The following is a 50057-nucleotide window of genomic DNA, read 5'->3' as shown; positions in this document are numbered from 1 at the left end:
GTACCTGTAACATCCCATTGACACGTAGTCGTATTGAATGTAGCTGTTTCATAACAAGCCAATGTTGGTTGAACTGGTTGTGTACCTGTAACATCCCATTGACACGTAGTTGTATTGAATGTAGCTGTTTCATAACAAGCCAATGTTGGTTGAACTGGTTGTGTACCTGTTACATCCCATTGACACGTAGTCGTATTGAATGTAGCTGTTTCATAACAAGCAATTTCAGGTTGAGCAACAGTTGGACAAACTACAGTGATAGTTACTATTGCTGTGTCACAGTTTGAAACACTTCCGATTTCGCATATTTGATATGTAATGGTATAAGTTCCTGAAGGAGTTCCAGGTGGAACACTAATATCACCGTTAGCAGGATTTATTGATGGAATATTTGGATTTCCATTGATTGGATTTGCAGGTGTTACTATTGTAACGTTTACTTGGGAAGTATTAGTTTGACTTCCGTTTAATGTATCTGAACCGTTTCCGTTGTTGTTGAAAATATTACCTAAGTTACTATTACCAATAACTCCATTTACACCACTAAATGTATCATCTTGAGCAATAATTTGCTTACATTTTGATATTGTAAAAGGGAAATTACAACTATTTCCACCTCCTGGAGGAACAGCATAAAAAGTTATCGTTGATCCAGATGTAAGAGGTATTGGGTTTGAATTAGTATATTGTATAGAATTTATTGTTACAGGGAATTCATTATAGAACAATGAACCTGGAGGAAAATTTGATGCAATTTCTGAAGGAGGTACACTTGAAACTCCACAATAAGTAAAATGTCTAATAACATTTGTTCCTGGACAATTTTGCTGTACATAGTTTGCTCCATTTATAGTAACATTCAACGGAGCAGGAATTGGTTCGCCAACACAATTTCCGTTTTGAGAATACCCTTGTGATAGAGCAGAATTCAAAAGAATGCCTGTTGTAGATCCAACACCTGTTGTAGTACCGTTTAAAGCGATATTGCTGCTACATGTAGCATTATTCAAAATACCACAATCAGTTGTAGCTTTTAATTTGAATGTCAATCGTGCTAATACAGTTGACGAATCAACAGGTAAAGGCAATGTGCCAAAATCCCAAACAATAGAACCTGTTGCGCCTAGTGCAGCATCAAAATAAACGTTGTTTGGAGTAGGATGTGGAGTAAAAAATACACTTCCTGAAGCACTTCCCGCAACATAAGTAGCGTTAAAAGGAATAGGAATAACTATTTTATAATTGTTTACTGCTTCTGTTCCTAAGTTTTTAACATCAATGCTATAGCCGATTTCCTGATTTGGTAATACAGTATAAGGTTGTACTGCAGGTGAACCATTTATGGTTGTTGCAGATACATTGTTTATTACTTCAGGGACATAAGCATCAACCGACATGGCAATGTTAAAGATGATGAAAGTATCTTGCGTAGTACCATATCTGAATTTTGTTGCTGTCTGACTATTTTTTATAACCGAATTATTTGCATTAGGTATATCAAACATACTTATGTCTAATCCCGTATTGTTCAATAAATTAGGAGTTCTTGTATTTCCTCCTGTATAAATAGAAGAATTAAAGAAATTGTTTGCTCCGTTTGCTCCATGATTAAGAGTAACCCAATCGCTATCTAGGTGGTTTCTTATTTGGAAGTAATCACCACTAATACTGCGGTCACCTTCTCCTGCCATCATACCTAATTTCATATTGATGTTACCAGATTGTGCGGTGTTAAAACCTGAAACTGGAATTTCGAAATCAGCAGTAATATTACCAGCAACATAAGAGTGGCCATCAAAAATAGTTACATCTCTCCATTTCATTTTTGAGTTCTCATAGATAACTACTAATCCCCAACCACCATAATAACCTGTGTTTCCTCCATTTCCTTCTACTAAAGCAATATCGGCTACGAAATAATCACCAATTCCGTTATTTCTAACATAGTCAGTAACTTCAACATATCCAGAATACATCATTCCATCACCAGTTACTGGATAATGAATATCATTTACGTTAGCTGTAAATTGAGTATAACCTGAAGCAGCTGGTCCTTTTAAAGATATAATTCTTTTATTAAAGGTTTTTGTAATATTTCCATAAGTTGGAACACTACCTGTTACATAAACTCTAGCAAATGAAGTAGATTGATATTCATCAGTCGCTCTGTTCTGTCTACTATCGCGAACTAATCTATCAATTGTTAATGTGATTCCTCCCGATTGAGAATAAATAGTTACAGGATCAAATACAACGGTTCTGTTATTTCCTGAATCTGAAACAACTTGATTGGTTGGGTTTATCCAACTTCCACCATCAACTCTATATCTTATATAAGGTGTTGAATTCAAAAACTCAAAATCAACAGTAGGCTGACCTGTTCCGCCAGTAAAAGTATATCTAGTGTAACGTGAATTATTGTTTCCTTGTCTAGAAACACTCATGCTGTAATCAGTGTCTGTAATATTGCTATTGTGAGTAATACTGTTGTACGTTTGGTTAACCGATTGTGTTCCAGTTTGAACACTCTTTGTAACGTCAAATGATTCTGGACTACTAGAACCGTTTGAAGCTCTACCTGTCCAATATAATCCAGCATAAACAATGTTCGAACAACTTGGATTAGCACCATTTTCCGTAGAAAAATTCAAATTGGCTGATGATGAATTCCATGTGTTGTTATCAGTATCAATATCAACATATCTCATGTTGTTACTGTTACTACCATTATCACTATAGTTTTGCAATGTCAAGTTGGTATTACCAATCATGGTAAAATCTCCTTTTAGATTGTAAATCTTTTTTGAAGGACTATATTGCGAAGTACGTTGGGTAAATGGTTTGATTACCTGTGCATTTGCAATAAATAAGTCTCCAAAAAGGGTTACAGAAAGCAAAACTAGACACTTCAGTAAGAAACTTACTTTGCAGGTGTATAAATTTTTCATAAACACTCTTTTAAAATTTTATTGATTTAGGATTTTTTTTCTAATTTGTAGTAAAAAGAATATTTGTCACTACTGTTTTGAATCATTTGCGTGAAATTGCTTTCAGTAGCATTTATATCACTAACGAAGTAAACATATTTCAGTTTCTTTAAACTTGATAGTAAAGACATATCAATTGTACCATTTAACTCAGCTGAGTTTTTGATAGAAATAATAACTATTTCTACATAATCTTTCAAAAAATTAGCACTAGAAACATGACTTAACGAATTCAAATCAGTATATAAATTTCTTGGTTTTTCACCATAGATATTTATACTTCCTGAAGAGAAATATACCGAAGACTGATTCTTTAAAATTAAGTCTTCTAAATTTCGACTATCTGTTTGTAGATTTCCAGATGTTCTTTGACTTGCTCCTTGCGAATTTAGTAAAGAGTTAATGTCTCTAACAACTAGAGAATTTTCTCTTTCAATGTTCACTTGAGCCGACATACTTGTACAAATTGTAACAAGTAGTAAAAGTAGGAGTACTTTTGTTCTCATAGTTTCATTAGTTTTTTCAAACATTTGTTTTGTTTGACGGTTATTCAATCGGTTTGGGATTAATACTTTCATGATATTAAATTTTTTAAATCATTACAGTTCATCTATAACTAAAAGCTTTTTAACAGACTTTTTTAGATATATTTTCACGAGGCTAATTTAGATACATACTATTGGAATGGTTAATTTTTTCTACAAATGGCTAGAAAACTCGATTAAATGTTGTTTTTTGTCATTTAAGTTCTATTCACCGAGCTTTTTAACGCTTTTTTAGGCTTTGTTTCACACTTTTTTTTGTTTTTCAAAGTCGAAATTATATTTTCTTTTTCGTTTGACCAAATAAAAAGACGATAAAGTGTATGATTTTATAGATAAAGTGCATTTTTTATGTTTTTTATGGTTAAAAAGACTACAAAAACATATTAACATAATTTTGTTTATAAGATTATTTCTTGATTACATTTTTTTAAGTTCGTTTTGATATTGTATTTGTAAATGTAAATACCCTTTCTTTTTAACTAATTTTTTAAAATAAAAGCATTGAAAGCAAAATTTACTTACATCCAATGGATGAAAATGTTAAAATGATAATCGGTTCATTAGAATAGTTGTGCAAATGATACAACATTAAATAAACTCGATTTCTAGAATTCTACAGAAAAGCTTAACTTTATAAACTTTCAATATCTTTTATTCTAAATATGAAAAATCTAATTCTAATTCGACATGCTAAATCAAGTTGGGATGCGCCACTAAATGATTTTGATAGACCATTGACTAAAAAAGGAATTCAAGATGCACATTCAGTTTCTACAGAAGTCAATAAATATTTGCCAAAAAAATATATAATTTGGTCTAGCCAAGCAAAACGTGCTATGGAAACCGCAATGATATTTGCTCAAAATTTCAATTTTCCCATAGAAAATATTCAGTTTAAGACCGATTTATACACCTTTGATGAGCATAAATTGGAACAAATTATCTCTAGTTCTTCTGATGATATAGAAAATCTAATTGTTTTTGGACATAATGAGGCAATTACAAATTTTGTCAATAAATTTGGCGATAGATTTATCTTTAACGTAACAACTGCTGGATTTGTTTGGATTACATTTGAAACAAATTCATGGAAAAACTTGTCTAACGGAAAAACTATTAGAGTGATTTTTCCAAAAGATATATAATTATAATGAGCGAAGAAAAAAAATACAGATATATAGATAGAGAAAAAAGTTGGTTAGCTTTCAATGCAAGAGTGCTTCAAGAAGCAGCCGATGAAGCCGTTCCGTTGTTAGAAAGATTACGATTTTTAGGAATTTTTTCTAATAACTTAGACGAATTTTTTAGAGTGCGTTTTGCTGCAGTTAGACGATTAGCGTTAAGTGGAAAATCGGGAGAAAAAGTACTTGGCGGAATTTCTGCGCAACAACTTGTTAAAGACATTACCGAAATCGTAATCAAGCAGCAATCGGAAAGTTTAAAAGTTCTAAAAGCAATCGAAGAACAACTCGAAAAGGAAAATATCATTATTCTAAACGAAACCCAAGTCGATGCTGATCAAGCCGAATTTATAAAAGACTATTTTATTCAAACAGTTAGTCCTGAATTGGTTACGATTATATTAAACGATTTGGCAGAATTTCCTTTGCTGAAAGATACATCGGGTTATTTGGCTATTAAATTAGTGATGAAAAGTGTCGAAGAAAAGACTTCTGTATTGAATGTTTTAAAAAAGCCAAAAAAAGAAATTCGTTACGCTTTAATCGAAATACCAAGAACATTTAACCGAATTTTAGTTCTTCCTGCCAAAAACGGAAAGCAATACATCATGCTGCTTGACGACGTAATCAGGTTCAATCTCAATAGTATTTTTAATATTTTTGAATACGAAAGCATTTCGGCTCACATGATAAAAATTACTCGCGATGCGCAGCTCGATATCGATAGCGACATGAGTAAAAGTATGCTCGAAAAAATAGCAACTTCGGTAAAAGATAGACGAATTGGCGAACCTGTTCGATTTGTATATGATACCGAAATTGAAAAAGATACATTGAAATTCTTTTTAACTAAAATGAATATTGATGCTACTGATAGTATCATTCCTGGCGGAAGATATCACAACCGCCGCGATTATATGGCATTTCCAAATTTAGGAAGATTTGATTTATTATATCAACCAAAAGTTCCGTTGCCAGTAGAAGGACTTTCGCTCGATGGAAGTATTTTGAGTAAAATTGCCAAAAGAGATTATCTAGTCAATACGCCATATCAATCCTATTCGTATCTGATCAAATTTCTTAGAGAAGCTGCTTTGGATCCAAAAGTTACAGCTATAAAAATTACGTTATATCGATTGGCAAAAAACTCTCAAATTATTAGTTCATTGATTAATGCTGCCAAAAACGGAAAAAAAGTTACAGTTCAAATCGAATTGCAAGCACGTTTTGATGAAGCCAGCAATATTTCCTATGCCGAAGTCATGCAGCAAGAAGGCATCGAGCTTATTTTTGGTATCAAAGGATTGAAAGTTCACAGTAAAATTTGTGTTATCGAGCGAATGGAAAATGCCAAAATAAAGCGATACGGATTTATTTCTACTGGAAATTTCAACGAATCGACTGCTAAAATTTATACTGATATTACACTGTTTACAAGTCATCAGCAAATATTGAAAGATGTAAACAAGATTTTTGCCTTTTTTGATGTCAATTATCGTCTTCATCGATACAAACATTTAATTGTTTCGCCTCATTATACTCGTTCAAAAATGAGCAAACTAATTGATAGAGAAATAATTAATGCTCAAATGGGGCGAAATGCGTATATGCATTTAAAAATGAACAGTTTATCCGATTTTCAAATTATTGACAAATTATATGATGCCAGCAATGCAGGTGTGAAAATAAAACTGCAAGTAAGAGGAATTTGTTCGTTAATTCCAGGTGTAAAAGGAATGAGCGAAAACATTGAAGCCATAAGTATCGTTGATAATTTCCTTGAACATACGCGTTCGTTTATTTTTTGTAACAACGATAAACCCGAAGTTTTTATTTCTTCCGCCGATTTTATGACACGAAATCTTGATGGTCGAGTAGAAGTAACCTGTCCAATATATGACGAAGATTGCAAAAAACAAATCATTGATATCTTTAATGTAGGTTGGAAAGGAAATGTAAAAGCACGTTTTCATTCAGAAAAATTAGACAATGTGTATCGAAAACGAGAAGAAAACGAGCCAATTTTTAGAGCTCAATTTGAAACCTATAATTATTTTTTAAACCAAAATACGGAATTGCTAAATTCCAATTGTCCAATTCCAAACCAAGACTAGTAAATGATTACTATAAAAAAATATGCAGCTATCGATATTGGTTCCAATGCCATGAGAATGCTTATATCTAATATTGTAGAACAAGAAGGAAAAGAAACTCAGTTTAACAAAAGTGCTTTAATTCGTGTGCCAATTCGTCTTGGGCAAGATGCATTTACCGTTGGTGAAATATCCGAAGAAAACATCGACCGAATGATTGACGCCATGAAAGCTTTCAAATTGTTGATGAAGGTTTATAAAGTCGAAAAATACAAAGCCTGTGCAACTTCGGCAATGCGCGAAGCTTATAATGGAAAAGAAGTAGCCAATACAATTTTGGAAAAAGCCGAAATTGAAATTGATATAATCGATGGAAAAAACGAAGCTGCAATTATTGCTTCATCCGATTTGCACCATTTTATAAAAACTGACCAAACCTATTTGTATGTAGATGTTGGTGGCGGAAGTACCGAGTTTTCTCTTTTCGATAACGGAAAAATGGTAGCTTCAAAATCGTTCAAAAACGGAACCGTTCGTTTGTTGAATAATATGGTAAACGATGTGGTTTGGGAAGAAATCGAAAAATGGATAAAACTCCATACGGCAGAATATGAAAATGTAATCTTGATTGGTTCTGGCGGAAACATCAACAAAATTTTTAAACTTTCCGGAAAAATGCAAGATCAAGCGTTGTCATATATGTATCTGAATTCGCAATATCAATATCTGAATTCATTGACTTATGAACAGCGCATTGCCGAAATGGGTTTAAACACTGACCGAGCTGACGTAATTATTCCTGCAATCCGAATTTATCTAAATGCGATGAAATGGAGTAAAGCGACTAAAATTTATGTACCAAAAATTGGTCTTTCCGATGGAATTGTAAAAGCGATGTATCAGGGAATTATTTAAAATGTTAATATTTTACAACCAATGAAGTGGTAAAGTTTTTAAAGAACATATTTAGATTTTCTTTGATTTGTAGTTTACCATTTCTAATACTGCTATCATCATATATCTATTTTGATCCTTTTAAAGTAATTCGTGATTATGATGATTATTCATTTCCATTTGTTATTCCTAATAGAGATTATGTTTCTACTTCCGTTTTTATTAAAAATTACAAAAGGGAACAATATGATTCTTTTATCTTAGGAAGCTCAAGAACTTTAGCGTTTAAACCAAGTTCTTGGAAAAATTATTTAGAGTATGAGAGTAAACCTTTCATGTTTGATGCATCAAAAGAATCTATTTATGGGATTTATACCAAACTTAGATTTCTAGACACTAGAAAAATACCTATCAAGAATGCTTTGATATTATTTTGTAGAGATGTTACTTTTAAAGAAGTAAAAAATCATTCAGGACATTTATTTATAAAACATCCAGATGTTTCAAATGAAAGTAAATTTAAGTTTCATTTAGAATTTTTTAAAGCTTATTTGGATGTGAAATTTTTGTTTAACTTTTATGCTTATAAAATTTCAGGTGATTATAAATCATATATGACTGGTTATATAGAAAAAAGGAAAATAACATTTGATAAAATAACCAATGAAATTAATATTCTAGATCAAGAGAAGGAAATAAATGAATCTCCTGAAAAGTATTATCAAGGTAGAAAAGACATTTTTTATAAACGAACAATTGAAACAACAGATAGTGAAAATCAAATTAAAGCTGAACAGTTATTTTTTTTGAATGGAATAAAGGCAATTTTAGAAAAAAATAAAACAAGCTATAAAATAGTATTGAGTCCATTATATGAACAAAAAAAGTTTAGTAAAAAAGATATTAAACTGTTGAAAAATATGTTTGGAGAAAAAATTTATGATTTCTCTGGAAAAAATTTCCTCACAGAGGATAAACATAATTACTATGAAACTAGTCATTTTAGACCAAAAGTTGGAAATTTGATTTTAGAGAAAATATATCAGTAAACTAAACATCCAAATCAAACATCTTTCTCAATAAATCAAGATTAGGATTTATTTCTCTCAAGCGGTTGTATTTATCCTGAGGTGTAAACGCTTTTTTAACCACAATACTTTCGTTTACTCTAGCTTCAATTGTAATATCATGATTGTGAAGTTTACCACGAAGATAACCCAATAAATCTGGTCGTTCTTTTTCAAAATCAATCTTCGAACTCTCGTTTGGTAATTCGTGGATGATTTTGGTTCCTTCCAGTTTTGGATCGTTAATGGTTAGCAATGAGGCAATAATGCGATAGCCTTTGTCTTCCATTCGCTGTGCATATTTCATCCATTGTTCTAGCATTTCGGTTTCGGTAAAAACTTCGTTTGGCAAATGAACCGTTTCTTTCACTACCGATTTTTGGGCTTCAGCAATTTCTTTTTTCGCACGAATGCTAGCTAACGATAACGCGGAAACTTTAGTTGGTGATAGTTCCGAGTTTTGAGTTTCGGGTTTCGGGTTTTTATTTAGCTGTAGATTATCATCAGTTAAATCTTGAATAGGTTTTAGCTCTTCAACTTCTAGCTTCTGACTTCCAAATTCCAACTTCTCACTTCCAACTTCCAACTTCTCACTTCCAGCTTCTAACTTCTGACTTCTAACTTCTGACTTCTCACTTCCAGCTTCAACAATCGAATAACCCGAATTTCTATAATAGGTTGGCGGAATTATGAAGTTAGCTTTTTTTTTTCTCCGTCGAAGTTGACAGAGCACAATTGCATCAAGCAAAGTTCAACCAGCAATCGCTGATTTTGGCTTACTTTATATTTTAAATCACAATCGTTTGCTAAATCAATTCCTTTTAGTAAAAATTCTGAAGATGCTTTTTTGGCTTGTTCAAAATACAAACGTTGTGCTTGTTCGCCAACTTCCAATAAAGAAAGTGTCGCAGGATTTTTAGCCACTAAAACATCTCTGAAATGCGAAGCCAATCCAGCAATAAAATGATGTCCGTCAAAACCTTTTGCCAAAATCTCGTTGTAAGCCAATAAAACTTCGGGAATATTATTGTCCAAAATCAAATCGGTTACTCGAGTATAGGTTTCATAATCAAGAACGTTCAAATTCTCAGTTACGGCTTGACGCGTTAAATTATTGCCGCAATAAGAAACTACTCGGTCAAAAATGGACAAAGCATCACGCATTGCACCATCGGCTTTTTGGGCAATAATGTGCAAAGCATCATCTTCAAACGCAACATCTTGACTTTTGGCAACTTCGGCTAAATGTTCTTTGGCATCTTTTACTGTAATACGTTTGAAATCAAAAATCTGACAACGTGATAAAATCGTTGGAATGATTTTATGTTTTTCGGTCGTTGCCAAAATAAAAATGGCATGTTTTGGTGGTTCTTCTAATGTTTTTAGGAAAGCATTAAACGCCGCCGAAGACAACATATGAACCTCGTCAATAATATATACTTTGTATTGTCCGGTTTGTGGCGGAATTCGAACTTGGTCAATCAAATTTCTGATATCATCAACCGAATTGTTTGAAGCAGCATCCAATTCAAAAACGTTGAAAGCAAAATCTTCAAACGGATCATCATAACCAGGTTGATTGATTTTTCGAGCCAAAATTCTCGCACAAGTCGTTTTTCCAACACCTCTTGGACCAGTAAAAAGTAAGGCTTGCGCCAAATGGTTGTTTTCAATAGCATTCAGCAAAGTATTGGTAATCGCTTGTTGTCCAACAACGTCTTTAAACGTTTGTGGACGATACTTTCGGGCTGATACTACAAATTGTTCCATTAGAAATTTATTGGATTACAAATATAGGTTTTGAAATATCAAATATCAAATATTAGATATCAAATATCTTATTAAAAATTATTTTCTTTTTATCAAAACGAAAATAAGGATTAAAAACAAGATTGCATTAACTATTAAAGATACAATTAGTATTTTTTGATAGAAATCATTTTTCATATTTTCAGAAACAGCATTCTGATTTTGTTTGTATTGTCTTAGTTTTTCGAGTTGATATATGAATGTTTTTAGGTTTTCATTTTTATATTCTTGCAAATTCAATCCTATTTCTAAAGCTAAAATATTTTTATCATCAATCAATTTAGGTCTTGGTGGTGGCGGAATAGCAAATCCTAATCCATATTCAAAAGACTGAGAAGGGCTACAAATACTTAAGTCAATATAACTATCGTTATTTATTTCTGTGTAAACAATCCACAAATCGCCTTTCTTAGGGAGAATTGAGCAATTTGAATTAGTTTTTCCTTCTATATACTTTCCATTTACTTTACCTTTGAAAAAATCAATAACTTTAAAAGAGTATGTTTCATTTATAGTGTCTGATTTTATTACTTCACCATAAAACACTAAATCATAATTTTTTATACCATTTTCAACAATATTCTTTTTTTTAATTGGTGGACAATCACAAGCAAAAGAGTTAATTATGTGTAGAAGTGAAAAGAAAAACGAAAACTTTATTTTCATGATATATTTTCTTTAAAGATAAAAAATCTAATCTAATATCTAATATCTAATATCTAATATTCTACCTTTGCCACGCAGACCGCCTTATCGTCCGCCTTGGCGGAAGGAAAGTCCGGACACCAAAGAGTAGCATATTGGGTAACGCCCAACCGTCGAAAGGCGAGGACAAGTGCAACAGAAAGTATGTACAGTTCGGCTGTAGTGAAACCATGTAAACTCTATGCGGTGAAATTCCAAGTATATCGACATTTAAGGGTTACTCGTCCGTTGTCGAAGGGTAGGAAGATTGATTCCGTGAGTAATTGCGGAACTAGATAAATGATAAGGGTTCGTTTCGGCGAATACAGAATCCGGCTTACAGGTCTGCTTTTTTTGTTTTAAACTCCAAACCAATATTTCGAATGCTTTCTATCGAAATAGTTTTATCATCAGCAAAATATTTCCGCAATTTACTGATGTAAACGTCCATACTTCGACCGGAAAAATAATCTTCATTATTCCAAACGGAACGTAATATTTCTTCACGTTTTAATAATTGATTTTTGTTTTGGAACAAAAAAGTGAGCAAAGCTGCTTCTTTCTCCGTGAGTTGTTGTTTGCTGTTTTCGGTTCTTAACTCCAAGCGTTTGGTGTCAAAAAGGTACAAGCCAATTTGAATGTCATTTTGAATTACGTCCAATGGTTTTTGTCGTGAAGTTCGTTTTAAAATATTAGTCAAACGCAAAACCAATTCATCGGCTTCAAATGGTTTGACAATATAATCATCGGCACCAAGTTTTAGTCCTTTGATTTTGTCTTCACTTTGATTTCGTGCAGTTAGGAATAAAAAAGGAATTTCAGGTTTTAGTTCTACGCATTTTTCGGCTAACGTAAATCCGTCAATTTTAGGCATCATCACATCAAAAATGCAAATGTCAAAGTAGTTTTTATTGAAAGCCTGCCAAGCATCTTCACCGTCTTTTGCCCAATAAATTTCAAACTGATGAATTTCCAGATATTGCTTCAATACATTAGCAAAATCAACATCGTCTTCGGCTAAAAGTACTTTTTTCATAGGTTAAGCAGTTGGTAAACTGATAGTAAATGAAGCGCCTTTTCCTAATTCGCTCATGACATTAACCGAACCTTTATGTGCTTTTACAATTTGATCTACATAATATAAACCCAATCCAAGTCCTTTGGTATTGTGCAAATTGCCTTGTTCTACACGATAGAATTTTTCAAATAGCAAATGTTGTTTTTGTTTTGAAATTCCAATACCATCATCTTGAATGCTGATTTGAAAATGTCCGTTTTCGTTTTTGGTACTAATAGTGATATTGTTGCAACCATATTTTACAGCATTTTCCAAAACATTGGTAACAGCTGTTGTTAAATGAAATTTATCTAACGTCAATGCAATTTCGGATTGGTCAAAAATAGTTTGAATTCCAATAGTTGGATAGGCTAAATTGAAATCAGAAATTATACTTTTTAGTAGCGAATGAGGTTTTAGTTTTTCTTTTTGTAATTCGATTTCTTCAAATCCTAGAGAATTACTCATCACTTGATCAATAATGTTTTGCAAACGGTTGTTTTGACGTTCAACGGTATTGATTAAATTATTAAAAACGGCTTCATTTTCTTTCACTTCTTGACGGGAAAGCATTTTGGTTGAAACGCTTAATGTGGTTAAAGGTGTTTTTAATTCGTGAGTGATATTGTTGATAAAATCGGTTTTGACATCGCTTACTTTTTTCTGTTTGATTAATGATTTTATAGTAATGACAAAAAGACTTATCAAAACCACCATCGAAAAAATAGCCAAAGCAAGTATCGAAGTCATTCTACCTAAAATAATTTGCTCCATGTTGTGAACCGAAACATACAAGCAATCTTCCGTTAATAGTTTGTAGTCATCATTTCGAATTCCGCTGGTTGTTCCAATATAATTTCGGACTAAAAAAGCATTGTCCAGCGAAGCTAAATCGCCATAAATGGAATTTTCTATTGTCGGTTTTTCAGAAAAAACAGTATCGGTTTCGGTAGTGTTGTTGAAGACAATGAATTTATTAACGACAACGGCAAAATTAATTTCGCTTTCGGGAAATTCTTTATTTAGTTTTTCTCTTAAACGTAGCGTTAAAATATCCCGATATTCATTGGCTAACAAATCATTTTTAACGTTGTAACGGTAACTTTTGTTATGAATTATTTTTTCCAATAAACTTTTATAAAGTGCATCTTTTTTTAGGAAAACACTAGAATCAAGTTCGGTATAATTATTAGTAATGTTGCCAATTTTTTCTTTTACTTCGGTATGAAATTGTTCTACTTTATAGTCATAGGCAGTTTTGACCAAATAAACCTGAATCGCACAAAGCAGCAACAATATCAGTGCTGAAAAACCAATTAACAGATTTATTTTTTTCTTCATATAATGTAAATGAATGTCAAAAATAATGCATTTGTTTCAAATTAAAACTTTTAACCGTCGATTAACCTCTAATTAACTTAGGCTAATGAATTATTGAAACAATTTTGTGGCAAATAAAAAATTATGAAATTAGTTGTTGCCCTTGCTATTTTTTTACTTGTGTTAGTGTCAAGTTATATTACCTATGAAGATAAAAAAGTAGAAATAAAAAATTCAGAATTTAAAGAGAAAAGTATTGACGAAAATCTAGGAAGGATAAAGTAACAACTTTTTGGTTGTGAGTGTTAAATCGTCAGTTCGAGTATTTTTTGTGTAGAGAAACGGAACAAAAAATGTATCGAGAACCCGTTTTTAATGAAATTTTTCTTGTTCTCGATACGATTTTTTTCAAAAATCACTTGAACTGACTAAAAATTGTCATTAAAAACTAAGTAAGGATAAAATGATTTTACTCTTCTTCACCTTCTAAATCCTCATCCTCATTTTCATCTTCTATTTCGAACTCAAAGAAAGAAAAAACAGAACCTCCATAACTTTTTTGAAAAGAAAAATTACTCATTTGATCCAGTTTGGTATATTTAGAATGTTCTACAACAAGCATTCCTTCTTCGTCCAGAAGTTCGTTTTCAAAAATAAGTTCGACGATTTTTTCGAATTCCTTTTGCTCCATTCCATACGGCGGATCGGCAAAAATAATGTCGTAGTTTCCGGTGTGTTTTTCTAAGAATTTAAAAACATCACTTTTTAATGCCGTAATGTCAAAGTCAAATTCTTTGGCAGTTTTCTTGATGAAGTTTACACAACCCATATCGCCGTCAACACATAAAATAGGAGTACAACCACGCGAAGCAAATTCATAACTAATGCTTCCAGTTCCGGCAAAAAGTTCCAAAATTTTCAGTTCCGAGAAATTGAAATGATTGTTCAACACATTGAATAATGCTTCTTTGCTCATATCGGTCGTTGGACGAACAGGAAGATTTTTGGGTGGCATTATTCGTCTACCTTTGTATTTTCCGGAAATGATTCTCATGAATGAAGTAATATAAAATGTTCGCGGTTTTCAGCTTCGGAAAAGGAATTGAAAATAAAATTCACATTGAATAAAGAAACATTTCGAACATATTTGAATGCCATTTGAAACAGCGGACTTTCTTCGTTGATGTTGCCTAATAATTCCAATTTAAAATGCTCTGGATTTAAGTGCAATTGTTCTGCCGCAAAAAGAATGTAGTAAATAAAATCTTCGGGCGTTTTATAATCAAATGAATTGTATAGTTCCAATTTTTGGTTTCGGATGACTATAATTTCAAAATGCGTTTCGCTCACGTGAACAAACATTTTTCTTTCGTCGTTATTTCTCGAAAGATCCAATAATTTTTCCACCAAAATAGTATTGGCATGTTTGTAATCAAACGAACCAAACTGATCGATAAAAAAGTTATTCATGTTCACATACGGAATGTAAACATTATTCATTTCATGTTTTTCCAATTGGTCAAACGCAAAAAAATCGGTTTCAAAAACCTTGGTATTAAACTGAAGATAACTGCCTAAATATTCTTCGTCAAACAATGCTGTGGGAACAAAAGTCGATAAATTATTGCTGTGAATAATTACCACTTCGTCATAGCCAGCTTTGAGTTCGGGATATTTCAGGAATGCATCATTAAATAAATCTTCGATGCGTGTGTTTTTTTCAAACTTTCCTAACGTTATTTTTTGAATAACCAGTGGCTTATTGGTCAGCGTATCAAAAGTAGCAAACGACAAACCGTTCAGTGAAACCTGAACCGTCAATTTTCGGTACATTTTATCGATAACGCTGGTGTTTTGCCACATAAATTTATAGAAAAGGCAAACTTACAAATTTAACCACAAAGTTCACAAAGTTATTCCACAAAGCACACAAAAAGCTTTTTTACTTAGTGAAACTTTGTGACTTCTTTGTGAACTTCGTGGTTAGATAAAAAACTCAAATTCTAATTTCTAATTTCTGAATTCTAATTTCCAATGAGTATCTTTGAACTCAAAAAAAAAACAAAGCCTTTTAATGCTTCCACATCAGTTTTACAGTATTTTGAAAAATAAATTCCCGTTTCAGCCCACTTTGAAGCAGAATGTTTTTTTTCAGATGATTTCCGAGTTTTTAACGGATAAAAATGATGAGCAAATATTTGTCTTGAAAGGTTATGCCGGAACGGGAAAAACAACAGTGATTTCTACCATTGTTAATAGTTTGAACGATATTAATATGAAAGCGGTTTTGCTAGCACCAACTGGTCGTGCGGCAAAAGTCATTGCAAATTATTCCAATAAACCCGCTTTTACCATTCACAAACGGATTTATTTTCCCAAAAAAGGAAAAGGTGGCGGTGTTTCGTTTACTACGCAAGCCAATAAATTCAAGAATACCATTTTTATAGTCGATGAAGCTTCGATGATTTCGGATGTTGCTGCCGATTCGAAACTGTATGAAAACGGTTCGTTGCTCGACGATTTGATTTTTTATATTTATAATGGTCAAAATTGCAAAATGATTTTGCTTGGCGATACGGCGCAGTTGCCACCAGTTCAAATGGAAGTTAGCCCAGCATTGGATACCGATAGTTTGGCTTTGCATTATGATAAAACCGTGCTGTCCATTGAGTTAGACGAAGTAATGCGTCAGGAAGAAAAATCGGGGATTTTGTATAATGCAACGCAATTGCGCGAATTACTCAAAGAAACCTTTTTAACCGATATTCAGTTTAAGGTAAAAGGTTTTAAAGACATCGTTCGCTTAACCGATGGTTATGATATTCAAGATGCTATTCAAAGTGCTTACAGCAATTACAGTATTGAAGATACCTGTTTTATCGTTCGTTCCAATAAACGAGCGAACCAATACAATCAGCAAATCCGAACCCGAATTTTGGACAAAGACAGCGAACTTTCCGTTGGCGATTATTTAATGGTCGTGAAGAACAATTATTTTTGGCTCAAAGAAACCGATGAAGCCGGATTTATTGCCAATGGCGATATTGTAGAAGTTTTGGAAATCTTTAAGTTTGTGGAATTATACGGATTTAAGTTTGCCAAAGTCAAAATTAGAATGGTTGATTATCCAAACCAAAAACCATTTGAAACCATTGTATTACTCGATACCATTACCAGCGAATCGCCGTCATTAACCTATGAAGAAAGCAATGCCTTGTATCAAGAAGTGATGAAAGACTACGAAGGCGAACCGCAATACCGTAAATTCCTAAAGGTAAAAAACAACGAATATTTCAACGCTTTGCAAGTGAAATTCTCTTATGCGATTACGTGTCACAAAAGTCAAGGCGGACAATGGAACACCGTTTTTATCGAACAACCTTATTTACCCGATGGAATTACTGTAGATTACGTTCGATGGTTGTACACAGCCGTTACCCGAGCCAAGGATAAATTGTATTTGATTGGGTTTAAGGATGAGAGTTTTGATGGGTAATTTCTTAAACCTGACAGGTTTTTAAAACCTGTCAGGTTTCTAGTAAAAACATCAATTTTTTATCGCTAGTGCGAGCGTTACACTCGTACCAATAAATACTTTTTTTTCGAAGAATTGTTACAGGTTTGTTTTCTTTGTTTGCGGGTACGAGCAAGATGTTTGAACTAGCGGGGGATTATAAACAATCAGCTATTTTACTAAATCGCTGTTAGTAGAGTTATTTTGAACTTTTGTTATCTTGTAATTCATTAAGCTAAAATCATATTCTTTGTTTAAACTTAATCGATTGTTCTCAATTCCATTTTGTATAGCATCATTGTATCCACACATATCAGTAACTTTGATATAAAGAATATATTTTCTCTTTTTTAATTTAGTTTTTTTCCTAGTTACAATTCCTGAAACGTAACAATTAGCTACTTCATTTAAGTCTGGATATTTTTGAATTCGATATGCCCAAATCGTTTTATTCTCATGTAGATTATAAGCTATTTTGACGCTGTCGCTGATTTTAAATGATTCAAATTCATTTCTGCTTTCGATTTCCTGTGCCTGAATCTCTTTTTCTTTTTTAACTTTCGCTTTTTTCCAATACTCTTTATAGTGTTTTATTTGTTCATCGAGACCTATTTCTTTGTTATTAATGTGTCTGTGAAATGAAGTGAGAATTATTGAAGAAATGTCATCAGGGTGAAAAACACCTTTTCGGATAAAATATCGTTTAAGGGAATTTCTTCGTTTTCCCCATAAACCCCAACTATTTCTAATATTTAAACCAGTACTAAAATGTATTTCAGATACGGCATCTTGTTCTTCCTTGTTTTTAAAGATGTCTTTATCATTTTTTGACCATTTACAATCAAGATAATTTAAGGCTTCTATTAGGTTTTTGGGAATATAATCATTGGAATATCTGTTACAATCATTTTGTGAAAAACAATTGGAGATAAATAGAAATAATATTATTGTAGTTGTTCTCAAAACATGTCTGCTAATTCATATATTGTCGCTATTAGAAGTGGCTATATTCGATTGTGAGTTTATAGTCAATCTCTAATATTTAAAACTCAAATATATTAAAAAATAGCTATGACTATTCCTAAAATAAGAATCTATATTAATACGAGTAAAATTAAAAATGAATTTTCCAATAATTCCTTTGAATTCCCTTATTTTGCACCCAAACACTATAACCTTGAAAATTATCATCCTTACCCCAATGGACATTGAGCGCGAGAAAGTGCTAAACGCTTTGGCTCGTATTCCTAATTTGAATGCTACTTATGAGGTAATTGTTTCCGGTATTGGTCGTGAAAGCACGGCTAAAGCTATGATGCAGTTGCCGCCACACGATGTTTGTATCTTAATAGGTTTTGCCGCTGTGGTAGGAAAAACAACGCACTTACCCGATTATCTTCAATTGGGTAAACCTATCGAAATCACCAATGCGTCGCTCTATGGCTACGAAGGTGGTTTGTTTGAAAACGGTGCGCCAATCCTTGCCGAACCTAAGTTGGGTTTGCCGTGTTTGGCTTCGTTAACCTCAGATAAATTTGTGCGCACTACTGATTTAGCCGAAAAAACCGTAGTCAATATGGAAGATTACACCTTTATGTATCTAAAAAAGCCTCAGGATTTTATCGTTAGGATTATCTCCGACTTTCTACCTCACGAAACCGAAATTGATTTTTTTGAAGAAGTGAAAGCTATTGATTTTCTGGAAGGTGTAATGGCGGTGGATGTAATTATGAAAGCTACCAATACGTAATATCAAACGTAGTTTTTCCAACCAATTTTCCGTTGTAGAATTTTTTTCTAGCGATGATATTTCCTTTTTTGTCGTAGGTATTTTGGTAACTAAACGTTTCTTTGATCGTTCCGTCACTATAATGAGTAGTTTTTTGAAGTAGATTTCCAGCGGTATCAAATTGGTATTGGTCGAAATTATTAGGTTTGTTTCCTATCAAAGTTTCAGTTCGGGTAATGAAGCCTTTTTTATTGAACGTCATTTTGGTTTTTATCACTACATCATAAATGGTATCCATAAATTTTTCACTAAGAATTGTTTTTTCTTTGTAGTTGTATGTGTTTTTGGTTTTATGATTCATCTTTCCAAAAAAAGCTCTATTCACTTCAATAATATTGTTGTGTTTGTCAAAATTCTGGGTAACAACGTGAAAAGTCCTATCGTTATTAAAAGCTTTTTCCTCTATGCAATTTTGGTTACTATCATAATTAAAGACTGTTTTGAAATTATTTTTGTCTTGAGGCGAAGTTTTTTCAGTTAATAAATCACCAGTATATTTATAAATGAATTCCGTTGTTTCATCTTCGTTTATTTTGGTTTCTTTGACCAAATGGTTATCGGCGTCAAATTCCATCAAATTGCTTTTTGTCCAAACGGTTGTGTCATTTTTTACAATTCGGTACTCATAAATTGTAGCGTTTATTGATTTTACTTTTCCAGTTAACGGTTGGGTATAATCGTCTTTGAGTTCTTTAATTTTGATTGAACTGCAGGAACATAAAAGTAGTACTAGGAGGAAAGTGAAGTATTTCATGTTTTTTTGATAAAGCATAAATATAGAAAAAAAATAAACCTGACAGGTTTTTAAATCTGTCAGGTTTAGTAATTATTCTTCCATAAGTACTTCTAAAATACTAATGGCAGCATCGCTAATTTTTGTTCCAGGACCAAAAACGGCAACTGCACCAGCATCAAAAAGGAATTGGTAATCTTGCGCCGGAATTACACCGCCAACGATTACCATAATATCTTCGCGACCATATTTTTTTAGTTCGTCAATAACTTGCGGAACCAAGGTTTTATGTCCAGCAGCAAGAGACGAAACGCCCAAAATATGCACATCATTTTCTACTGCTTGTTTTGCGGCTTCTTGTGGCGTTTGGAAAAGTGGACCAATATCAACGTCAAAACCAACATCGGCATAACCAGTAGCAACCACTTTTGCGCCACGATCATGACCATCTTGTCCCATTTTAGCAATCATAATTCTAGGACGACGACCTTCTTTTTTGGCGAAGGCATCGGCTAGTTGTTTTGCTTTTTCAAAACTCTCGTCGTTTTTAATTTCTTTACTATACACGCCGCTAAAACTTCTAATTTGTGCTTTATATCTTCCAAAAACTGCTTCCAGCGCATCACTAATTTCACCTAATGTTGCTCTATTTCTGGCTGCTTCTACGGCTAAAGATAGTAAATTTTCAGCGTTGTCATTCCCATGCATGTGGGATTTAGCGCTTTCGGTTAATTTTGCTAAACATTCAGCAACTTTATTGTTATCGCGAGTAGCTTTTATTTGTGTCAAACGCTCAATTTGTTGCTTGCGTACCATATCGTTATCAACATCCAAAATCTGTAACGGATCTTCTTTTTCTAAACGATATTTATTTACGCCAACAATAATATCTTGACTGCTATCAATTCTTGCTTGTTTTCGAGCCGCAGCTTCTTCAATACGCAATTTCGGAATTCCAGCTTCGATGGCTTTGGTCATGCCGCCTAATTCTTCTACTTCTTCAATGAGTTTCCAAGCGTTTTGTGCAATTTCGTTGGTCAAACTTTCTACATAATAGCTTCCTGCCCAAGGATCGACCGTTTTGCAAATTTTGGTTTCTTCTTGCAGAAAGATTTGTGTATTACGAGCAATTCTAGCCGAGAAATCGGTTGGTAATGCAATCGCTTCATCGAGTGCGTTAGTATGCAACGATTGTGTTCCGCCAAATGCTGCTGCTGCTGCTTCAATACAAGTTCGCGCCACATTATTAAACGGATCTTGCTCTGTTAAACTCCAACCCGAAGTTTGACAATGGGTTCGCAAAGCCAATGATTTTTCATCTTTTGGATTGAATTGTTTGAGCAATTTTGCCCACAACATTCTTCCAGCACGCATTTTGGCAATTTCCATAAAATGGTTCATTCCAATTGCCCAAAAGAACGAAAGGCGAGGAGCAAATTCATCGATTTTCATTCCTGCTGCTAAACCAGTTCTGATGTATTCTAAACCGTCGGCTAAAGTATATGCCAATTCAATATCGGCAGTTGCTCCAGCTTCTTGCATGTGGTAACCCGAAATAGAAATCGAGTTGAATTTTGGCATTTTTTTGCTTGTATATTCAAAAATATCGGCAATGATTTTCATCGATGGTGTTGGCGGATAGATATAGGTATTTCGAACCATAAATTCCTTCAAAATATCATTTTGAATTGTTCCCGAAAGTAATTCCGGAGCAACACCTTGTTCTTCGGCAGCAACGATATAAAATGCCATAATAGGTAAAACGGCACCATTCATCGTCATAGAAACTGACATTTCACCTAATGGAATTTGGTCGAAAAGAATTTTCATGTCTTCCACTGAATCGATGGCAACACCAGCTTTTCCAACATCGCCAAAAACGCGTTCGTGGTCAGAATCGTAACCACGATGCGTAGCCAAATCAAACGCAACCGATAAACCTTTTTGTCCAGCAGCAAGATTTCTTCTGTAGAATGCATTACTTTCTTCGGCTGTTGAAAATCCGGCATATTGGCGAATGGTCCAAGGACGACGAACGTACATAGTTGCGTATGGTCCGCGAAGATTAGGCGCAAATCCTGCTCCAAAACCAATGTGTTCTAAATTTTCAATGTCTTCTTTGGAGTAAGTTGGTTTTACTTCAATGCCTTCGGCTGTTTGAAAAGTTTGTTTCAAGTTTTTGGAATTTGGAATTTCTTTTTTGGAATTTTCCAACGTTATATTTTGTATGTTTTTTCTCATAGTTTTTTAAACTATTTAGGATATTTTTTTGTGTTTTTTGAAGTGTGAAAACAAGAAAGAATTTTGATAATTTTACTCTTTTCATCATAAACATAGAACAATAAAAAAGGAAATACTTTTAACGGAATTGCTCTATAATTTTTATGTCTTATTTGATAATCAGGATTTAGTTCTAGTTTTTTATAGGTTTCAGATAATTCATTGTAAAATCGTAAGGCAAGTTTTGAATTAATTTCAGAATAGTATTCTATAGCATTTTCAATTTCTTTTTGTGCTTTTTTAGAAACAATAATTTTAAAATCCATACTTCTCTTTTAATCGATTTAACGATTCTGTTGATGTGATGTATTCTGTTTCAGGTTCATTTAATCGATCATCCAAAAGTTGAATCTGTTCATCTGAAAGTTGATAGTCAATTTCATTTTTTGCCAAAATGATAACTTCTACTTCATCTGCAATAAAATCGTCAGGTAAAGTAATATTTACTTGATGATTTTTTACTTTTACAAATCTTCTAATTGCTTCCATAGTCTTCTTTTTCTGAAAGTTTATAAATTTTAATGATTAATATTATTTTACATTCTTATAATCGACTAACTAAAACATAAAATAAAACAAAAATAAATGGACTTAATGCTGTAATTAAGCCAATTAAGATGTAGAATTTAGCTTTCTTTTTTTGTGTTTTGTCTTTGTATAATTGTGATATTCCATAGCTAACTACTAAAAGTCCAATTATAAATAATATTGTTGAAAATCCTATCATCTTATTCCAAAGCTAATCGTTCTTGTTCTAATTTCTCAGCCAAACGTTTTTCAATAATTGGAACAATTAATGTTTTTCTCGGATTTTGTTTTACAAAAGGATACAATTCCAAATCGTTTTTCATTTGGTCGTTTTTGTTTGGATATTTGTTCGTTCCTAATAAAACTTCTTTTCCGCTATCGAATAAATCTTGCTCTTTTGCAGCACTTTCTTGAATTTTTTTCTGAATGTTTCCTTCGATTAACTGAGTAATCAAACCACCATTTTTCTCAATGTCTTTGAATAATTCTAATGCTTTTTCGGCTAATTGTTGTGTTAGATTTTCAATATAATAAGCACCATCAGCAGGATTACTTACTTTGTCGAAATAGCTTTCGTGTTTTAAAACTAATAGTTGATTTCTCGAAATTCTATCGCCAAATTCATTGTCTTTATGGTATAATGCATCATAAGGTAAATTGGCAATTGCATTTGCACCACCAAGAATAGCTGACATGCATTCGGTTGTGGTTCGAAGCATATTTACGTTGTAATCGTATAGTGTTTTGTTGCGTTTTGTTGGCGTAGCAATGATATGACAATCAAAATTATGGTTGTATTCTTTGGCTAAAGTTGAAAACAATAATCGTAATGCACGAAGTTTTGCAATTTCAAAAAAATAATTTGTTCCAACCGAAACTTCTATGGTTATGGGTTGATTTATTGCTGGAATTCTGTTGAAATATTCGTTTGCATGTGCCAAAGTATAAGCTAATTGTTGCACGATATTCGCTCCAGCGTTTTGGTAAATTCCAGTGTTGATATTAATAGTTGGAATTTGAAATTTTGAAATTGTATTTAGTTTTTCAAAATCGTTTTCAAGGTTTTCAAACCAATTTCCGTCTTTGCAAAGTTGTCCAATTGGATCGATTTGGATTATGAATTTCGCCTGATTTTTAGCAGCAAAATCTTTTAGTTTGGAAACGAAATCGATTGAGAGAAAAGGCAAATAAAAATAGTAAGTTGTTTTTTCTAAAGGAAGATTTTGCATTAAACTTTCTATAGAAATAGTCTCATTTTCAATGGTAAATCGAATGTTTTCTGCACCGCGATTTAAAGTGTTTATTGCACGTTCGTTTGATTTTTTAACATCGTGAACGAAAATGTTTTGAAGGATTTTAAACGTTTCTTTTGGAGAATTAATTGCGAAATTGGAATTACTTTCTTCCACTTCGTCATGGTGATAAAATGGTTTAACTTTGATGCCTTCTGGACTTTCCCAAACGAGTGTTTCATTGTAATCAGCACCTTTTAATTCGTACTGAATTTGTTGTTTCCATTGTTTGGAACTGATGGTTTCAAAATCTGAAAAAAGGGGTTTGTTTGTGCTCACAAGTATTTTGCTTTTTGATACTTCAAACTTAGTTAAAATTTATCTTTTTTGACCGATTTTAATTTGATTTTTTGCAAAATTGGTATATGCTTTTAGCTGCGTAAAAAACGTGAATAAATGGGTTTATTTTAGAAATTGAATTTTAAAGAAATGTGTATTCTAGTTTAAAGTTTGCCAACTAGCCCTGATTGCAGTGGAAATCCTGTCATTGCGAAAAACCAAGTTTGATGAGATTGCTTCGTTCCTCGCAATGACAGATTGAAACGGAAAGCAGGAATTACATAGAATGAAATGCCTATCGTTTTGCTCCTTCGATGCTATCTTTTATTCTGTCTTCTTCAAATTCGATGATGTAGATGTCTTCGCTGTCGCGTTTCATATAGTATTTTTCGCGAGCGTATTTTTCTACGTGGTCAGGATTTTTGAGTTGTTTGATGTTCTCTTCGTCCTTTTTTATTTCGTCTTGGTAGTATTTTTTATTTTCTTCGAGTTCTTCAATTTCTTTGTTGAGAACGCGATGTTCCATGTAGGAAGTTGTGTCTACAAATGTTATCCAAACCACAAAAAAAACTAACACAATAAGGTATCGGTTTCCGAGTATTTTCAGGATAGGATATTTATCGGTTAGTTTTTGTTTGGTTTCCATTATTTAGGATGTTCTTTTTGTAAATTTAGGTAATTCTTTGGTTAATTACTGCTCTAACGACGTCAATGGCAACGGTGTTGTATTTGTCGTTTGGAATAATGATGTCGGCAAATGCTTTTGTTGGTTCTATAAATTGCTGATGCATAGGTTTTAAGGTGGTTTGGTAGCGGTTTAAAACTTCTTCCATATCACGTCCGCGCTCGGCAATATCTCTTTTTAATCTTCTGATTAATCTTTCGTCAGAATCGGCGTGAACAAAAACTTTTACATCAAATAAATCTCTTAGTTCGGCATTTGACAAAATTAATATTCCTTCCACAATCATTACTTTTCTTGGATGGGTAACGATGGTATCGTCAGTTCTATTGTGAGTAATAAAAGAATAAACGGGTTGTTCAATTGTTTTTCCTTCTTTTAATTCTTTTAAATGACTTACAAGTAATTCAAAGTCGATTGCTCTTGGGTGATCAAAATTAATTAAAGCTCTTTCTTCAAAACTCAAATTTGTATTTTCTTTGTAATATGAGTCTTGAGAAATGACACCAACTTCGGTTTCGGGTAATTCATTCATGATTTGGTGAACAACGGTTGTTTTTCCACTTCCAGTTCCACCAGCAATTCCAATAATAAGCATAGTTAGTTGTGTTTTTTACTGCAACAAAAATAGAAATTATATCGGAAGCTTTTTTTGTTTTTTTTCAGAAATGTTATGCGGTAACTTTTTTTGTAAAAAAAATGGAATTTCTATTAAAAATATTTTGTTTAGTAATTATTAGTGGTATATTTGCACCCACATTTTCGGGGTGTAGCGTAGCCCGGTTATCGCGCCTGCTTTGGGAGCAGGAGGTCGCAGGTTCGAATCCTGCCACCCCGACAAAAAGAGATTTCTAGTTTTAGAAATCTCTTTTTTTGTTTTATTTCATTGTTATTTTTTATCAAAATATAGCTTTTAGCAATCTGTTTTACTTTTTCCATTTGGCATAAAACATTACATTTGCAACCTAATAATTTACAATCATGTCAGATACAATAGAAAAAGTAAAATGTTTAATTATAGGTTCTGGTCCTGCAGGTTATACTGCCGCAATTTATGCTGCTAGAGCTAATATGAATCCGGTTTTATACCAAGGAACGCAACCTGGTGGACAATTAACAACAACTAACGAAGTTGAAAATTTTCCGGGTTATCCTGATGGTGTAACTGGTCCAGAAATGATGGTTCAGCTACAAGCACAAGCGCAACGTTTTGGAACTGATGTTCGCGATGGTTGGGCAACAAAAGTTGATTTTTCGGGCGATGTTCATAAAGTTTGGATTAATGATACGAAAGAAATTCACGCTCAAACAGTGATTATCTCAACTGGTGCTTCGGCTAAATATTTAGGATTAGATTCTGAGCAACATTATTTACAAACTGGTGGTGGAGTTTCTGCTTGTGCAGTTTGTGATGGATTTTTCTATAGAAATCAAGAAGTTGTAATTGTTGGTGCTGGAGATTCGGCATGTGAAGAAGCTCATTATTTATCTAAACTTTGTAAAAAAGTTACCATGCTTGTTAGAAGTGAAAAGTTTAGAGCTTCTAGAATTATGGAAGAACGTGTGAGAAAAACGGAGAATATTGAAATTTTGATGAATCACGATACGGTGGAAGTTGTTGGTGATGGTCAAGTGGTAAATTTGGTTAAAGCAAAAAACAAAACGACTGGCGAAATTGTAGATATTCCTGCAACTGGTTTCTTTGTAGCTATTGGTCACAAACCAAATACTGATATTTTTAAAGATTATATCACTTTAGACGAAACAGGTTACATTGTGAATGTTCCTGGAAGTTCAAAAACAAATGTTGCTGGAGTTTTTGTTGCTGGTGATGCTGCAGATCATGTTTATCGTCAAGCGATTACTGCTGCTGGAACAGGTTGTATGGCAGCTTTGGATGCGGAACGTTATTTAGCTTCGTTAGACTAAATTTTAGATTTTCACTATAAAAAAATGCCATCAATTTGATGGCATTTTGTTTTTTATTTGATTGGTTTTTTTCTCAAAGCTGCGCTGTCGGTGAAACGTTTTATTTCGAATTTTGGTTCGCCAAAAACCTCTATTTCTGATTTTCCAGCAATGTCTATCACAATATTAGTCTTTGCATTAATTTTTCCATTGGCATAAGCTTCGGCAAAAAGTTGTGTATTTACAGCGGTTAATTTGCTTCCATTAAAATCGGAATTGTTGTCTAATCGAAGTTTCAATGTGTTGACATCGCCTTCGATAATTGCGGTTGATTTTTGATACATGTCAAACAGTAAATCGGTGCTTACAATTAGTGCTTTTACTTGGGCATTTTTGCTTACATCAATTGCTGCTTTTTCTGATTTTAAATTCAATTCAATTTTAGATTTATCATTTGCCATTAATGTGAAATTCTTGCATTTGGCATTCAAATATAATTTGGCAAAATCATAACTTTTGAAGGTTACAGTAGTTAAATCAACATCAGAAAGCGCTGTTACATTGGTTTCATTTTTAGCGATAATCATATCTAAATCGCTGGTATAGGTAATTCTGATGCTTAGTTTTTTATAGCTCGAAATGTCTTTTGAAGTGGTAACTCTTAGATTGCTTCCGGATAATTTGTATTCAATAAATTCGTGAAGATTGTCATCGGCTTCAATTTCTAAACCGCATTCGTTTCCTTTGACTAAAAATACTTCTAGATTGTCTTCTACTTCAATAGATTTAAAATTTTCTACTGTTTTTTGTTCGATAGTTACAATTTTTGAACCTTTTACCTTTTCTTTCTTTTGGGCAAAATGAGTTGCAGTTGATAAAAGTAAAATGAGTACTAAAAATTTTTTCATCTTTTTAAATGATTATTTTGTCAAAAATAGAAAAAAAAACATCCCAATTTTCATTGAGATGCTTTATTAACTTTTATTATCGTGAAACGCTTCCGCCAGAAGTTTCTTCTTTAGTAACTTGTTTTGGATTTCCTTTGTAGTTTATAGAACTTCCGCTGGATGCTTTTCCGTTTAGATTTACAATTGAATGAACGTCTATTGAACTTCCGCTGGATGATTGTGCCGAAACATCATTGGCTAACAATTCGTCGGCATCAATTGAACTTCCGCTAGAAGAAGAAGCAAATACAGTTAATGCTTTTCCTTTTACGTTTTGTTCGCTTCCGCTAGAAGTTTCGAGTGAAACAGTATCCGATTCTACGTTTACATCCATTTCGCTTCCGCTGCTTGATTTTAGCGATATATTAGTTCCAGTTAGTACATTCAATGACTTTAATGTTGCGCCACTTGAAGTTTCTAGATTATCAATTTTTGGCATCGTTACTGTTACTTTTCTCGTAGCATTGTGATAATTTCCAAAATCCGATTCTATAATTAGCGTTCCGTTTTCTACTCGGGTTTTGATTTCTTTAATTACATTGTCGTCAGCTTCTACAAGTACTTCAAAGTTGTCTGCTTGTTTTATTTCGCAGTCAATTCCTGTTTTAACATCAACTTTTGTAAAAGTATCTAGTTTTCTAGTTTCTTTAACAATATTTCCGCTTCCGGTAATACCGTCGCCTAAATCTACCGTCCAATTACAAGAAGTTAGTAACAAACTTGCTGCGGTTACAATTATTGCTTTTGAGCAAAAGATTATAAATTTTACCATGATTATTCGGTTTTAATGATTATTCCGTTTTTGTCAATTATAAGCTTTGATTTTTTTCCTTTGGTATCGTTAAGAATTTCTTTGCCATTCACTTTTACCGAAACTGATTTTACCGTGTCGTTAGTTTCTGTTATGTTGATTTCTTCCGTTTGAACATCGTTTGTGTTTTCACTTTCAGGGCAATCTAAACATCTTAGTTTGTCGCTTTCCACTTTGTATTTATAACCTTCTGGTCCATAATAGTAATCGAAATCAGCATTGGAACCGTCTAAATAATGTTCTACATTTGCATCAGGATAATACACAATACCGTTTGGTAAATACAAATAGATGTCAACACGTTGATTGCGTAATTTATTTTTGGTATCTGTCAAAAAGTAATTATCTAATATCAATTCGTTTCCAACAATTTTGAAACCATATTTTATTTTTTTTGCTCTTTCATTAGCTTCGGCAAATGATTTTCCGTGCGCTCTTGTTTCAATTTGAATGTAAGGCGATGGATTGTCAGTTCTTTTTAAATGAATTCCAACATTAGTAGAATAAATTACAGGATTACCCATTGAATCCTGCGCTATTCTAATGTCATCGCGATCATAAATACTTTTTGAGAAAAAATCGTTGTATCTAAATTTTACTTTGATCGTATCGTTTGCCGAAATGTTGATTGTTTCTTTTTGAACTGTTTTTCCAGCATAAGCTAATTGGTTAAACTCATTTATTCCTAACGAAATTAATATTCCTACTGATATAATCCAAATTCCTAGTAAACTATATTTGGCAACATTTCCTATTGATTTTAAATTGGTTACTAATAATTTTAATCCTAAAATTAGAATGAAGAATAACGGAATTCCTGCGGCAAAAAGAAAAAGGATTCCTTGTATCCAAAGTGGTGTTTCTAAACCAAGTGGTGTTTCGAAAAACTCTACGATTTTATTATCTGGCATTGATGATGAAAACACCATTACAATTGAAGTGATTACCACGGCAACCAAAGCCAAAGCTGAGAAAATTAGAATAAATGCACCTAAAACTTTAGCAAAAGCACCAAATATTTTCATGATAACATTACCAAATCCGTTGGCAACTTTTTCAGCACCATTTTTTACTTGGTTTCCCATTTCGTCATAGTTAGCATTTTTGAATTTGCTAGAAACGCTTTCATATTCTTCTCTAACTTTTTTCTCAATATTAGAAATAGTTACCGGTTCGCCAGTCATTTCTAATTTTTCAGAAGTTGTTACAGCTTTTGGTGTAATTGCCCATAAAATAAGGTAAGCCAATATTCCAGAACCACCAGCCCAAACTAATAGAATGAACCCAATTTTTATCCAAATTGAATCAATACCAAAGTAATGTCCTAAACCGGTACAAACTCCACCAATTAAACCGTTGTCTTTATCGCGATACAGTTTTTTTCTACCTGAAGAAGTAAAATTAGCACTACTTGGTTCTTGATTATCATCGTCAATTCTGTAATCTTCTGGTTGTCCCATCACAGCAACAACTTGATCAACATCTTTTAAATTGATAACGTGTTTGTCTGATTTTTGTTGCTCGGTTAACAATTCAGCCACACGCATTTCAATGTCTTTCATGATTTCATCTTTTCCAGATGAATTTGAAAGTGAACGTTTTATTGCATCAAAATATCTTGATAACTTTTGGTATGCATCTTCATCGATATGGAAGAATAAACCACCTATATTAATATTTACTGTTTTGTTCATGATTTGTTAATTTTTGGTTGTGATGATATTTACTGCATCAGACAATTCAGTCCAAGTGCCATTTAATTCGTTTAAAAATGTTTTTCCTAATTCGGTCAAACCATAGTATTTTCTTGGCGGACCAGAAGTTGATTCTTCCCAACGATAGTTGAGCAAACCGTCATTTTTTAGTCTTGTCAATAGCGGATAAACCGTTCCTTCTACTACAAGCAATTTTGCGTTTTTCAAGGTGTCTAGAATTTCTGAAGTATAAGCATCTTTTTCTTTTAATACGGATAAGATACAGAACTCTAAAACTCCTTTTCGCATCTGGGCTTTTGTGTTTTCAATGTTCATAATACGATTTTGTTTTTTTTCTGATGATTAGTCAGGTTGATTAAACTGTTCATTTTTGATTGATGAATGATTGATGATTTGATTGATGATTATTTTAAAAAGCTAATACTCAGCGGATATTTATAAACTTCTCCATTTGATGCTTTTACCGATGCATATATGATTAGTATAAACTCGATAACTTTCAAAAAGCAGAATAGAAGTATGGCTACAAAGGCTAGAATTACCATTCCTGTAATGTTTCCAGAATTAAAGTTTTCAATAATTAAATCTCCACCATCTGAAAATTCATTGATGGTAACATTTTTAAAAATGCAGTAGATAAATATTGGAATGGAAATTAACAATGTGATTAAAGTGTATAAAAACATACTCAACTGAAAGTTTAATACACTTTTTCCATTAGCATCGATAAAAGCTGATTCTTTCTTTTTTGCACTCCAAATTAGTATTGGAAAAATATAATTTCCAAACGGAATAAAATACTGAGTTAATGTACTTAAATGGATTAACGCAGCGGTGTTAGTTTCATTTGCTGTTGTGGTTGCAGTTGTTGTCATGATTTTATTTTTTTTGATGATGATTAAAACTCGATTTTAATAATACTATAGAATAGCTATTAATTTCTTATACAAAGATACAACCAAAAAAAGGTATTATGCAATACAAAGTACTTGAATTTAACAAAAAATTAACATTTCATAAAAATGAAATTTATACGATGATTTTACTATATTTACAACAAAATCAATACTTCATGGAACTTTCACCTAGTAAATTAAATAGTTTTTTGTTTTTCAAATTACCATCGGCTTTTTGGTCTGGTGTTAGAGTAAAATCAATTTCAGATGCAAAATGTGTAGTAACCGTTCGTCATAAATGGTTTAACCAAAATCCATTCAAGTCAATGTATTTTGCGGTTCAAGCGATGGCAGCCGAACTTACAACTGGTGCTTTGATGATGATGAAGATTAAACAAAGCGGAAAGAATATTTCCATGTTGGTTGCTAATAACAAAAGTAATTTCTCCAAAAAAGCTACTGGATTAATTACTTTTACTTGTAACGATGGTCATTTAATTGACGATGCCATTCAAAAAGCAATTGCTACTGGCGAAGGTCAAACCATTTGGATGAAATCCATTGGCGTGAATACAAATGGAGAACAAGTTTCTGAAATGGAATTTGAATGGACAATAAAAGTAAAAAAATAAACAATCGTTAAACTTTTAATATCATTTTCAAATCATTCAATAAATGTAAATAACTTTGATTAAAATTGAAGAAATGAAAATTTTAATAACTGGTGCAACTGGCTTTATTGGCTCAAAATTGGTAAAGTTACTTTTAGAAAAAGACGATACAATCCATTATTTAACTACTTCAAAAGATAAAGTAGTTGATAAACCCAATTACAAAGGATTTTATTGGAATATTGAAACCAATGAAATTGACATAAAATGTTTTGAAGGCGTTGAAACTATAATTCATTTGTCGGGAGCAACAATCGCAAAAAGATGGACAAAGACCTATAAAAAAGAGCTTATTGATAGCAGAGTTTTAACAACTAATCTTCTTTTTAACGCCATAAAAGAAAATAATTTTCCAATAAAACATATTATCTCAGCTTCTGGAACAGCTATTTATCCTGAAAGTTATGATAAAATTTACACTGAAAACTCCACTGAAGAAGCCAATGATTTTCTTTCTACTGTGGTTAAGCAATGGGAGCAAAGTGTTGATCAGTTCAAAGAGATTTCAATAAAAGTTTCAAAAATTAGAACAGGAGTTGTATTTGCTAAAAATGGTGGTGCTTTTCCAGAAATGATTAAGCCTATTAAATATGGTTTAGGTTCAAATATGGGTAACGGAAGTCAAATTCAATCATGGATACATATCGATGATCTCACAAGAATATACTGTTTCATTTTAGAAAATAATCTTGAAGGAATATATAATGCCGTGGCACCAAATTCTATTACTAATAAGAATCTAACTTATTTAGTAGCAAAAAAACTCAACAGGCCATTATTTCTTCCTAATGTACCACAGTTTTTTATGAAATTAGTATTAGGAGAAATGTCTTTTCTTCTTTTTACCAGTAAAAATTTAAGTTCAAAAAAAATACAAGATTTGGGATTTGATTTTACATTCAAAAGCTTTGATGAAGCTATAAATGATTTACTTTAATCGTTTAAAAAATCTATTTACTCAATCGGTGCAAAGTATAGGTCATTGCGGTTAGCAAAAAGAAAGCCACAATTTGATGTGTTAATCCCAACCAAAGCGGAACGGCAAATAGAAGTGTGAAAACACCTAAGCCAAACTGCACAAAAACCAAAACAACCAAAGCGTTCAGTCCGTTTTTTTGTTGTGTAGAAAGCGAAAATTTTCTGCTTTTGAAGTATAAAAACAAAATCAAACCAACAACAACATAAGCCATTGTTCTGTGTACAAATTGAACGCCACTTTTTCCTTCAGTAAAGCGAAGTAACCAACTGTCATATTCTAATTTTATACTTTCATGAAAAAATTGTCCGTCGCTCATTAATGGCCAATGATTATGAATTAATCCAGCATTTAATCCAGCAACAAAACCGCCATAAATAATTTGGATGATAAGGAAAACCAAAGTAGTTCGAGCCAATTTTTTAAGTGAAAGAATAACCTCATTTCGTTCAGGGTAAATCAAATCTAATGCAACCCAAAGCGTGTAGGCAAAGGTTATAAACGCAAAAGTTAAATGCAAAGCTAGTCTAAAATGACTGACATCTGGATTGTCAATCAAACCGCTTTTTACCATAAACCAACCTAAAAAACCTTGAAATCCACCCATAAAAAGTAGCACAAAACATTTTTTTAGCGTTGCTTTATCAATTCGTTTTTTGATTAAAAAGTAAACAAACGGAACGATGAAAACCAAACCGATAATTCGACCTATAAAACGGTGAAACCATTCCCAGAAATAGATAAATTTATAATCGGATAGTTGAAAATCGTTGTGAATATTGATTTTTTGGTATTCGGGAAACTTTTTGTATTCATCAAAAGCAGCTTGCCATTTTTCTTCACTCAATGGTGGAAAAGTATCGGTTACTAAATGCCAATCGGTCATTGATAATCCTGAATTAGTCAAACGAGTAATTCCGCCAACGGTAACCATTATAAAAAGCAAAATGCATCCTGAAAGTAGCCAATAAATGACTGATTTATCTTTTTTCATTCTTTTCCGATTAATTCGATTTCGTGTTTTTTTGTACTTTCTTTTAAAGAAATCCTCTTTATATAAAATTTTGATAACAAAAGATTTGTAATGCTGCTGAGAGTAACAACGACAATTAGTGTTGTAATTCTATTTCTATTACTAGAGTCATTGATTTCTAGCTGAAGTAAATCTTCTAAAATATAGATTTGAAAGTAGGCGTAAATACATATTACCGAAATCAAAGTAGCTAAACTCAATATAAAATAAAGTAATTTGTATTTGAAATGAGCTATTTTGTTTTTGTTCAATTCTTTAATAAAAAAGTAATTTGATACAAAAAGTACCGCTAGAAGAATAAATAAAAAAATAACTCCTAAATAGTCCATTATTTTTTAATAAATAGATTTAATTTCTCAGCTCTTTTTAAAACAAAATCATATGCTGCTTGATATTCGTTTGGAATTTCGCCTTCCAAAATTGCTTCTTTTACAGCTTCTTTTAAAATTCCAATTTCGCGTGATGGTTTTAAGTTGAATAACTCCATAATTTTTTCTCCCGAAATTGGCGGTTGAAATTGTCGAACATGATCACGTTCTTCTACTTCAATAATTTTCTTTCGAACTATATCAAAATTGTCGTGATATTTTTTGAATTTCTTCGGATTTTTGGTTGTAATATCTGCTTCGCAAAGTGTCATTAAATTATCGACATCTTCGCCAGCATCAAAAATCAATCTTCTCACAGCCGAATCGGTAACAATATCATCTGCCAAAATAATTGGTCTTGAACTCATCATCACCATTTTTTGAACAAATTTCATTTTATGATTTAACGGCATGTGCAAACGCTCAAATATTTTTTTGACCATTTTTCCGCCCAAAAATTCGTGTCCGTGAAATGTCCAACCTTGTTTTTTATTGAATTTTTTTGTTGGTGCTTTTCCAATATCGTGCAACAATGCCGACCAGCGAAGCCACAAATCATCAGTATTTGGACAAATATTGTCGACAACTTCTAAGGTGTGATAGAAATTGTTTTTATGTGTATGACCTTCAATTTCTTCTACATTGTTTAACGCAGTCAATTCGGGTAAAATAATATCGAGTAAACCAGTTTTGTATAAATGTAAAAATCCAATGGACGGTTTTTCGGTTGCCAGAATTTTGTTTAATTCATCCACAATTCTTTCGCCCGAAATAATCTTAATTCGGTCTTTGTTATCAGCAATTGCCTGTAGCGATTTTTCTTCAATCGTAAAGTTTAATTGCGTAGCAAAACGAATTCCACGCAACATTCGCAATGGATCATCAGAATAAGTAATGTTTGGTTCTAAAGGCGTTTTGATGATTTTATTTTCTATATCCTGCAAACCATTGAATGGATCAACCAGTTCGCCATAATTTTTTGGATTTAAGGAAAAAGCCAATGCGTTTATGGTAAAATCACGACGGTTTTGGTCGTCTTCTAATGTTCCATTTTCAACCGTTGGATTTCGACTTTCTTCTGTGTAGCTTTCTTTTCTTGCGCCAACAAATTCAATATCAATTTCTTTGTAACGAAGCATTGCCGTTCCATAGTTTTTAAAAACCTGAACTTTGGGTTTATTGGGCAATAATTCCGAAACTTTTAAAGCTAAATCAATCCCAGAACCAACAGCAACAATATCGATATCTTTTTTGAAATCGCGTTGTAGTAAAAAATCACGAACAAATCCGCCAATAACGTAGCTTTCCAAACCGAGATCTTGGCTCGCTTTGGAGATTATTTCAAATATTGGATTGTTTAGAGCTTTTGTATATTTCATGATTTTACCGCAAATTCGCAAATTATTTTCTTGAACTTACTATTCTTTTGTATTCCAATGAGATTAGATTAAAATTTGCTAAAATGGCTAACTCATTATTAGAGATTTTCAAATAATTTAAACATTGATTGTAATGACTATTATTGAAACAATCCACCGTTTTTATTTCGAGAATTATTTTATCATAAACTACAAAATCAGCGTAAAATTTGTGTTTTAATGTTGTGCTTTTATAGTTTACAACAAATTCTTTTTCTCTTTCAAATGGAATATTAAGTTGGTTAAGCTCATATTCAATAGCATCTTTATAAACAATTTCAGAAAAACCCTTTCCAAGATTTTTATGAACTTCATAAAGAACACCTACAATTTTGTAGCTTTCCTCTTTGTGTAAATATTCTTCCATGTTAAAATAAAATAATTTGCGAATTTGCGGTAAAATTATTTTCTAATAATCGTTACTTGACTATCATTGGTCAACTTAATAATTGTTGATGGTTTGTCACAAATTTTTTCGCGGTGCAAATTTACAACATAGTCAACACCATTTATAATTTCGGGAGCAATTTCTTTGAAAGATTTTGGAGTAAACATTCCAGAAATATTTGCCGAAGTCGATACCAATGGTTTTTTCATTCGTTCCATCAATTTGAAGCAAAATGGTTCTTTGACAATTCTTACGCCAAGAGTTTTGTCTTCTGCAATAACGTTTTGAGCAACATTTCTTGGATTATCAAGAATTAAAGTCGTTGGTTTTTCGGATAAATCCAGTATTTGCCATGCAACTTCTGGAATATCTTTGAAAACATTGTACATCATTTTTTCGCCATTCATTAGTACAATCATGCTTTTGCTTTCTTCGCGTTGTTTTAAAGCATAGATTTTTTTAATCGCTTCAGGATTTGTTGCATCACAACCAATTCCCCAAACCGTATCAGTTGGATAAAGAATAATTCCACCGTTTTGGATTACTTCAAAGGCGTTATGAACTTCTTCGTTGATATTCATTTTTTTTCAAAATTTTAGCAAAGATAAGGTAAACAATCAGAATTTAGTTTTGGTTATATTTGCAAAAAAAATAAAAATGCAATTTCTACTTTATATACTTTTATATCCAATCCTTTTTTTAATTTCAATTCTGCCGTTCAGATTGCTGTACATTTTTTCAGACTGTGTTTATATTTTGGTTTACCGAATTATTGGTTACCGAAAAAAAACAGTTCGAGAGAATTTAGCTTTGGCTTTGCCTCATTTGAGTGAAAAGGAACGACTTCTTATCGAAAAGAAATCATATAAACATTTGTGTGATATGTTTCTTGAAATGATAAAAACGATGACAATTTCTGTCAAAGAAATAGAGAAACGATTTAAATTTAAAAATATTGACTATTATTTAGAATTAGAAAAAGAAGGAAAAAGCATCGCTTTAATGTGTGGTCATTATGCTAGTTATGAATGGAGTATTTCTATTAATAGCCAAATTACTTTTGATGGTTTTGCAATTTATAAACGAATAAATAATAAGTATTTTGACGATTTAGTAAAAAAAATACGTTCACGTTTTAAGGCATACTTGATTACGACCAAAGAAACCGTTCCAACTATTGAATCAAACAATGAAAAAGGAGTGAAAGGTTTGTATGGTTTTGCCAGTGATCAATCGCCACAAGTAAAACAAAAAACCTATTGGAGTAATTTTATGGGAATTGAAGTTCCTGTTTATACTGGTGCCGAAATGCTTGCTAAAAAATTTGACATGAACATAATGTTTATGAAAATCAAAAAAGTAAAAAGAGGTTTTTATGAAGCCGAATTGGAACTTTTAACGAATGATGCCAAGTCAGTTCCCGATTATGAAATTACTGAAATCTTTCTAAGAAAAGTAGAACAACAAATCTTGGAAGCTCCAGAATTTTATCTTTGGACGCACAAAAGATGGAAGCATAGGAATAAGAAACCACAATAGATATTTGTAGTTAAACTAAATAGCTAGTATTGAAAATAGTTGTATTTTTGAAAGACTAAATATGGTGTTATGAATATTGAATTGAACTTACAAAGCAAAAAATTAGAATTAATTCAATGGCTTTCAACTATTGAAGATGTCGTTATTATTGAAAAAATAATGGATTTAAGAAAAAATGAAACTAAAGATTGGTGGGATTCAATTTCTGAAAGCGAAAAGAAATCTATTGAAAATGGTATAAATGATGCCGATTCAGGTAAGTTAAATCCACATTCCAACGCAAGAAAATTATATGAAAAATGGTTATAAAATTCTTTGGACTGATAACGCTCTAAAAGAACTTGAAAAAACCATTACATATCTTGAAGAACATTGGACAGAAAAAGAGCTACGAAATTTAGCCAATAAATTGGAAGAAATAGTATCTCTAATTTCTCAAAACCCGAATTTATTTCAAGTGTCCGATGTTAAAAAAGATATTAGAAGAGCTGTTGTTTTGACATATAACACTTTATATTATAGAGTTACAAATAATCAAGTTGAAATTATATCTTTTTTCTCAAATAGGCAAAGTCCCAAAAAAAGAAAGTTAAAATAATCACTTCAAAATTCTATCTAACCAATTCAGGACATAATCAATTTTTTCTTTTGGATAAAGGTCCAGACTTTGAATGTTTACGAATAGTTTGCTTTTGTCTTTTTCAGTTAAAAACAACTTCGATTTTATCCAAAGCATCGATTTTTCAGTAGAACCAAAATGAACTAAATTGTAGTTTTTTTTCAGTTCATAAGTATTGTTCAATATTTCCAAATGTGCTGCATGAAGTTGTATCATAAAATGTGATGAATCTCTAAAACGATGTTTGATACTGTTAATCATAATGTCAGTATTTTTATCAAGGTAATCGTTAAAAGTAGATTTTCGCATCGGGAAAGGCGTGTGACTAACTTTTAAATAGCGATTCATTCCAAGCATTTTAGCCGAGTTTTCCTGAGATTTTTTATAAGTAACTTTTGAAATGCGTCGTTTTTTGATGCCAATTTTTCTCAAAAATTCTTTAAAACTATTAGTGTCAAAATTGGTCCATTTTCCTCTCAAAACTGGATAACCATTGGCTGTAAAAAAATCGGTTGGTTTGGTTTCTTTTACAATAAACATATCGTCGTTAAAATAAATGAAATGTTCAGCCAAATCGGGAATTCGCGACATCATTGTTTCAATTGGATAGCAGTTAAACGTTGGTAAATACTGTTCAAATCCTTTAAAAATGACTTTATGATCAATGATTTTTACGTTTTCAAATTCCGAATTATTGGATTGATTTTTTAAAAACGAAGGAATTTGATTGTCTGTAATGATGTAAATATTTCGAACATAAGGCGCAAATCGTTGTATTGATTTTACACAATATTCAATCTCATCAACTTGTAAATAGCGCGTTAAAAAACCTTTTTTATCCAGTAAAGATTTGTTTTCAACATATTGCGATAATTTTTGGATATGCTTTTCATCGCTTCCATCAACCCATAAAATTACAGCATCGATATCAAAATTGCTTTTCAGTTGATTGGTCATTTGTTTTGAGATTGGTCATAGTATTTTTGGTAAAATTAGTTTTTTTTTCAATCCTAAAAAACGATAGTCCAACTTTTGCTTAAAATCCAATTTATTCTTTATGTTTGTATAGTATGAAGTTGTCCATAATTATCTCTACTTACAATTCCGAAGAATGGTTGCACAAAGTGTTGCTGGGATATTCTGTACAGTCAGAAAAAGATTTTGAGATAATCATTGCCGATGATGGTTCGACTTCAAAAACTAAAGCAGTAATTGATTTTTTTCAGCAAAAGTTTCTTCACCCCATTCAACACGTTTGGCACGAAGATTTAGGTTTTAGAAAATGTAAAATTCTCAATCAAGCCATACTTCAATCCAGTTCTGACTATTTGCTTTTTACCGATGGTGATTGCGTTCCAAGAAAAGATTTTGTGGAAACACATTTACAATACAAGGAGAACGGATTTTTTCTTTCAGGTGGTTATTTTAAATTGCCAATGTCGATTTCCAAAACTATTTCAGATGACGACATTATCAATCAAGATTGTTTCAAAATTTCTTGGTTGAAAAAGCAAGGATTGAAAACAAATTTCAAATTATCAAAGCTTACAGGAAATCGTTATTTTGCTGGTTTTATGAATTGGATTACTCCAACAAAGCGTTCTTGGAACGGACATAATTCTTCCGGATTTAAAAATGATATTCTAGCGATAAATGGTTTTAATGAATTGTTAGAATATGGTGGCGAAGATCGAGAAATGGGTGAACGATTGTTTAATAATGGGTTGTTGTCTAAACAAATACGCTATTCTGCAATTTGCGTTCATCTCGATCATACTAGAAGTTATGTCAATCCCGAAAAAGTGAAATTCAATTCCGAAGTTCGAAAATTTAATCAAAAGAATAAAGTTACTTGGATAACATCAGGAATTGACAAAGAATAAAAAAGTGTAATTTTGCAACGAAAATTAAAATAAATGGAAATATCGGTCATATTTAGTACTTATAATTCAGAAGAATGGCTTGAAAAAGTGATACTAGGTTTTAGCGTGCAAACGTTTCGAAACTTCGAAATTATAATTGCCGATGACGGTTCGCGTGAAGCTACCAAAAATTTGATAGACAAATTAAGATCTGAAATTGATATTCCAATTATTCACGTTTGGCAAGAAGATAATGGTTTTCAGAAATCGCAAATTTTGAATAAAGCCATTTTAGCTTCAACTTCCGATTATTTAATTTTTACTGATGGTGATTGTATTCCAAGGAAAGATTTTGTAGAAGTTCATGATAAGTTCAGAGAAAAAGGCTATTTCCTTTCTGGCGGATATTTTAAATTGCCAATGGATATTTCCAAATTAATTTCCAAAGACGATATTATCAATCAAAGATGTTTTGATTTGAATTGGTTAAAAGCCAATGGTTTGCCGTCAAGTTTTAAAAATATTAAATTTTTATCCTCGGGTTTAGGTTCCAAAATCTTAAATTTTGTAACACCAACCAATGCTTCTTGGAACGGACATAATTCTTCGGGTTGGAAACAAGATTTGATGGAAGTCAACGGTTTTAATCAAGAAATGCAATATGGCGGACAAGATAGAGAACTGGGTGAAAGACTTTTTAACAAAGGATTGAAATCCAAACAAATACGTTATTCAGCTATTTGTGTTCATCTTGATCATAAACGCGGTTACGTAAACGAAGAAACATGGAAAAAAAATCATGCTATCCGAGAAAACACCCGAAAAAATAAAGTAGTCAAAACATCAATCGGTATTGATTCTAATCTTTAATTAAACTCAAAAAAAGCTATGCGTATTTGTATAACTCGTTCCAGTAGAAATGCTTATTCCGAAACTTTTATTCGTGATCAAATTGCGGGTTTTAAAAATTGGGCTGATGTATACACTATTCATAGCGGACGACTTCCTGAAAAAAAAGAAGACGGAACTTTGTTGACGTCTAAATTTTTATGGGCAATGCACAAAGTGGTAAAATTGTTTTTAGGAAGAAACAATTTCTTCGGAAATTATGCCGTAAAAAAATACCTGAAAGACAATAAAATCGAAGTTGTTTTGGCAAATTATGGAATGCCTGGCGCGCACATGGTACCAGTTTGTAAAGCGTTGAATATTCCGTTAGTTGTAATTTTTCATGGACATGATGCAACCGACAAAAAGCTTTTGAAAGAGTACAAAACCAAATACAAAGCGATGTTTGAATATGCAACTTTCACTATTGCAGTTTCAGAAGTCATGAAAAATAAGTTAATAGCAGTTGGAGCAATTCCCGAAAAACTGAAGCTTATTCCTTATGGTGTTGATGTTTCAAAATTCAAACCAATATCCGAAAACAACAATACCAATACTTTTTTAGCTGTTGGACGATTTACAGAAAAAAAAGGTCCACTGTTTACCATTCGAGCGTTCAATAAAGCATTACAACAATTTCCCGAAGCTAAATTAGTTATGGTTGGTGGAAAAACTGGTTTGTATGAAGAATGTCAAAAACTAGTTGATGAATTAAATATTTCAAATTCGGTTCATTTTACTGGCGTTCTTAATTCGGATGAAATTGCTAATTTGATGGGGAATTCATTGGCGTTTGTACAACATTCTATTACAGCTTCTAATGGCGATATGGAAGGAACGCCACTCGGAATTCTAGAGGCAAGTGCTTCGGCTTTACCGGTTGTAAGCACACTTCATGGCGGAATTAAAGAAGCCGTAATTCACGGGAAAACAGGTTTTTTAGTTGAAGAAAAAGACGAAAATGCTATGGCAGATTTTATGATACAACTTCTAGAAAATCCAGCTAAAGCTAAAGAAATGGGACAAGCAGGAAGAGAACACATCATTGAAAATCACTTCCAAGAAAAACAAATAAAAAAAATCTATGAGCTTACCCAATTGGCGATAAACTCATAGATTTTACTATATTTTTTATTTCAGAAAACTAAACTGCTACATCATATTCTCTCAATGCATTATTAAGAGACGTTTTTAAATCGGTTGATGGTTTTCTTGTTCCAATGATTAATGCACATGGAACTTGATAATCTCCAGCAGCAAATTTTTTAGTATAACTTCCTGGAATTACAACCGAACGTGCTGGAACAAATCCTTTGTATTCAAGTGGTTCATCGCCAGTAACGTCGATAATTTTGGTTGAAGCGGTTAAGCAAACATTGGCACCAAGAACCGCTTCTTTCTCTACACGAACACCTTCAACTACAATACATCTCGAACCAATAAATGCGCCATCTTCAATAATTACTGGTGCAGCTTGCAATGGTTCCAAAACACCACCAATTCCAACGCCACCAGAAAGGTGAACGTCTTTACCAATTTGAGCACAACTTCCAACCGTTGCCCAAGTATCAACCATTGTTCCTTCGTCAACATAAGCGCCAATGTTTACATAACTTGGCATTAAAATCACACCTTTAGAAATATAAGCACCATATCTTGCTGTTGCTGGTGGAACAACTCGAATTCCTTTTTCGGCGTAACCCGTTTTTAACAACATTTTGTCGTGGTATTCAAAAATTCCGGCTTCCCAAGTTTCCATTTTTTGGATTGGAAAATACATTACAACCGCTTTCTTAACCCATTCGTTTACTTGCCAACCATCGGCTGTTGGTTCAGCAACACGCAAAGTTCCTTCGTCAAGCAAAGCAATAACTTCTTTGATAGCGTTAATTGTTAATTCTTCTTGTAGTAAAGCTCGGTTGTCCCAAGCCGTTTCGATAACGTTTTGTAATGTAACCATAATTTTTTGAATTTTGACAAATATACTTCCAATTTTTAATTCTACAATCGTGGAATTTTACTTTTTAAATAGTTAAAAAATAATGTTAAACTGTTCTAAAGAAAAACCAAAAACTGTAAGTTTGTAGAAGAAATTAATCCTAACCAAAATTGATTTACGATGAGATCAAAAATAGCTGTAATAGCGATGGTATTTAGTGTTTTCTTTGCTTGTCAACAAAAGGAAACAGAACAAAAAAACGCTCAAAACGATACGATAAAATCTAATGGTATTGATGGTCATAATGCCAAAAATTCGTTGGATTATGTTGGGACTTACAAAGGTATTTTGCCTTGTGCAGATTGTGAAGGATTAGAAACTACTGTTGTTGTAAACGAAAACAATACGTATTGTGTTAAAACAAAATATTTAGGAAAAGGCGATAAAGTTTTTGAAAAGAAAGGTACTTTTTCGTGGAATAAATCAGGAAATACTATCATTTTGAGTGATATGGAAAATGCTCCTAAGTTCTATTTTGTGGGCGAAAACACCTTAACTCAACTAGATATGGAAGGTAAAAAAATCACAGGAAGTTTAGCAGAAGAATACATTTTATCAAAACAACCTGTTTCCAATTCAACCATTGAAACTTCTGAAAATGATAATCAACCAACCGTTAATTTGAACGATAGAATTGAAGCTAAAACGGTAATCAAAACTGGAAATCCAGCGGTTGGAAAATTTACTTTGGCAGAAACCAAATGGAAATTAGTGGAGCTTAACAGCAAAGTGATCAAACAAAAAGGTAAAAAAGCGTATTTCTTAAAATTGAATTCCAAAGACGGAAGATTTTCGGCTTTTGCAGGTTGTAATAATATGATGGGAAATTATGTGATGAAAACAAGTTTTTCGTTGTCGTTTTCACCAGTTGCTTCTACAATGATGGCTTGTCCCGAAATGGATTTGGAACAAAAATTTGCTGCTATGCTTGAAAAAGTGGATAGTTACATTATTGTTGAAGACGAACTTCAATTAGTAAAAGGAAAAAAGGCACCATTAGCTCGATTTAAAGCGATAAAATAATAAATATGCCAAGAATTTTAGCCATCGATTATGGAATAAAACGAACCGGAATTGCGGTTACTGATGAAATGCAAATCATTGCTTCAGGTTTAACAACTGTTCCGTCTGAAACGGCTATTGCTTTTTTAAAAGAGTATTTTTCAAAAGAAAATGTGGTAAAAGTTCTCATTGGCGAACCCAAGCAAATGAATGGTTTAGCTTCTGAAAGTACGCCGATTATCGAAAAATTTGTAACCGATTTTCAAACGGCTTTTCCCGAAATGAAAGTTGAACGAGTGGACGAACGTTTTACTTCTAAAATGGCTTTTCAAACGATGATTGATAGCGGATTGAAGAAAAAAAAACGCCAAAACAAAGCTCTGGTTGACGAAATTGCCGCTACAATTTTACTCCAAGATTATTTACTCCGAAAAATGATTTAATTTCATTATTTTTGCCACTTTAAAAATAGAAATTAATTAAGATAAAGACGATAGACAAATAGATAAAAGACATAAAAATATCTAATATCTAAAATCTAATATCTAAAATCAGCAATCAAAATGATTATCCCAATTTATGGATATGGCGAACCAGTTTTAAGACAGGTTGGAGCAGAAATTTCGCCAGATTATCCAAACTTAAAAGAAATTATTGCCAATATGTATGATACTATGTACAATGCATATGGTGTTGGTTTAGCTGCGCCACAAGTTGGTTTGGCCATTCGTTTATTTATTATCGATACCGAACCTTTTAGTGATAGTGATGATTTGTCAAAAGAAGAACACGAACAACTAAAAAACTTCAAAAGAACGTTCATCAATGCCAAAATGTTGAAAGAAGAAGGTGAAGAATGGGGTTTTAACGAAGGTTGTTTGAGTATTCCTGATGTTCGCGAAGATGTTTATCGAAACGAAAGAATCACTTTAGAATATTATGACGAAGATTTCAATAAAAAAACGGAGGTTTTCGACGGATTGATTGCCCGCGTTATTCAGCACGAATACGACCATATTGAAGGAATTCTTTTTACCGATAAAATTTCGATGTTGAAAAAAACATTGATTAAAAAGAAACTTCAAAACATCATGGACGGAAAAGCTCGACCTGATTACCGAATGAAATTTGCCAATAAAAAAGGAAGATAATTTTTCAATAACAATTACAAAATCAATAACAAAAATCAACTGTTTTGCGAAAATAGAAAGTTTAAACTTCCAATTTGAAATTGAACTTTGAAATTGATTTTTGATTTATATATTTGTGCCCTTAATTAAATAAAAAAGATGAACGTAGATAAAATATTAGCTATTGCTGGAAAACCAGGTTTATTTGAATTAAAAATCCAAACTCGTTCAGGGTTTTTAGCAGAATCATTATTAGACGGAAAAAAAATCACTGTTGGAATGAGAAGTAACGTTAGTTTACTCACAGAAATTTCAATGTACACGTATAGCGAAGAAAAACCGTTGGTTGAAATTATGAGAGCAATTGCCATCAAAGAAAACGAAGGTCCAGCTATTTCTCATAAAGAAGACAACGCAAAATTGGTAGCTTATTTCAAAGAAATTCTTCCTGATTATGACGAAGACAGAGTTTATGCATCAGATATTAAAAAGCTTTTAAATTGGTATAATATTTTACAAGCTAAAGGTTTAGTTTCAAAAGAAGAACCAAAAGTAGAGAATGCTGAAACAATTAAAGAAGAAGTTGTTGAAGAAGTAAAAGCTAAAAAAGCAACTAAAAAGACCAAAAAAGAAGAATAGTTAATTACTTCTTTATAAATACAAATCCTATTGTTGAAATCAACAGTAGGATTTTTTTATTTTTGGTAAAACTTGGAAACCGAAACTTGGAACCTGAAACTTTAAACCTGAAACACGACAATGAACACACGACAACAACAACTTGAGGCTTTCAACCGATTGCTCGATATTATGGACGATTTACGAGAGAAATGTCCGTGGGATAAAAAACAAACGCTAGAAAGTTTACGACATTTAACCATTGAAGAAACCTATGAGTTAGGCGATGCCATTTTGGATAATGATTTGGTTGAAATCAAAAAAGAATTGGGCGATTTGTTGTTGCATATTGTTTTTTATGCCAAAATAGGAAGTGAAACCAATGATTTTGACATAGCCGATGTTGCCAATAGTATTTGCGACAAATTAATCGACAGACATCCGCATATTTATGGCGATGTCGTTGTTGCCGATGAAGAAGAAGTAAAACAAAATTGGGAAAAACTAAAACTAAAAGAAGGCAAAAAATCAGTTTTGGAAGGTGTTCCAAAAAGTTTACCAGCATTAGTAAAAGCTAGCCGAATTCAGGACAAAGTGAAAGGCGTAGGCTTTGATTGGGAAGAACCACATCAAGTTTGGGATAAAGTTCAGGAAGAATTACAAGAACTTCAAGTTGAGGTTCAAGCAGGAAATCAGGATAAAATAGAAGCCGAATTTGGCGATGTTTTATTTTCCATGATAAATTATGCCCGATTTCTAAAAGTCAATCCCGAAGACGCTTTGGAACGAACCAATAAAAAATTCATCAAACGATTTCAATATTTAGAAAGCAAAGCTTCTGAGCTAGGAAAACCTCTTGCCGATATGACTTTGGCGGAAATGGATGTTTTTTGGGAAGAAGCTAAAAGATTGTAGATTTCAGAATTCAGAATTTTGATTATAGATTTTTCTTATCTCAACAATTTGTTATTTTTAAGTTGAAGTAATACAAAAACTAGATTGATTGAATGTCTATTATCTATCAATCTATTATCTATCAATCTATTATCTATTAGTCTAACAATCTAAATAGTCTATTTTCACTATATTTGAAAAACCAACCAACCAAAAAACCAAAATATGTCTGAAGTAAAACACGAGTTAAAACGCTCTTTAGGATTAATTGACGCCACAAGTATTGTTGCTGGTTCCATGATAGGTTCCGGTATTTTTATTGTTACTTCCCAAATGGCGCGCGATGTGGGTTCGGCGGGTTGGTTAATCGTTTTGTGGCTAATCACTGGTTTGTTAACCATGTCAGCAGCGTTGAGTTATGGCGAATTGGCCGGAATGATGCCAACAGCTGGCGGACAATTTGTTTACATTCAACGAGCTTATGGAAAACTGGCTTCATTCTTATATGGTTGGACGGTTTTTACGGTAATTCAAACCGGAGTTATTGCCGCAGTTGCTGTGGCATTTGCTAATTACACTGCCGTTTTCTTTCCAGTATTAGAAAATAAAATTCTGACGATAGGCGAGAGCTATTCGTTTACTAATAAACAGGTTTTAGCAATGGCAAGTATTGTTTTACTCACGTATATCAATACTAAAGGAGTAAAAAGCGGAAAAACATTGCAACTGATTTTTACGTTTGCGAAACTTTTTGCGTTGTTTGCCTTAATCTTTTTCGGATTGTATGTTGGGTTTCAAAGCGATGTTTTGGCAGATAATTTCTCTAATATGTGGGATGCTTCTAAAACGGTTATCAATACAGATGGATCATTATCCGTAACTGAATTGACTGGGGTTGCATTACTCGGGGCAATGGGAGCAACGATTATCAACTCCTTATTTTCAAGTGATGCGTGGAATAACGTTACGTTTATTGCAGGCGAAATTAAAGAACCCAAAAAGAACATTCCGCGAAGCCTTTTCCTTGGAACAACGATTGTTACCGTTATCTATATTTTGGCAAATATTGCTTATTTAGCGCTTTTACCAATGTCCGGAACTCCAGATGGAACAACAGTAGCCGAAAATGGAATTATGTTTGCCGCACAAGATAGAGTTGGAGCTGCAGCTGCCAATGTCATGATGGGAAATATTGGTGTTTTTGTCATGGCGGGATTGATTATGGTTTCTACTTTTGGATGCAATACTGGATTGGTTTTGGCTGGTGGACGAATTTTTTATGCCATGGCAAAAGACGGATTGTTTTTCAAAAAGGCTGCCGAACTAAACCAACACGATGTACCCGAAAAAGCACTTTGGGTACAATGTATTTGGGCTTGCGTGCTTTGTGTTTCGGGTAAATATGGCGATTTATTGACATATGCAACCTTTGCGTCGTTGTTGTTTTATATGTTAACCATTTACGGCATTTTTATCCTGAGAAAAAAAGAACCCGATGCCGAACGACCTTATAAAGCCTTTGGTTATCCGTTTATACCAGCGTTGTATATTGTGATTACCGCTTTAATTTGCTTTGCGTTATTGGTTAACGATACCGTGAATACAGGATTAGGATTAGTAATTGTAGCACTTGGAATTCCAGTGTATTATTTGTTTATGAAGAAAGAATGATATTTTTTTAGAACATTAATCAAAAAATAAACCTCCTTTAAATCGCTTTGAAGGAGGTTTTTTTATGTTCTTTGCAAATTAAAAAAATGAGAGTTGTGTGACAGTTACAGCTGTTATAATCAGGTTTATTCACTGGTAAAGCCATATTCATTTTCACCACTTTTAGAGCATGGAAGAAAAAAGTTTTTTGGCAATCCTTTTTCAAAGTTTATCGAAAAATTGTCCACTTTTTTTATAGGAATTCCATTGCCCCTGTACCACAAAAAACTAAAGCAAATGTTCCAATAAATTCGGCACGGTATTTTTTCATAATTTTTGATAAAAAAAGAGGATAAATCGTACAAATTATCCTCTTTATATTGTTAATCCGAATTATTTAGATAGCAGATGCACCTGCTTCTGCAACTGTATGGTCGTTTTCTACAGTACTTCCACTTACTCCAATTGCTCCAATAATTTCGCCATTTGCGTTTTTAATTGGCACACCACCTGGAAAAGTAATCAATCCATTATTTGAATGCTCGATGTTAAATAATGGCTGTCCTGGTTGAGATAACTCTCCAATAATTCCAGTATTCATATCAAAATAACGAGCGGTTTTTGCTTTCTTTATTGAGATGTCTAGAGAACCTAACCAAGCTCCATCCATACGACTAAATGCTACTAAATTTGCTCCTGCATCAACAACAGCAATGTTCATTTTTGTGTCAATAGCTTTCGATTTTTCTTTTGCTACAGAAATTACTTTTTCTGCTTGCTCCAATGTAATGTTCATAATTTTATGTTTTAGTATTGTTATTATTTCTGATACAAATCTACAATGAGAGTTGTATTTATGAATTACTAAAACAGTTCAATAGCTTATGAAAAAAGGTCAATTTTGAAAACAAAGTTGAAAATAAGAAACTTATGAAGTTATTTCACTTGGATTAATTCCGAATTTGTTTTTAAAGGCAATACTAAAGTTTGAAAGATTGTTATAGCCAAAATCCAAATAGATGTCGGAAGGTTTTAAATTATCGAGCTCTAAAGTTTCTTTTGCTTTTTGAAGTCGTTTATCCTTAAACCATCTTCCAGCAGACGTATTATATTCCTTTATAAAATGACGTTTAAAAGTTGATAAACTCATATTGCATAAAAAAGCAATTTCTTCTAACTTTAAGTTAGAATGAATTTTACTTTCTACAATTTTTTTAAAAGGCGAGGTCTCTTTAGCTATTAAAGAATGTAAATATATTTCAAATTTTTCGCCATATTTTTGAAGTAGATAGAGCATCAATTCTTCAAATTTCACTGAAAGTAAACTGTTGGCAAAAATAGATGGTGCTTCTTTGATTGTTGACAATGAACTTAGGTAAGTGGTAATGTATGAATCATTTCTAATCACGAAAAATGGTGTATCTTCAATGGCTATTTTCTTATTCTTTGAGTGTTTTTCAAGAAATTCTTTTAGCTTTCTTTCAGAAAAAAAGAAAAGTTTACAATAATAAATAGCTTTTGTGTCTAGTAATTCTGTCCAAAGCCAATTTCCTTTTTTTAATAGTAAAGATTGGTCTTGATTTACAGCAACAGATGTTCCTGCAAAGTGTACTTGTTTTTTACCAACTTGTAAGAAACTAAACATATTCATTCCCAAATTAACTTTACTTTTAACCACATCATTGGTCATCCTAAAATCATAAACGAATAAATCTAGATTTTCTGACTTGTTTTTAATGTAAATTTCAGGTATGTTTTCTATTGACATCTGTTTTTTTAGCTTGTAGGTAACGTCAGACTGTGAAAAAACCTCCACAATCCTAGTACCAAATATAGTAAAATAGTTGTAAGAAAAAGATAAATTCATTAATTTTAGTGATGCAACATATACAAGGAATAGCTCGCAACCAGCTACAAGTAATCAGTCTAGAAGATACCATCAGTCAGGACAATCCTGTTCGATTTATAGATGCTTTTGTTAACAGTATCGA

50 protein-coding genes, 1 tRNA gene, 1 other RNA gene and 2 pseudogenes are annotated in these 50057 nt (G+C 32.5%); 24 read left to right on the top strand and 30 right to left on the bottom strand.

Annotation, left to right across the window (positions count from 1 at the left end; all coding sequences use genetic code 11):
* Window positions 1–2948 (bottom strand): annotated as a pseudogene (locus G6042_RS02995) (hypothetical protein); the annotation flags it as partial.
* Between the two features lie 26 nt (window positions 2949–2974).
* Window positions 2975–3565, bottom strand: coding sequence for a hypothetical protein (locus G6042_RS02990; protein WP_169522807.1), 591 nt, complete (start codon window positions 3563–3565; stop codon window positions 2975–2977).
* A 629-nt stretch (window positions 3566–4194) separates the two neighbouring features.
* Here G6042_RS02990 and G6042_RS02985 point away from each other — a divergent pair.
* The 4 genes from G6042_RS02985 to G6042_RS02970 are packed head-to-tail and all read left to right on the top strand — an operon-like array spanning window position 4195 to window position 8749.
* Window positions 4195–4677, top strand: coding sequence for a SixA phosphatase family protein (locus tag G6042_RS02985; protein ID WP_169522806.1), 483 nt, complete (start codon window positions 4195–4197; stop codon window positions 4675–4677).
* 5 nt (window positions 4678–4682) lie between these two features.
* Window positions 4683–6827 (top strand): polyphosphate kinase 1, encoded by a 2145-nt coding sequence (gene ppk1, locus G6042_RS02980; RefSeq protein WP_169522805.1) that lies wholly within the window; start codon window positions 4683–4685, stop codon window positions 6825–6827.
* Between the two features lie 3 nt (window positions 6828–6830).
* On the top strand, window positions 6831–7721 hold the full coding sequence (locus tag G6042_RS02975) for a Ppx/GppA phosphatase family protein (protein ID WP_169522804.1): 891 nt from the start codon (window positions 6831–6833) through the stop codon (window positions 7719–7721).
* 26 nt (window positions 7722–7747) lie between these two features.
* Window positions 7748–8749 carry a hypothetical protein gene (locus tag G6042_RS02970; protein WP_169522802.1) on the top strand — a complete coding sequence of 334 codons (1002 nt, stop codon included), beginning with the start codon at window positions 7748–7750 and terminating at the stop codon, window positions 8747–8749.
* A 1-nt stretch (window position 8750) separates the two neighbouring features.
* Here the strand turns inward: G6042_RS02970 and G6042_RS14235 are convergent, their stop codons facing one another.
* The 3 genes from G6042_RS14235 to G6042_RS02955 all read right to left on the bottom strand — a co-directional run bounded on the left by G6042_RS14235 (window position 8751) and on the right by G6042_RS02955 (window position 11242).
* Window positions 8751–9500 (bottom strand): hypothetical protein, encoded by a 750-nt coding sequence (locus G6042_RS14235; RefSeq protein ID WP_235933177.1) that lies wholly within the window; start codon window positions 9498–9500, stop codon window positions 8751–8753.
* Complete coding sequence (dnaX, locus tag G6042_RS02960) at window positions 9455–10537, bottom strand: DNA polymerase III subunit gamma/tau (RefSeq protein WP_169522800.1); 1083 nt, start codon at window positions 10535–10537, stop codon at window positions 9455–9457. The genes G6042_RS14235 and dnaX overlap by 46 nt, the downstream gene beginning before the upstream one ends.
* A 78-nt stretch (window positions 10538–10615) precedes the next feature.
* Window positions 10616–11242 (bottom strand): hypothetical protein, encoded by a 627-nt coding sequence (locus G6042_RS02955; RefSeq protein WP_169522799.1) that lies wholly within the window; start codon window positions 11240–11242, stop codon window positions 10616–10618.
* Between the two features lie 71 nt (window positions 11243–11313).
* Here G6042_RS02955 and rnpB point away from each other — a divergent pair.
* Window positions 11314–11616: RNase P RNA component class A (gene rnpB / locus G6042_RS02950), an RNA gene on the top strand.
* Here the strand turns inward: rnpB and G6042_RS02945 are convergent.
* Window positions 11610–12296: pseudogene (locus G6042_RS02945) on the bottom strand (response regulator transcription factor); the annotation flags it as partial. The gene rnpB and the pseudogene G6042_RS02945 overlap by 7 nt on opposite strands.
* A 3-nt stretch (window positions 12297–12299) precedes the next feature.
* Window positions 12300–13658, bottom strand: coding sequence for a sensor histidine kinase (locus G6042_RS02940; protein WP_169522797.1), 1359 nt, complete (start codon window positions 13656–13658; stop codon window positions 12300–12302).
* A 123-nt stretch (window positions 13659–13781) separates the two neighbouring features.
* On the opposite strand from G6042_RS02940, the gene G6042_RS02935 reads away from it, so the two are divergent.
* Entirely contained in the window at window positions 13782–13922 is a 141-nt protein-coding gene (locus tag G6042_RS02935) for a hypothetical protein (RefSeq protein ID WP_169522795.1), read from the top strand.
* A gap of 184 nt (window positions 13923–14106) precedes the next feature.
* Here G6042_RS02935 and rsmD read toward each other — a convergent pair whose 3' ends face one another.
* Window positions 14107–14691: a 16S rRNA (guanine(966)-N(2))-methyltransferase RsmD gene (rsmD, locus tag G6042_RS02930; RefSeq protein WP_169522793.1), complete on the bottom strand. Its 585-nt coding sequence runs from the start codon at window positions 14689–14691 to the stop codon at window positions 14107–14109.
* Window positions 14688–15500 (bottom strand): DUF3822 family protein, encoded by an 813-nt coding sequence (locus tag G6042_RS02925; RefSeq protein ID WP_169522791.1) that lies wholly within the window; start codon window positions 15498–15500, stop codon window positions 14688–14690. The genes rsmD and G6042_RS02925 overlap by 4 nt, the downstream gene beginning before the upstream one ends.
* A gap of 211 nt (window positions 15501–15711) precedes the next feature.
* Between G6042_RS02925 and G6042_RS02920 the strand changes: the two genes are divergently transcribed.
* Window positions 15712–17133 carry an ATP-dependent DNA helicase gene (locus tag G6042_RS02920; protein ID WP_169522790.1) on the top strand — a complete coding sequence of 474 codons (1422 nt, stop codon included), beginning with the start codon at window positions 15712–15714 and terminating at the stop codon, window positions 17131–17133.
* 189 nt (window positions 17134–17322) lie between these two features.
* Here G6042_RS02920 and G6042_RS02915 read toward each other — a convergent pair whose 3' ends face one another.
* Window positions 17323–18114, bottom strand: coding sequence for a DUF6794 domain-containing protein (locus G6042_RS02915; protein ID WP_169522788.1), 792 nt, complete (start codon window positions 18112–18114; stop codon window positions 17323–17325).
* Between the two features lie 214 nt (window positions 18115–18328).
* Between G6042_RS02915 and G6042_RS02910 the strand changes: the two genes are divergently transcribed.
* Window positions 18329–18901: a hypothetical protein gene (locus tag G6042_RS02910; RefSeq protein ID WP_235933176.1), complete on the top strand. Its 573-nt coding sequence runs from the start codon at window positions 18329–18331 to the stop codon at window positions 18899–18901.
* Here G6042_RS02910 and G6042_RS02905 read toward each other — a convergent pair.
* The 7 genes from G6042_RS02905 to udk all read right to left on the bottom strand — a co-directional run bounded on the left by G6042_RS02905 (window position 18888) and on the right by udk (window position 25332).
* A complete protein-coding gene (locus G6042_RS02905; RefSeq protein ID WP_169522786.1) occupies window positions 18888–19694 on the bottom strand; it encodes a hypothetical protein in 807 nt (268 codons plus the stop codon). The genes G6042_RS02910 and G6042_RS02905 overlap by 14 nt on opposite strands.
* A 72-nt stretch (window positions 19695–19766) precedes the next feature.
* Window positions 19767–21914: a methylmalonyl-CoA mutase gene (gene scpA, locus G6042_RS02900; protein WP_169522785.1), complete on the bottom strand. Its 2148-nt coding sequence runs from the start codon at window positions 21912–21914 to the stop codon at window positions 19767–19769.
* 11 nt (window positions 21915–21925) lie between these two features.
* A complete protein-coding gene (locus G6042_RS02895; RefSeq protein ID WP_169522783.1) occupies window positions 21926–22219 on the bottom strand; it encodes a type II toxin-antitoxin system RelE/ParE family toxin in 294 nt (97 codons plus the stop codon).
* Complete coding sequence (locus G6042_RS02890) at window positions 22209–22442, bottom strand: hypothetical protein (protein ID WP_169522782.1); 234 nt, start codon at window positions 22440–22442, stop codon at window positions 22209–22211. Before G6042_RS02890 ends, G6042_RS02895 begins: the two co-directional genes overlap by 11 nt.
* Before the next feature lie 239 nt (window positions 22443–22681).
* Window positions 22682–24052, bottom strand: a complete 1371-nt coding sequence (locus tag G6042_RS02885; protein WP_169522780.1) for a methylmalonyl-CoA mutase subunit beta — start codon at window positions 24050–24052, stop codon at window positions 22682–22684.
* Between the two features lie 295 nt (window positions 24053–24347).
* The gene (locus G6042_RS02880; RefSeq protein ID WP_169522778.1) at window positions 24348–24698 is read right to left on the bottom strand and encodes an FtsB family cell division protein; all 351 of its coding nucleotides are present in this window, start codon (window positions 24696–24698) and stop codon (window positions 24348–24350) included.
* Between the two features lie 25 nt (window positions 24699–24723).
* Window positions 24724–25332 (bottom strand): uridine kinase, encoded by a 609-nt coding sequence (gene udk, locus G6042_RS02875; protein ID WP_169522777.1) that lies wholly within the window; start codon window positions 25330–25332, stop codon window positions 24724–24726.
* 165 nt (window positions 25333–25497) lie between these two features.
* Between udk and G6042_RS02870 the strand changes: the two genes are divergently transcribed.
* Both G6042_RS02870 and trxB read left to right on the top strand, forming a co-directional pair.
* Window positions 25498–25572 (top strand) — tRNA-Pro (locus G6042_RS02870).
* A gap of 143 nt (window positions 25573–25715) precedes the next feature.
* On the top strand, window positions 25716–26663 hold the full coding sequence (gene trxB, locus G6042_RS02865; protein ID WP_169522775.1) for a thioredoxin-disulfide reductase: 948 nt from the start codon (window positions 25716–25718) through the stop codon (window positions 26661–26663).
* A 53-nt stretch (window positions 26664–26716) separates the two neighbouring features.
* Here the strand turns inward: trxB and G6042_RS02860 are convergent, their stop codons facing one another.
* The 5 genes from G6042_RS02860 to G6042_RS02840 form a co-directional block, all read right to left on the bottom strand.
* Window positions 26717–27550 carry a GIN domain-containing protein gene (locus G6042_RS02860; RefSeq protein WP_169522774.1) on the bottom strand — a complete coding sequence of 278 codons (834 nt, stop codon included), beginning with the start codon at window positions 27548–27550 and terminating at the stop codon, window positions 26717–26719.
* Window positions 27551–27626: 76 nt separating this feature from the next.
* Window positions 27627–28361, bottom strand: coding sequence for a head GIN domain-containing protein (locus G6042_RS02855; protein ID WP_169522772.1), 735 nt, complete (start codon window positions 28359–28361; stop codon window positions 27627–27629).
* Between the two features lie 2 nt (window positions 28362–28363).
* Window positions 28364–30094 (bottom strand): PspC domain-containing protein, encoded by a 1731-nt coding sequence (locus tag G6042_RS02850; protein ID WP_169522770.1) that lies wholly within the window; start codon window positions 30092–30094, stop codon window positions 28364–28366.
* A 6-nt stretch (window positions 30095–30100) separates the two neighbouring features.
* Window positions 30101–30430, bottom strand: coding sequence for a PadR family transcriptional regulator (locus G6042_RS02845; RefSeq protein ID WP_169522769.1), 330 nt, complete (start codon window positions 30428–30430; stop codon window positions 30101–30103).
* A gap of 89 nt (window positions 30431–30519) precedes the next feature.
* Window positions 30520–30990, bottom strand: coding sequence for a DUF4870 domain-containing protein (locus tag G6042_RS02840; RefSeq protein ID WP_169522767.1), 471 nt, complete (start codon window positions 30988–30990; stop codon window positions 30520–30522).
* A gap of 197 nt (window positions 30991–31187) precedes the next feature.
* Between G6042_RS02840 and G6042_RS02835 the strand changes: the two genes are divergently transcribed.
* Together G6042_RS02835 and G6042_RS02830 are read left to right on the top strand one after the other, a co-directional pair.
* On the top strand, window positions 31188–31643 hold the full coding sequence (locus G6042_RS02835; RefSeq protein ID WP_169522810.1) for a DUF4442 domain-containing protein: 456 nt from the start codon (window positions 31188–31190) through the stop codon (window positions 31641–31643).
* A 73-nt stretch (window positions 31644–31716) separates the two neighbouring features.
* Complete coding sequence (locus G6042_RS02830; RefSeq protein ID WP_169522765.1) at window positions 31717–32619, top strand: TIGR01777 family oxidoreductase; 903 nt, start codon at window positions 31717–31719, stop codon at window positions 32617–32619.
* A 13-nt stretch (window positions 32620–32632) separates the two neighbouring features.
* On the opposite strand, the gene G6042_RS02825 is transcribed toward G6042_RS02830, so the two are convergent.
* From G6042_RS02825 to G6042_RS02810, 4 genes are all read right to left on the bottom strand, one after another.
* Window positions 32633–33652, bottom strand: a complete 1020-nt coding sequence (locus tag G6042_RS02825; protein WP_169522764.1) for a COX15/CtaA family protein — start codon at window positions 33650–33652, stop codon at window positions 32633–32635.
* A 367-nt stretch (window positions 33653–34019) separates the two neighbouring features.
* On the bottom strand, window positions 34020–35438 hold the full coding sequence (locus tag G6042_RS02820) for a CCA tRNA nucleotidyltransferase (protein WP_169522762.1): 1419 nt from the start codon (window positions 35436–35438) through the stop codon (window positions 34020–34022).
* Window positions 35439–35460: 22 nt separating this feature from the next.
* A complete protein-coding gene (locus G6042_RS02815) occupies window positions 35461–35844 on the bottom strand; it encodes a GxxExxY protein (protein WP_169522761.1) in 384 nt (127 codons plus the stop codon).
* Between the two features lie 35 nt (window positions 35845–35879).
* On the bottom strand, window positions 35880–36446 hold the full coding sequence (locus G6042_RS02810) for an L-threonylcarbamoyladenylate synthase (protein ID WP_169522760.1): 567 nt from the start codon (window positions 36444–36446) through the stop codon (window positions 35880–35882).
* 76 nt (window positions 36447–36522) lie between these two features.
* On the opposite strand from G6042_RS02810, the gene G6042_RS02805 reads away from it, so the two are divergent.
* From G6042_RS02805 to G6042_RS02795, 3 genes are all read left to right on the top strand, one after another.
* Window positions 36523–37404, top strand: coding sequence for a lysophospholipid acyltransferase family protein (locus tag G6042_RS02805; protein WP_169522759.1), 882 nt, complete (start codon window positions 36523–36525; stop codon window positions 37402–37404).
* Between the two features lie 69 nt (window positions 37405–37473).
* On the top strand, window positions 37474–37713 hold the full coding sequence (locus G6042_RS02800) for a hypothetical protein (RefSeq protein ID WP_211161621.1): 240 nt from the start codon (window positions 37474–37476) through the stop codon (window positions 37711–37713).
* Window positions 37697–38002: a type II toxin-antitoxin system RelE/ParE family toxin gene (locus tag G6042_RS02795; RefSeq protein WP_169522758.1), complete on the top strand. Its 306-nt coding sequence runs from the start codon at window positions 37697–37699 to the stop codon at window positions 38000–38002. Before G6042_RS02800 ends, G6042_RS02795 begins: the two co-directional genes overlap by 17 nt.
* Here the strand turns inward: G6042_RS02795 and G6042_RS02790 are convergent, their stop codons facing one another.
* On the bottom strand, window positions 38003–38980 hold the full coding sequence (locus tag G6042_RS02790) for a stealth family protein (RefSeq protein ID WP_169522757.1): 978 nt from the start codon (window positions 38978–38980) through the stop codon (window positions 38003–38005).
* 113 nt (window positions 38981–39093) lie between these two features.
* Here G6042_RS02790 and G6042_RS02785 point away from each other — a divergent pair, with 113 nt between their 5' ends.
* The 3 genes from G6042_RS02785 to G6042_RS02775 are packed head-to-tail and all read left to right on the top strand — an operon-like array spanning window position 39094 to window position 41889.
* Window positions 39094–39906, top strand: coding sequence for a glycosyltransferase family 2 protein (locus G6042_RS02785; RefSeq protein WP_187656643.1), 813 nt, complete (start codon window positions 39094–39096; stop codon window positions 39904–39906).
* A gap of 33 nt (window positions 39907–39939) precedes the next feature.
* Window positions 39940–40755 carry a glycosyltransferase family 2 protein gene (locus G6042_RS02780; protein ID WP_169522754.1) on the top strand — a complete coding sequence of 272 codons (816 nt, stop codon included), beginning with the start codon at window positions 39940–39942 and terminating at the stop codon, window positions 40753–40755.
* Window positions 40756–40773: 18 nt separating this feature from the next.
* Window positions 40774–41889, top strand: coding sequence for a glycosyltransferase (locus tag G6042_RS02775; protein WP_169522753.1), 1116 nt, complete (start codon window positions 40774–40776; stop codon window positions 41887–41889).
* A gap of 28 nt (window positions 41890–41917) precedes the next feature.
* Here G6042_RS02775 and G6042_RS02770 read toward each other — a convergent pair whose 3' ends face one another.
* Window positions 41918–42733, bottom strand: coding sequence for a 2,3,4,5-tetrahydropyridine-2,6-dicarboxylate N-succinyltransferase (locus G6042_RS02770; protein WP_169522751.1), 816 nt, complete (start codon window positions 42731–42733; stop codon window positions 41918–41920).
* Window positions 42734–42892: 159 nt separating this feature from the next.
* Here G6042_RS02770 and G6042_RS02765 point away from each other — a divergent pair, with 159 nt between their 5' ends.
* The 6 genes from G6042_RS02765 (at window position 42893) to G6042_RS02740 (ending at window position 48087) form a co-directional block, all read left to right on the top strand.
* Window positions 42893–43795, top strand: a complete 903-nt coding sequence (locus tag G6042_RS02765) for a copper resistance protein NlpE N-terminal domain-containing protein (protein WP_169522750.1) — start codon at window positions 42893–42895, stop codon at window positions 43793–43795.
* A 5-nt stretch (window positions 43796–43800) separates the two neighbouring features.
* The gene (gene ruvX, locus G6042_RS02760) at window positions 43801–44217 is read left to right on the top strand and encodes a Holliday junction resolvase RuvX (RefSeq protein WP_169522748.1); all 417 of its coding nucleotides are present in this window, start codon (window positions 43801–43803) and stop codon (window positions 44215–44217) included.
* Window positions 44218–44337: 120 nt separating this feature from the next.
* A complete protein-coding gene (def, locus tag G6042_RS02755) occupies window positions 44338–44925 on the top strand; it encodes a peptide deformylase (RefSeq protein ID WP_169522745.1) in 588 nt (195 codons plus the stop codon).
* Between the two features lie 138 nt (window positions 44926–45063).
* Window positions 45064–45543, top strand: a complete 480-nt coding sequence (locus tag G6042_RS02750) for a DUF5606 family protein (RefSeq protein ID WP_169522744.1) — start codon at window positions 45064–45066, stop codon at window positions 45541–45543.
* Between the two features lie 120 nt (window positions 45544–45663).
* A complete protein-coding gene (gene mazG / locus G6042_RS02745; protein ID WP_169522742.1) occupies window positions 45664–46437 on the top strand; it encodes a nucleoside triphosphate pyrophosphohydrolase in 774 nt (257 codons plus the stop codon).
* A gap of 204 nt (window positions 46438–46641) precedes the next feature.
* Window positions 46642–48087 (top strand): APC family permease, encoded by a 1446-nt coding sequence (locus G6042_RS02740; protein ID WP_169522741.1) that lies wholly within the window; start codon window positions 46642–46644, stop codon window positions 48085–48087.
* A gap of 376 nt (window positions 48088–48463) precedes the next feature.
* Here the strand turns inward: G6042_RS02740 and G6042_RS02735 are convergent, their stop codons facing one another.
* Both G6042_RS02735 and G6042_RS02730 read right to left on the bottom strand, forming a co-directional pair.
* The gene (locus G6042_RS02735) at window positions 48464–48862 is read right to left on the bottom strand and encodes a GlcG/HbpS family heme-binding protein (protein ID WP_169522739.1); all 399 of its coding nucleotides are present in this window, start codon (window positions 48860–48862) and stop codon (window positions 48464–48466) included.
* Window positions 48863–48994: 132 nt separating this feature from the next.
* The gene (locus G6042_RS02730; RefSeq protein WP_169522738.1) at window positions 48995–49834 is read right to left on the bottom strand and encodes a helix-turn-helix domain-containing protein; all 840 of its coding nucleotides are present in this window, start codon (window positions 49832–49834) and stop codon (window positions 48995–48997) included.
* Window positions 49835–50057: the final 223 nt, after the last annotated feature.

It is taken from the genome of Flavobacterium solisilvae (assembly GCF_012911605.1).
Classification (GTDB): domain Bacteria; phylum Bacteroidota; class Bacteroidia; order Flavobacteriales; family Flavobacteriaceae; genus Flavobacterium; species Flavobacterium solisilvae.
The sequence above is the reverse complement of the archived record's forward strand: the minus strand, read 5'-3'. Positions and strand labels throughout refer to the sequence as shown.

Coding starts and splice junctions, on each gene's coding strand:
- G6042_RS02890 (WP_169522782.1), bottom strand. CDS start 22,442: ATGGAAGCAATTAGAAGATTTGTAAAAGTAAAAAATCATCAAGTAAAT.
- udk (WP_169522777.1), bottom strand. CDS start 25,332: ATGCTTATTATTGGAATTGCTGGTGGAACTGGAAGTGGAAAAACAACC.
- G6042_RS02730 (WP_169522738.1), bottom strand. CDS start 49,834: ATGTCAATAGAAAACATACCTGAAATTTACATTAAAAACAAGTCAGAA.
- G6042_RS02845 (WP_169522769.1), bottom strand. CDS start 30,430: ATGAACATTGAAAACACAAAAGCCCAGATGCGAAAAGGAGTTTTAGAG.
- def (WP_169522745.1), top strand. CDS start 44,338: ATGATTATCCCAATTTATGGATATGGCGAACCAGTTTTAAGACAGGTT.
- G6042_RS02735 (WP_169522739.1), bottom strand. CDS start 48,862: ATGAACATTACATTGGAGCAAGCAGAAAAAGTAATTTCTGTAGCAAAA.
- G6042_RS02785 (WP_187656643.1), top strand. CDS start 39,094: ATGAAGTTGTCCATAATTATCTCTACTTACAATTCCGAAGAATGGTTG.
- G6042_RS02815 (WP_169522761.1), bottom strand. CDS start 35,844: ATGGAAGAATATTTACACAAAGAGGAAAGCTACAAAATTGTAGGTGTT.
- G6042_RS02855 (WP_169522772.1), bottom strand. CDS start 28,361: ATGGTAAAATTTATAATCTTTTGCTCAAAAGCAATAATTGTAACCGCA.
- G6042_RS02840 (WP_169522767.1), bottom strand. CDS start 30,990: ATGACAACAACTGCAACCACAACAGCAAATGAAACTAACACCGCTGCG.
- G6042_RS02740 (WP_169522741.1), top strand. CDS start 46,642: ATGTCTGAAGTAAAACACGAGTTAAAACGCTCTTTAGGATTAATTGAC.
- G6042_RS02810 (WP_169522760.1), bottom strand. CDS start 36,446: ATGAATATCAACGAAGAAGTTCATAACGCCTTTGAAGTAATCCAAAAC.
- G6042_RS02850 (WP_169522770.1), bottom strand. CDS start 30,094: ATGAACAAAACAGTAAATATTAATATAGGTGGTTTATTCTTCCATATC.
- mazG (WP_169522742.1), top strand. CDS start 45,664: ATGAACACACGACAACAACAACTTGAGGCTTTCAACCGATTGCTCGAT.
- G6042_RS02975 (WP_169522804.1), top strand. CDS start 6,831: ATGATTACTATAAAAAAATATGCAGCTATCGATATTGGTTCCAATGCC.
- G6042_RS02800 (WP_211161621.1), top strand. CDS start 37,474: ATGAATATTGAATTGAACTTACAAAGCAAAAAATTAGAATTAATTCAA.
- G6042_RS02780 (WP_169522754.1), top strand. CDS start 39,940: ATGGAAATATCGGTCATATTTAGTACTTATAATTCAGAAGAATGGCTT.
- ruvX (WP_169522748.1), top strand. CDS start 43,801: ATGCCAAGAATTTTAGCCATCGATTATGGAATAAAACGAACCGGAATT.
- ppk1 (WP_169522805.1), top strand. CDS start 4,683: ATGAGCGAAGAAAAAAAATACAGATATATAGATAGAGAAAAAAGTTGG.
- G6042_RS02820 (WP_169522762.1), bottom strand. CDS start 35,438: ATGAAATATACAAAAGCTCTAAACAATCCAATATTTGAAATAATCTCC.
- G6042_RS02905 (WP_169522786.1), bottom strand. CDS start 19,694: ATGAAATACTTCACTTTCCTCCTAGTACTACTTTTATGTTCCTGCAGT.
- G6042_RS02790 (WP_169522757.1), bottom strand. CDS start 38,980: ATGACCAATCAACTGAAAAGCAATTTTGATATCGATGCTGTAATTTTA.
- G6042_RS02935 (WP_169522795.1), top strand. CDS start 13,782: ATGAAATTAGTTGTTGCCCTTGCTATTTTTTTACTTGTGTTAGTGTCA.
- G6042_RS02920 (WP_169522790.1), top strand. CDS start 15,712: ATGCTTCCACATCAGTTTTACAGTATTTTGAAAAATAAATTCCCGTTT.
- G6042_RS02940 (WP_169522797.1), bottom strand. CDS start 13,658: ATGAAGAAAAAAATAAATCTGTTAATTGGTTTTTCAGCACTGATATTG.
- G6042_RS02880 (WP_169522778.1), bottom strand. CDS start 24,698: ATGGAAACCAAACAAAAACTAACCGATAAATATCCTATCCTGAAAATA.
- G6042_RS02925 (WP_169522791.1), bottom strand. CDS start 15,500: ATGTGGCAAAACACCAGCGTTATCGATAAAATGTACCGAAAATTGACG.
- G6042_RS02985 (WP_169522806.1), top strand. CDS start 4,195: ATGAAAAATCTAATTCTAATTCGACATGCTAAATCAAGTTGGGATGCG.
- G6042_RS02795 (WP_169522758.1), top strand. CDS start 37,697: ATGAAAAATGGTTATAAAATTCTTTGGACTGATAACGCTCTAAAAGAA.
- scpA (WP_169522785.1), bottom strand. CDS start 21,914: ATGAGAAAAAACATACAAAATATAACGTTGGAAAATTCCAAAAAAGAA.
- G6042_RS02830 (WP_169522765.1), top strand. CDS start 31,717: ATGAAAATTTTAATAACTGGTGCAACTGGCTTTATTGGCTCAAAATTG.
- G6042_RS02750 (WP_169522744.1), top strand. CDS start 45,064: ATGAACGTAGATAAAATATTAGCTATTGCTGGAAAACCAGGTTTATTT.
- G6042_RS02860 (WP_169522774.1), bottom strand. CDS start 27,550: ATGAAAAAATTTTTAGTACTCATTTTACTTTTATCAACTGCAACTCAT.
- rsmD (WP_169522793.1), bottom strand. CDS start 14,691: ATGAGAATCATTTCCGGAAAATACAAAGGTAGACGAATAATGCCACCC.
- trxB (WP_169522775.1), top strand. CDS start 25,716: ATGTCAGATACAATAGAAAAAGTAAAATGTTTAATTATAGGTTCTGGT.
- G6042_RS02805 (WP_169522759.1), top strand. CDS start 36,523: ATGCAATTTCTACTTTATATACTTTTATATCCAATCCTTTTTTTAATT.
- dnaX (WP_169522800.1), bottom strand. CDS start 10,537: ATGGAACAATTTGTAGTATCAGCCCGAAAGTATCGTCCACAAACGTTT.
- G6042_RS02835 (WP_169522810.1), top strand. CDS start 31,188: ATGGAACTTTCACCTAGTAAATTAAATAGTTTTTTGTTTTTCAAATTA.
- G6042_RS02765 (WP_169522750.1), top strand. CDS start 42,893: ATGAGATCAAAAATAGCTGTAATAGCGATGGTATTTAGTGTTTTCTTT.
- G6042_RS02895 (WP_169522783.1), bottom strand. CDS start 22,219: ATGGATTTTAAAATTATTGTTTCTAAAAAAGCACAAAAAGAAATTGAA.
- G6042_RS02775 (WP_169522753.1), top strand. CDS start 40,774: ATGCGTATTTGTATAACTCGTTCCAGTAGAAATGCTTATTCCGAAACT.
- G6042_RS02990 (WP_169522807.1), bottom strand. CDS start 3,565: ATGAAAGTATTAATCCCAAACCGATTGAATAACCGTCAAACAAAACAA.
- G6042_RS02770 (WP_169522751.1), bottom strand. CDS start 42,733: ATGGTTACATTACAAAACGTTATCGAAACGGCTTGGGACAACCGAGCT.
- G6042_RS02955 (WP_169522799.1), bottom strand. CDS start 11,242: ATGAAAATAAAGTTTTCGTTTTTCTTTTCACTTCTACACATAATTAAC.
- G6042_RS02825 (WP_169522764.1), bottom strand. CDS start 33,652: ATGAAAAAAGATAAATCAGTCATTTATTGGCTACTTTCAGGATGCATT.